The sequence below is a fragment of the Paenibacillus campinasensis genome, assembly GCF_002272015.1.
Classification (GTDB): Bacteria; Bacillota; Bacilli; order Paenibacillales; family Paenibacillaceae; genus Paenibacillus_AQ; species Paenibacillus_AQ campinasensis.
Window position 1 is genome coordinate 57672 of the sequence record NZ_NPBY01000036.1, and the last position, 45702, is coordinate 103373.

Genomic DNA, 45702 nt, shown 5'->3' on the forward strand with positions numbered 1-45702 from the left:
GATGAGGTTACATTGTCCACGCCGTAGTTGCTACCCTCTTCCAGCAAATCGCCCTTCATCCAAAGGCAAAACCAGGCCTCCTGCATCGCCCTAACTTCGCGCATGCCGGAGGCCGCTCCCGTTATCGGTGTATCACAATTATCCGCACAGTTGTCGGATGTATCACTACGATCCAGACCGTTCATCCATCCCCGTCCATCTCCTCATCCCGGGTGGATTACACCATCTTGTTACATCTGCCCTGCTTCAAGCTCAATGCCCTTCAGATCCCCAGTTTTCCTCCACTCCATATAAATACGTTCATTAAAGTCTCTCTGTTCTGCATGATCTTCCGCTCTTCGCTCGATCTCCTGAAAGCCCAGCTTTCGGTACAGCCGGATGGCCGTTTCGTTGCGGTCGGTGACTTCCAGCACATAGCGCCTGTAAGGAAGCTCTTCCATAACATAATGCATCAGGGACGTGGACACCCCTCTGCAGCGAGCCCGCTCTAATGTAGCCACACACTCAATATAACCGGTATCATCATCATAAGGCAGAGGGGAATTAAATTCGCCGCTCATCACGTTGTAAGCAAGCTCCCCTGTATTTATGCCAAAAGCCTCCTGCAAAGGCTGAAGCTCCACCGGCATCGCCCTCAACTTATTGCTCGAGCATCCCGCCATTCCCACAATCACGCCTGACTCCTCGGCCAGATAGAGCGCTTCCGGGGAGAATAAACGCTTAAAGGCCGATTTCAAGATTGAACGATCCCGGGTAAAGTACGACAATTCGTTGTAGTAACCGTCCACAAATACCTCGGCCACCTCATCCCGCACATCCCGTTCCGCGTCAGCCATGCGGATGATTCGCAGTCCTTTCATACGCTTCACATTCCTTCCTAAAGACATTCATCGCTGTTCACGCATTCGATGGTTTGCGGCGGAGTAACGTTCCTGCTCCGCTGATGCCTATCGCTTCCTCTCCATCGGCATGCTAGCTTCTCCTCCCCATCATAACGCGGATGATGGCAGTGCAAACACCTTCCGGGGATCCAGTTCGTGCTCCGCCCTGAGACTGAATTGCTGCCGTCTCGTCCGACGTCCGGGCGTTGTGACGCCGAGAATCGGTCCACCACAATATAAGATCAACGCCCCGCTCTCTCCTGCTCAAGGCAGAAAGGATCGGGGCGTTGATCGCCACATCACGTGTCAAGCAACATGATCGGTACGTATAACTGTTTTTCACACAACCGTCTGTCATAGCTTCCGCCCCATCTCGAATTTGAGCAGAATGGAGTCACACCGTTTCACTTTCACAGCTTCCATCCTCCATGGTTCATGCCGCCTACAATAGGTTTCGCTTACGGCTCAAACCCCTTCTGGCTCACCCATAATTGCGATGCCGGAAAAACCTCGCTAAACCGCTTATAGACACGCTCATATGCGGAGGGGTGATACCAGTCTTCCAGGCCAAGCTTGTCATACAGCGGCTTGATCGGCAGCTTCTGCGTACGCTTGCCGCCACTGCCGTCACCCATATAATAATCGTCAATGCACACCCGGTTGACCAAGGGGCGCAGCAGCTCCGGGAAAGCTTCCGAACTCGGCAGCACGGGGGCAATGGCTGCCTGGGTAGGCACCCCCGCTTCCTTCAACAGCTCCAGCGTCTTGATCCGTGCCTGAATCGGCGGCGCCGAAGGCGTGAAATGCTTGCGGATGTCATCGCGATCCGTCTCCACCGTCATGCTCACCCTGACGCGATCCTTCAGCGCCTTCAGCAGCTCAATGTCGCGCCGAACGAGCGGGCTTCGCGTCTGTACGAGCAGAAAGTCAGGCGGTTCCTCGACCATGACCTCCAGCAACCCGCGCGTCACACACGCCGTCGCCTCGATCGGCTGATACGGATCCGTGCTGGAAGACATGAAAATCGTGACCGGCCCTTTCGCCTTGGCTCGTTTCAATTCCTTGCGAAGCAGCGGTGCTGCTTCAAGCTTCACGTCCACCCACTGGCCCCATTCCTGCGCACGAAACAGCGAGACCGGCATTTGCCTGACATAGCAGTAGGAGCAGGCATAACTGCAGCCCGTGTAAGGATTCAAGGTGTGGCTGTAGCCGTTCAGAAATCCGGTGCCTTTATTCAGCAATGTCTTCGGCGTCTTGTATGCTGTTTCCAATTCCATGAGCCCCTCCTCCTTCCTCAGCTGTGCTGCCTATGTTCTGCTCGCGCCTGTCCATACGACACCACTGCACTGCGCATTATCCCAGCGCGGTGTTTCCCCGCATGGGTAGCGGCTGATCGACCACAGATCAGCGCGTCTCAAGCGCCAGCAGGCGCCCCTTCATCTCCAGCCCGCCGCGATACCCGGTCAGCGCGCCGTTCTTGCCGATGACCCGGTGGCAAGGAATCCGGATCAGCAGCGGGTTAGCCCCGATGGCTGCTGCCACGGCCCTTACGGCACTCGGCCTGCCGATATCATTCGCAATCTCGATATAAGTTAGCGTCCGGCCGTAAGGAATGTCGTTCAGCGCATGCCACACCTCCGTCTGAAACGGCGTGCCCTTGCAGTCCACAGCCGCCTCAAACCGAAGCCGGTTCCCTTGAAAGTATTCGATCAATTCCATCGTGTACGGTTCCAGCTTCGAATCATTTTGCTGTAATGTCCGCCCCGGGAAGCGAGCCGCCAACCATGCCCTCATTTCCTCATAGGGGCTGTCCTGGGATCCAATATAACAGAGGCCCTTGCCTGTCGCTGCGAGGTAAATCCTCCAGTCGTCATGGACCAGCCGGGTCCAGAATACATCATCATCGTTAGCAGGCATTCCAAACGCCCCCTTTTCAAGTTCCGGAATTGTCATGTAATTTGCGATAGCTGGACGGGGTCAGCCCCGTCTTCTTCTTAAACAGGGTGATGAAATAGGCCGAATTCTCAAGACCCACCTCACGTCCGATTTCCGCCACCGTTTTGCCGGAGTCTGCCAGCAGCTGCCTCGCCCTATCCATGCGGACATCCTGTATATATTCCAGCGGGGTCCGCCCTTGAATCCGTTTGAACGTCCGGTGCAAATGATACGGGCTTCCATGGCTGACAGTCGCCAGCACATCCAGGGTCAACGCCTCGTGACAATGGCGGTGAATATAATCGGTGATCCGCTGAATCCATTCCTGGTCCGGGGAATGCACATCGGCCGGCTTGCAGCGCTTGCATGGTCGGAAGTTCCCATCGATCGCTTCCGTACAAGTCGCAAAGATTCGCACATGCTCTCTTTTGGGCGGTCTGGACTTGCAGGATGGTCTGCAAAATATGCCGGTCGACTGAACCGCATAAAAAAATTGCCCGTCATAGTCCGAGTCGCATCGGATGATCGCGTTCCACTGCTCCTCTGCCGGTCTTGATCCGGTCGCCATATCGCTCACCTCCGGTACCATTATACCCGCAAGCAAGGGCTGCCGCACGGGTTTCGAAATAGAAGCGCAAGATCGCAAAATGCAATAATGGCCGAAGTTGTGATACAACCAATATAGCGGATAGTATCATAACCAGGAAAGGAGCCATCTCCCATGAAACATATGCTATCCTTTCAAATCGATGTGCCCGAGCCATTTCGCTTCTCGGAAAATTTGAACTACCTCTCCAGATCGCCCAATGAATGCCTGTACCAGATCCGGAGCGATCGAATCTATCGCGCCCTTCCTGTTCAAGGGAGCGCTGTCGTGATGGACGTCGGAGCGGATGCCGACGGGCAGGCCATCGCCGTCCGACTGCTCGGGGATCCCGATTCCCCTGTCGATCAGTTGCAGTTGCAGGCCCAGGCGGAGGCTTACGTTTGGGAATGGTTCGACCTGGATACCGACCTGGCCCCGTTTTATGAACAGGCGGAAGCTGACCCGCTGCTGGGGAAAGCCATCAAGGCGTTCTACGGATTGCGCCTGATCGGGATTCCGGATTTGTTTGAGGCGATCTCCTGGGGCATCATTGGCCAGCAAATTCATCTGGGTTATGCTTATACCCTCAAGAGACGTTTGGTGGAAGCCTACGGGCACAGTGTGGAGCATGAGGGTAACACCTATTGGCTGTTTCCGAAAGCCGAGGATATCGCCCACTTGGAGGTCCAGGATCTGCAGCCGCTTAGAATGACCGTCAAAAAATGTGAATATCTGATCCACACCGCCCGGTTGATCGCTGACGGAAGCTTAACCAAACTACAGCTTATGAATGCCGGCAGCCTGAAGCTGGCGGAGAAAAGGCTTGTCAGCATCCGGGGCATCGGACCCTGGACCGCCCATTATGTGCTGATGCGATGCCTGCGAATGCCGGATGCGTTCCCGATTGACGATGTCGGTCTTCACAATGCGATCCGGCACCTTCAGGGGATGGACCGGAAACCGACCAAGGCAGAGATAATGGAGCTGTCCTCCCGATGGTCGGGCTGGGAAGCTTACGCCACCTTCTATCTGTGGCGCTTTCTGTATTAACACTTGTCACAGACAGCAAACAGGGAAATCCCTCGCCCCGGCGCACATCATGCGGCCAGGCAAGGGATTTCCCTGTTCGTTTTCGCTATTAAGTCAGGCCGGTCCCGGCCCGCCCAAACTACTCGATAAAGTACAATTTGCCGTCCACCTCAAGCGAGATGGCCGACTGGGCCAGGTCATCCTTGAGCTGCTTGGCATAGTCGACAACCTGGTCGATAGCCGCCTTGTCAAGCTTGTCCGTAAATGCATACACAATCGTTACGTTCTCCTTGATGAGCGTGCCTTTATCGTCCACCCATGCGCCTTCACCCGGAATCGCCGTAGCTCCGCCGAACCAGCTGGACAGCTGGGTCAAGGTCTGATCGACAAACTTCTGATGCGCTTCCTCTGTAATCGGAATATCTCCTTTTACGGTGGAAGGCACATACACCTTGACGACATGACTCAAATGGAACTGGTCCTTCAGCGCACTTTGCGTAATCGCCGCTGCAGACGAATCCCCCTCTGCACTATACGACTGCTGTACCGGTAGAACCAGCAATGTCAGTAGTACACCGCAGGCCAGCGCAAGCGCCCATATTCTCTTTTTCATCCCCGATTTCTCCCTTATGTATGAATTTTCTCACTCATTATATAATGGAGCATTGCGAGCAGCAATGAAAACCTTGGAAATCGAGGGAGGGCAGCCTCGAATAAGAAAGCCGGCTCTCCAGAATACTCGCGGCGGAGCATCGGCGGCTCTTCTTACCGGCTACGCTTGCAATTGACCGATCCAGGTCAAGCTTTCCACCGCCTGATGATCCATACTGCCGTTCAGAATCGCCTGCACATCATTCAGCGTATCGTGAAGCGCGACACGCACCCCTTTTATCCCCGTGTATGGCTCAGCAATTACAAATGGCTGTGTAAGATAGGCTTCCAGCCGTTCTCCACGCTCATAAGCCGTAAGCTCTGCCGCCGGGATGCCCTGAACGCCCCGTACATTGACAAGGGAGCGCAGCTCGCGGTAACGCCGCAGCAGCTTCTGTGCACGCTGTTGAACGATATGATGCAGCTGATCCAGATGGCTGCCCTCCAGAACAGAGGAGGTGGAATGAAGCGGATGGACCGCCGGAAATTTATGCCTTGCTGCCAAATCGGCATCGAATACCCACAGCGTTTCAAGCGGCCCGTACGGCATGTCGTCGTCGACAACAGCTCCCTTCAGGTCGACCAGAAACGTGGTCACATTGTGAATGCCCTCCTGCTGCAGCCGCTCCTGAAGCTCATAGATTTCGCCTGTCAGCACATGCTCGCGATCGGCCGCGAACATAATCTCAGCCCCTGTTCCCATCTCCATGATCAGATTGTAGGTGTCATCGATCGAATGGGTAACATGTTGAACGTCATCCAGCATATCCTTCAGCTCCGGATACTCCCCATTGGGCTTTAACAGAATGGTGGCGTACCCGTCCTGCTTAAACCGGTGAAACAGCTCGCCGAGCAGCACCAGCTGTCCCATTCCGGGGCGGGCGACCAGACCCACAGTACCGCCTTTTGCCAAAGGGGCAAATAGATCCAGCGGTTTGATGCCCGTTTCAATCATCTCCACGCTTTCCCCGCGCAGAATCAGTTCATCCAGGCTGCATTTTGCCAGAGATGCCAATGCGGCAATGGTGCGGACTTCCGCCCGGCCAACGGGAATTTTCCCTGTGCATAAGTTGGAGACTGTGGCCGGCCGTAATCCGACAGATTTGGCTGCACTGGTCAGGTTTGGAACCCTTTGTCGTAACAGTGACACATTCAGCTTCAGATTGTCCAAGTGCTTACACCCTTTTTTAGTATAGATTCATGGTTCTTCCTAAAGGCTGGTTAGGAAAGAGTCTGCGGTGCGGACAAACAGATCCGCATCCGGTTCAAAAAGATTATGATCATGCTCCTCAAACGCCACGATTCTTGCCTGAGGCAGAACTCGCTTATATTGTTCCACTGCTTCTAATGATAACCCGGGATGTGGTTTTACGCCACGGATTATCAGGACTGGGCAAGTCAACCGAGTTAGGTCGTTCCACATGTCTGCCTTAGTCGATTCCCGTTGCAGTGCCTGTAAAGCTGATGTCTTCATACGATCAGACAGCTTCTTCCCTCTCCAAGGAGGCAGCGAGGCGAAGAAATCCACCCATCCCGCTGGCAGCTCGGTATGAACCGCGGGATAGTCTCCGATGATCAGGCCTTGAATGCGCTCCGGATTCTGAACCGCGTAGCCTAACTGATAGGACACGCCCCGGGAGTATCCCATGAGCACAAATTGCTCAAGTTCAAGATGACGAATCGCCGCATCAATGTCGCTAATATGATCCGCGAGCGTATATCCCGAAGCGGGCGAATCACTTTGGCCCCGGCCGCGAAGCGTGACCACAACGATATGCCGGGGGGACAGCTTCTCCATCATGGTGATATAGTCCTCGCCCGACTCGGACAATCCCGGGATGATGACCAGCGAGGCTTGTTTGTTCTTAAGATCCCGATGCACCTCCGTAACGTGAATATGCACCCCTTGGTTATTGACCATAGTCTCGTGTAACTGCATACCTTAAGCCTCCTTAGAACTGTTTTTTATATTAATGAAGTATGATCAATGCGTGATCTCCGTGATTTCATCCGTCTGAAGCCATCCCCTTACACATTCACCTGAGCGCCCCAAATGGTAAGAGGGCGTGTACGCCCTTAAGGGTATTGACGATCTGGGTTACCCGCAGATCCACCGTCAAGGTGGCGTAGGCATACGCCTCCGTTCTTGAAATAGAGTAAAGCTCGGTCATGAGATCTAGCATGCCGTTTAATGCCATCCACATGGCTTCCTCCAGGTCCTCATGAAACCCCATCGTAAGCCAGCCGGCATTCGTCTTGGCTCTAGGCATCGTTATCGGCATGTCGTCTCGGACATGAAAGGTTAGACACACCTTCTCCATCGGGCATTCGAGGGCGGGACCGCTAACTTCGCCGTCCCCCTGAGCCGCATGTCCATCCCCGGTGGAGAACAGCCCGCCATCCACCGGAATCGGCAGATACAGCGTGCTGCCAGCCGTAAGCTCTTTGCAATCGAGATTTCCTCCATAGGGGCGCGGTACAAAAGTCGTATGCTGACCCCTTTCTTTCGGCGGCATGCCCATGATCCCCATGAATGGCTTCAGGCCGACGCTGTACTTGAAATTTCCGAACTGGCTCCTGCCCGTCATTGTCTGGGCATCCAACTCAAAGTCCAGCGTCACTTCTTTGGCACGGGTCATGCCCAGCTTCTCGTTCCAATCGCTCGGAAACCCTCCGGCAGAGGTCCATCCCCACGATCCGGGAACGATTTCATTAATCTGAATCTCCAATGTACGTCCGGGTTTAGCCTCCTGAATATGGACAGGCCCCAATAACGCATGCCCGAACTGCTTCTCCTGCCGCTCCGGCTTGCGCTCCGTAAACTTCGTTCTCGGCGCGTCTGGGGCGACCCGTTTCTCCAGCCCCCAAGCTGCATCTAAGGTTTGATACACGACAGTATCCCCGGACTGAATATATAGGGCCGGCTCCAGTTCCCTGCTGAAAAATCCATGAAGCGTATGAATATCCGGTTGCAGCCTATGAACCTGTGACATTCCGGCTTTCTCCCTTCACAGCTAGATTCAGCGTGGTTATTCGATGATTCGAATCCACACTGTTACTTTATAGAGTATTTATAATTACTCTTAAAGTCAATTATAATTTTCTCTTTAACGTAATTATAATTACTCTATAATTATTTTGTTACTTATTCCCCTTTGCACCAAAGGAGGTCGTTGCAGCACAAAAAAACCGTCCGCAAGCGCAGCTCCACTGCGTGGGACGGTTCAATACCCATGCTCCCTTATGTTCTCCGGATACCTGGATTACAGGCTTGAGCGGTCTGCCGCCCAGGATGTTGCTCCATGCCCGGGAAGCGACACTGTCAATCCATCTGATCGGCCCGGAGTCTGTTCACAGCAACGCGATTGCTTAGAATACGCTTCGTACCAAGCCGCCGTCGATGCGCAGCGCCGAGCCGTTAATCGCCGAGGATTTAGGACTGCTGAGATACGTAACAAAATCCGCAATTTCCTCCGGCCGAATCAATCGCTGAATAATGGAAGTCGGCCGATTCTCCTTCATAAACCGCTGCTCGGCTTCTTCGATCGAAAGATCCTCATCCGGATACAGCGTATCCAGCATCTTTTCAACACCTTCCGTAAGCGTGGATCCGGGCATGACAGTATTCACGGTTACGCGGGTTCCTGTCGTCAGTTCGGCCAAGCTCCGGGAAAGAGACAGCTGCATCGTCTTGGTTGCGCTGTAATGCGCCATCTCCTGGGAAGGCATGATCGCGGCCTCACTGGCTATAAAGATGACCCGCCCTTCATTACGATGGATCATGTTTTGCAGATAGTGCCTGGACAGCCGGACCCCGCTCATAATGTTGGTTTCAAAAAACTTGAACCATTCCGAATCCGGAATATCAAAAAACGCAGCAGGTTCAAAAATCCCCAGATTATTGATCAGAATATCAACGACCGGGGCGGCTTCCCTTACCTGATGACAACCCTCCTCCGTACCGAGATCCGCCACAACATAACGAATCTCGGCATCCGGATGCACAGCGTGAATGTCATGAATGGTCTGTTTTACCTTGTCCTCATGTCTTCCATTAACAATGACGGACGCTCCCTCGGCTGCAAGCGACATCGCAACCGCTTTGCCAATGCCGGAAGTCGAGCCTGTTACCAATGCGACTTTTCCCTTCAATTCCAAATTCATATCAAGATCTCTCCCTTCTTTTAATATAGGGGACCCTCCCGATTTCCTTCATTACCGCCCGAGACCAGAAGAGCCACACGACGACACTTGCGTAAAGGGCAGGTGATCAAAAATCAAAGTTATCCGGGTCCGGACCGACCCGGCGGTCCTGGTTCAGACTGTCGATGCGCCGCATTTCGTCAGCGGTCAGCTCGAAGTCGAAGACTGCGCTATTCTCGATGATGCGATGTTCTCGAATCGATTTCGGAATGGTCACAACGCCGTTTTGCAGATCCCAGCGCAAAATAATTTGGGCTACCGATTTGTTGTATTTCGCCGCGAGTTCCTGAAGTTCCTCCTGTTCCAGCAACTGCCCCTGCATCAGTGGTGACCAGGCTTCCAGCTGGATTCCGTGCGCCCTGCAGAACGCATGCAGCTCCTTCTGCGTCAGTCTGGGGTGATATTCCACCTGATTGACCATCGGCTTGATGGTTGAATCTTTCATCAGTTCCTCCAGATGATGGATATGAAAATTGCTGACACCGATCGCTCTCACCCTGCCCTGCTTATACAACATTTCCAGCGCGCGCCAGGCCTCCTTATATTTCCCTTCAACCGGCCAATGTATAAGGTACAGATCCAAATAACCGAGCCCGAGCTTGTCCAGGCTTTGTTCATAAGCAGCCAGCGTCGCTTCATACCCGAGGTCGGAATTCCACACTTTCGAGGTGACGAATAGCTTATCCCGTTCAAGTCCCGCAGCTTCCAGTCCTTCCCGGATTCCCTGTCCTACCCCCTGTTCATTCCCATAAATCGCTGCCGTATCAATACTGCGATACCCGTTCATGATCGCCGTTCGCACGGCATCAACCACTTCGGAACCCTCCTCTACTTTAAAAACGCCAAGTCCCAGCCAGGGCATCCGAACGCCATTGGATAACGTTGTTGTATCTTTCAAGCCTTGTATATTCATTACTTAATCCCTCCATATGTGTATGGGCACGCGATGTACAGCACGCCGCCTTCTGTTAGATCCTGCTGCCTCTTGAGCTTCCACTTCAAACTTCAGCAGGCCGCGTCGCCTTCCCGGACGCGTCAAGCTGCCCGTTTATATACAGCTGTATAATGATGGGGTATGGTTTCAATCAGCATGCAAATGTTATTATGGTACCAACGGTGCGAAGTGTGAAGAACGTACTTTTTTGTAACATAGTTACCTTGAAGTATCGTAGATACTTTTTAGTGCCTATAAAGAATGGAGGAAACCGCATGCAGACGAGAAAATACAACATCGGCGTCGAAGCCGCCCTGGACGTGATCGGTGGCAAATGGAAGTGCGTCATTCTATGTTATTTGACACGCGGCCGGAAACGGACCAGTGAACTGAAGCGGCTGATGCCGCAAATCACCCAGAAAATGCTGACACAGCAGCTGCGGGAACTGGAGCAGGATGGGGTCATCAACCGCATCATTCATAACCAGGTTCCTCCCAAAGTGGAGTATGAGCTTAGTGAATACGGATGGAGTCTTCAGGGAATTCTGGACGCCTTGTGCGCTTGGGGAGAGAATCATATCGACAGAGTTTATGGTGACAAACTCACCATGTTGGAGGATAATGTTTTCACCGAGGAATTAAAGTCTCAGGACAACGGGAAGATCGCGGAGTAGAGAGGTCAACACATAGCTGCCTCCGGTAAGATTTGATATATGAAACAGGTGAAAATTAGTGACCACAACAAATCATAACCATTCTGGAGGGCGGCTGTTCACCTCCGTCGTTGGCACATGGATCAAGTGGCTGGTGCTGGGAAGCTTTGCCGGGCTGTTGACCGGGAGCGCATCGGCGCTGTTTCTGTACAGCCTCGAATATGTGACCGAGCTGCGCCTCGGCAGCCCCTGGCTGCTGTTTCTGCTGCCACTCGGCGGAGCGGCCGTCAGCTACATGTACAACAAATATGGTCTGAACAGTGCCAAGGGCAACAATCTGATCATTGAACAGATTCACGGGGGGCAAGAATCCATTCCGCTGCGCATGGCTCCGCTGGTGCTAGTCGGGACGCTGGTCACGCACCTCTTCGGCGGTTCGGCCGGCCGGGAAGGCACTGCGGTACAGATGGGCGGCAGCTTGACCGAATGGCTCGGCAAGCGATTCCGCGTGAGCAAGCTTGACCGTAAAATACTGCTGATCTGCGGCATCAGCGGCGGCTTCGGCTCCATATTCGGAACCCCGCTTGCCGGTACCCTGTTCGGCCTGGAGGTGCTGGCGATCGGGATGATCTCCCACCAGGCGCTGCTGCCAGCCTTTATATCCAGCCTGATCGGACATTTCACGGCGGAATCGCTCTGGGGCGTAATCCATGTCCACTACCCGATGGGCAGCGTTCCCGCATTCGAACCGCTTGTCTTCCTGAAGGTGCTGCTTGTCTCCATGCTGTTCGGTCTGGCCAGCAGAATGTTCAGCGAGCTGACACATGCCTTGAAGAAGGGATTCAGCTACCTATTCAGCAATCCGATGCTGCGAAGCGCAGCAGGCGGCGTGATCATCATCGGACTTGTCTATCTGGTCGGAACCCGCGATTATCTCGGGCTGGGGCTCCCCCTGATCGAAAGGGCGTTTTCCGGCGAAGCCACTCCCCTTGATTCGCTCGGCAAAATGCTGTTCACATCCCTGACGCTCGGGGCAGGCTTCCAAGGCGGTGAGGTGACCCCGCTGTTTGCCATCGGGGCTACGCTTGGCAGCTCCCTCTCAAGCTGGATTGGCTTGGCCGCCCCATTTCTGGCCGCGCTTGGCTTCATTGCGGTATTCAGCGGAGCAACGAACACACCGATCGCCTGCTTTATTATGGGCGTTGAACTGTTCGGCGCTGACGGCGCCGTCTACATGTTCATGGCCTGCATCATCAGCTACCTGTGCTCCGGCCACTCGGGAATATACACTTCCCAGCGCATCGGGGTGTCGAAGCACCCGTGGATCAGCCTTCCCGAGGGCATGACACTGGGCGGGATAAAGGCCGAACGGAACCGGACCCGGGTCCAAGACAACGCTGACCAGGACCACCATAACGAACCGTCATAACATTTCTTGATCGACAGAAAGGACGAATCCCGCTCGGCCTGAGCTTTAGGATTCGTCCTTTCTCTATCTTTCGATTCTGTTGTTGGGACAAGCTCCCCGGATTACACCGTGGACTTGCGAAGCATGAAGAGTGAGCCGATCGCCATCAGCAGCGCCCCTGGCAGACACCATAGCGACAGCTCAAACGCAGTCTTGCCGATAAACCACTCGAACACCGGCATCCACCCGTCAAAGGCTGTGACAATCACGCCGGCTGCCGACAGCAGGATGAAAATCCCTGCCAGGAATATAAAGGTTTTCAGCCCCCGGTAGCGGAGATAGAAGCTGCCTATCAGCATTCCCAGCATCGCGAACGTAATCAGCAGAATGGCAAACACGGTAAATTGAGCCAGGATCGATCCATCATTCAAGTAAGGCAGATGGAAGAAATGCATGCGTTCCCCCCAGCCATTGGTCCAGTTCTCAAGCGAAGACAGAAGCAGCAGCAGAATAGCGGTAAATATGCTGATCCCGATTATAAGGATCACCGTGCCGGTATAAAAGTCGGTTCGTCGAATGCTGAAGCCTAACGAAAATGGAAACAGTTGCACAACCCCTATAAGTGCACCGACAAACATGTAAATAAACATCGTGGCGAGCCCGCCAGTATAGAACTTCTCCCCATTGACTATGAAACCGATCAACAGATTGACGATAAAACTGAACATCATAATTGCCCACGGCAGGTAGAACCAGCCTAATTTCTGTTTCATGTGAATATGAATGACTCTGTTTACCTGGTTCATCCCCGGTTCACCGCCTTTTCAACTCTGGTTAAACTGACAATGAGATCTTGAAGGGACACAGCCGAAGTCTTCAGGCCCGCTTGCTCGGCCTCCTGCTGAATGGCGCCCCCTGTCTCTCCCATCACCGTCGCCGAGATCATGGAAGCGAACGGCTCACGTCGAATGACCTTTTTGCCCTGAACAAAAGCCTCCACCTTGTCCGCAGGACCGACCACCGTGCAGGCGCATCCACGCAGCTCCTCACTCTCTGCATCAAGAATGACTCTCCCCTGGTCGATCACAATGACGTGCTCCAGCAGGCGGCTAACCTCGTCAATCAGATGCGTGGACAATACCACCGTGCGCGGATAACGGGTGTAATCTTCAATCAGATGATCATAGAACATTTCTCTTGCAACGGCATCCAGGCCAAGATACGGCTCGTCAAAAATCGTAAGCGGCGCCCGGCTGGCAAGCCCGACCACAATTCCGACCGAGGATAGCATCCCTCGGGACAGTTTCTTCACAATCCGCTTCCGTGGCAGGCGAAATTCCTCCATCAGCTCGTTGGCATACGCTGCATCCCAGTTCGGGAATATCGTGGATGCCACATCCAGTACATCTTTGACTGTAAAGTAATCCGGATACCGCTGCCCTTCTTTAATAAAACAGATGTTCCGCAGGACCGCCTCGTTCTCGTACGGGCTCTGCCCAAACACCTTCACTTCCCCGCTCGTCGGGAATAACTGTGCAGTAATCATGTGCATGATCGTTGTTTTCCCCACGCCGTTTCGGCCAAGGAACCCATATATTCTATTCTCTTCCATCCGGAAGCTCACATCATTCACTGCTGTGACATCCGTATAAGACTTGCACAACTGCCGAACCTCGACCACCGCTTGACTCATTGTCCGCTTCCCCCTCTGCGAATCATGTCTGTTAATTGTTCAGTCGTAATTCCAAGTTTCGCCGCTTCCTTCACCGTCGTGACCACATAGTGCTCGTAAAACTCCTGCTTCCGCTTCTCAATCAGCTTCTCGCGCGCACCCGTCGCTACAAACATGCCAATCCCCCTTTTCTTATACAAAATCCCCTGATCTACCAACAGATTTACCCCCTTGGCGGCAGTAGCCGGATTGATCTGATAAAAGGCCGCAAACTGGTTCGTGGACGGAACCTGCGTTTCCTCAGGCAGTCGCTCTTCTATGATGTCATCCTCGATTTTGTCGGCAATTTGCATAAAAATAGGGCGGCTGTCATCAATCTGGAATGCCATCTTCTCACCCTTTCGTCGTTCGAGTTACCCATTACCACATTTGTTAGTTACTCATGTAATTAACCATACAAGACATGAAGTTAAAAGTCAACCTGATTTTTGCCTAAACTAACCATCTCGGAAAGCCGATATAAAAGGAATGTGCAGAGGCTAAAGTTTACATTGAAAGGAAATGAACACCAGAGATGAGTAGAAGAATTACAGCGATCATGCTGTCAGCAGCATTGCTGCTGCTCGCTTGGACCACACCGGCGACAGCAAGTCAGACGCCCAAAATGATGGCGTATGTTAACCAGAACAGCCAATCGTTTATTCCTGTAGGACTGTTGAAGGAGATTGAAGGGGTTAAAGTTAATTATCAGGCTGCGGAGAAAAAGATCGAGGTTACGAGAGAGGGAACCAAACTCACCTTCTTTCTTGGACAGAAAACCGCGTTAATCAATGGCAGCAAAACACAAATTCCGGCAGCTCCTTTCATCGAGGGCAGCTCCGCCTATGTGCCGCTGCAGCCGATCAGCCGTTATCTTGGCATGCGGCTGTCCTGGGACAAAAGCAGCTCTTCCCTTGCCATTACAAGCCAGGGAGAAACCAAAGTGCTGCCTGTATTGTCCGGCTCATTCATTAACGCCGGTGCCAAGCCCGTTGTTCACAGCAAAAAAACGTTCCGGGTCGGCTCCAGATCGTTCAATACCCAGGTCGTTACCGTTTCCCTGCTGCATCCCAAAATCAAACTGGACGTTGCCTTAGCCCATAACAAGGTGGGCGCCGTTGAAGATCTTCGCAGCATCGCCAAACGCAGCGGTGCGCTGGCGGCCATCAACGGCACTTACTTTGATGCTTATACAACCGGCGCCTTCAAAGCGCCGTACGGCTATATCGCAAGCGGCGGCAGCATTCTGAAGACAGCCCCGGGAGATAACCGGAGCATCTTCATCTATGACCGCAACAACCTCGCGACCATTGTGCCTGGACTGACATTCAAGGACCGCTTTGAGGAAGGTCGGATTGAGGGCGCCATTCAAGCCGGTCCGCGGCTTCTGACTGACGGAAAGATCTCTCTTGATGTGCGCAACGAAGGCTTCAAGGATCCGAAAATTCTTAGCGGCGGCGGCGCGCGCAGTGCCATCGGCATCACGAAAGACCACAAGCTTATTCTGCTTACCACCAGCGGCGCGACCATTCCGCAGCTGGCTGAAATCATGAAGCAAGCCGGAGCTTACCAGGCGATGAATCTCGATGGCGGCGCCTCCAGCGGCCTGTACTACAACGGCTCATATTTGACCACGCCAGGCCGGCAGATCAGCAACGCCATTTTGATTCAATCGAAGTGATGAGTTCCCTATCCCCTTGAGATGGCCGGATGTCCGGCGATTCTTCAAGGGGATTTTTTACGTGCCAATCATATAAAATCCCGCTATCGCCTGCCTTGTTGTTCCAAGGCGGGACGAATAACGGGATCTGAATAGGCGGCAGCCGATCAGGTCAGATCAGGACCGGCTCCCTGGCTGGACTCGAGCTCTGCCATCGTTGTCTCGATAATAACCCGAAGCGCTGCGAGCATCGTGTCATGCGACAGTGTCGGCAGTGACGGTTTGTCTACGGCCATCTCCGTTGAAGCCGGGAAGTGGACGAAGCCGCCAATTACCGGCAAGGCATGTGACTGAATATGATACAGCAGCGAATACATCGTATTATTGCAAATATAGGTGCCGGCGGTGTTGGAGACAGAAGCCGGTATACCCTGCTCCTTCAGCTGATTGACCATCGCACGAACGGGCAGGGACGAGAACAGGCCATCAGGCCCCCCCGGCACGATGGGCTCGTCCTGCGGCTTGGCGCCTTTGTTGTCCGTTAGGGATGCTTCTTGCGGTATATCCTTCACATTTACAGCAATCCGCTCAGGCGTTACAGCCGTTCTCCCTCCTGCCACCCCGGTTGCGATCACTGCATCCGGCTGCACCCGCTCCGTCTCCCGGATCAGCAGCTCTGCGCACTCATCATAATGAACGGGAAGCAGCACCGTATGAATCTCCGCACCCGGGATCGTCTCGTTCACGATGTCCCGAATGAGCCTTTCCGTCGGATTGATGGAACTTCCTCCAAAAGGTTCAAAACCTGAAATCAGCAGCTTTTTCATCGTTGTTCATTCTCCTCATTCCCTGATAATCGTTTCTTTCATCATAGCAGATGCTCTGCTAGTTTGACCAAATCATGTGGACATGCCATGCGCCGTCCATCGGTTTAATCCAGCTCGAAAGTATAATATTATGTCATATTTGGCAAAATAAAACGTAGCTTGTGATTCAAAGGAGGTGTCCAGATGAGCACAGAAAACAACAACCAGCCGACGAAAGCGGAAGTTCAAACGACCCAATTAAACAAAATGCCGATTCCCGGAGAGAATGAAACCCATATTTCCGAGGAAGAGGTTGCCGAAGCATTCCAGCAGCAATCGACGGAGAACCGCACTTCCGGCAATCAACAATCCTAAAGCAAACTTCAACGAATCATACGTCTCACAGATGGCAGCTTCAGGGCTGAGCACTGTGAGACGTTTATATTATTCGGCGAGCCGCTAGGACCGGCTGCGGTAACGCCCCGTCCGCAATTCCTCAATATAATTGTCCAGGAACGGCATCCCGGACGAGACGGCATCCTGCACCGCCCGCTCAATATCATACGGCACCCGGACCCATTGCATGCTGAGTGCAGCGGAGGTTCTGCTGTCGTAACGGCCTTCCAGAATGACGTAGGAAGCCTGCGGCATGTCCAGCGGATTCCCCACACTGCCGGTATTAAACAGCGTCTTGCCATCCAGATGCTGGAGATAGGCATTGTGAACATCCCCATAACCGGCAACATCCGCTTCACGGTCTGACAAACAGCAAGCCGAGCCTTCGAATAACGACAGCCGCTTCTCCAGCTCATCCCACGGCTGCACCCGCTCATAGACGCTTCTCGGCGAGGCATGGAACAGCCGAACCCATTTTCCGCTCATATAAAATTCAATGCAAAAAGGCAGCTTGGCCAGCGTATCCAGCCGCTTCTGGCCCAGCTTGCGCTGATGCCACCGAAGCGCCTCCTCCTCTGTCTTACGCACGATAAAATCATCCCAGTTCCCTCTCACTATCCGTTCGCAGTTCGCTTGGATCATATCGACCGCGATATCCCCATCCGGCCCTTTCCCGATCAGATCGCCCAGGCAATAAATCACATCCACGCCTCGGCTGCGAATATCGTCCAGCACGGCCGAAAGCGCCGGAATATTGCCGTGTATGTCAGAGATGATGGCTATTCTGTCCATTGATGCTCCGCCTCCCATCAACAATGCGTTTCCATTTTACACTACGCCAACATTGCCAAAATAACAAGCGGCCACGCAGTAGCCGTGACATTCGCGCTGTATCATTTTAATTCATTATGGCTTTTTATCAACCCGATCCGTTGCGAAAGCGCCGATATCTCCTCGCAGGCATAAGAAAACCTAGCGGGAAACCCACCGCTAGGTCCTATGAGATGCGTCATCATCCATTTGTGCTCTGAACGAGGACAGGTATTGGCTGCAGTCACTGTTAGGCAGGGAGCCGCTTCCGGACTCCCCCACATGATGACCGAGACTTAATGCGTCGTCCGCTCGGAAATTTCACTCAAGGCATCGCCGGCTTCGTTTACAAAAATGTTCACTCTGGCCAGGTCGCCGATGGCAGCCATGCCCACCAGTTCACCATTCTCAACGATGGGAATACGGCGAATTTGGTGCTCAGCCATCATCCGGGACAATTCGTGAACATCCGTATCCGGCGTGCTCGTAATGACATCGGTTGTCATAAAGCTGCTGCATGTTTCTGCATTGACGTCTTTTCCGTCAGCGACACAGTTAATGACAATATCCCTGTCTGTAATCATGCCTACCACTCGTTTGCCTTCACACACCGGCACCGAACCACAGTTCACATCCCGCATAATTTGGGCTGCCGATACAATCGAATCCTCCGGCCGGCATACTCTCACGTTGTCCGTCATAATCTCGCGTGCTGTTGTCATGTTATCCTCCCGATACGATTACAGATTTTATTCGATCATTCTGTCATATTTTGTCCTGCCTGCCGGATATTATTCCAGGCCGCAAGCGTACGGGCTCCCTATCGAATGCCTGTATAATTTTTACTCACATGAAAGACATCCATGAATAATATTAATTAGTACCTGAGCCAAAAAGGATGGGAGGCTGATGAAACGTGAGGAAATACCGGATGATCGGCTTGTGGTTATGTGCAGTCATTCTGGTGCTTGCCGGCTGCACCGGAAGCTCGTCCAACGAAAAAACGAAAACGCTTACACTGTGGTACTGGAATCGAAGCCTCGATGACGGGCTGCTCAAGGCGGTAGAACAGCAGTTTCCAGGCATTCGGATCGATGCCCAGAAAATCGGCGGCGATTTCAAATCGAAGCTGAAAACAACGTTGGCTGCCGGCTCCGGAGGCCCGGATATCGTTGCATTTAACGATTGGGTTACCGAGCTGTTCGCCAGCTCCGACCGCTTCTACGATCTGTATGAGCTTGGGGCCGCCGAGATTGAAGATGATTTTCTCGATTGGAAGTGGCAGCTGGGCGTCACGCCCGAAGGCACCATGATCGCTTTGCCGATCGATACCGGGCCAACCGCTTTGTATTACCGGGCCGATCTGTTCGAGCAGGCCGGTCTGCCGTCTGACCCGGAAGAAGTGCACCGTATGCTGTCCACCTGGGAAGATTATTTTGAGGCTGGCGTGCAGCTGCAGCAGCATTTCGGCGGCTCGGTCAAACTGACCGACAACATCAGCAACATTTACAACCAGATTAACGCCCAATCCGAGACGATTTATTTTGACCGGGATGAAGAGTTTATCGGAGAGAGCTCTGCCTCCTCCATGCGCTCCGCATGGGACCTGGCCGTGAAGGCCTCGGAGCTGGGGCTGCTGGCCAACGCCAACACCTCCTCCTCCGAGTGGAACGCTGCGATCAACAATGGCCGCATCGCTTCGTTTGTCGGCGCGGTCTGGATGAAGGAGATTCTCCAGCAAGCCGCACCGGACACGACCGGCAACTGGAAGGTGGCCAGAGCGCCGGGCGGAGACGGCAACAATGGCGGCTCGTTCCTGGCAATTATGAAGTCGAGCGAGTATCCGCAGGAAGCCTTTGAGGTCATCAAGTGGATTCAAAGCCCGGACAATCAGATCCAGACCTTCAACAATATCAACCTGTTTCCGTCGGCCAAAGCCGCGCTGGAAGCCGAGTCCATGCATGTGGAAGAACCCTTTTTTGGAGGCCAGGCGACCGGCGAAATATTTACCGAATCAGCTCGCAATGTGAAGCCAGCCTACTTTGGAGCCAAGTATGCGAACATTAACGGCATTGTGACCCGGGAGCTATCCATGGTCGCCCTGCAAGGCAAGAACAGCGAGAAAGCCTGGGAGGATGCGCTTAACCGGGTAAAGAAAGAGCTTCTCCGCTAAGCCGAGTCAAGGCATGGAATATGCATTTGAGGCTTCAATGCAAGTATGGTATCAACCTTGAATCCCCTGGAGGTGACTGCCCATGAATCGACCTGTCGAGCCATCCCCGATGCCGCCGCATCAAGCGGAGGCCACGAATTCACGGAACAATCGGCGGCTGATGAGTACCATCTGGAAGCATCGCAAGGAATATTTGGCCATCTCGCCATTCTATATTTTGTTTGCGATATTCGGCCTGTTCCCGATTGGATTCTCCATGTTTCTTTCTTTTCAAAAATGGGACGGCATTTCGGAAATGTCCTTCAACGGGCTGAAGAACTATCAGTTTATGCTTACCGATCCGGAATTTTGGCGCGCCGTCTCCAATACGCTGCTGATCTGGATCTATTCCACGATTCCGATGCTGTTTTTTGCCTTGATCATCGCATTCCTGCTGCATGCCTCGTTCATGCGGTTTCGGACGTTCTTCCGGATCGGATACTTCCTGCCGAACGTGACCTCGCTCGTTGCGGTTGCGATCGTGTTCGGAACGGTATTCTCCAATAACTATGGACTGCTCAATTACGTGCTGTCTCTGGTCGGACTCGAGTCAGTGGAATGGCTGAACAAAACGTGGGGCATCCAGCTGGCAATTTCGGTCATGATCATCTGGCGATGGGTCGGCTATAACGCCATCATCTATCTGGCGGGCTTGCAGAGCATTCCGTCCGTCCTGTACGAAGCGGCCAAAATCGATGGCGCCTCGGGCCTGCAGGCGTTCTTCCGAATCACCATTCCTTGTCTGCGGCCGATCATACTGTTCACCGTCATTACATCGACGATCGGCGGCATGCAGATTTTCACGGAACCGCAGGTGCTGGTTGGCAATGACGGCGGTGTGAGCGGCGGCGGTCTTACGATCGTGCTGTATTTGTACCGCGAAGCGTTTGTGAACAACTATTTCGGTTACGGCGCTGCCGTTGGCTGGGGGATGTTCATTCTGATTGCCCTTTTCTCCATCCTGAACTGGAGAATGGTGCAGGGGAATTCGTCCAACCATTGATTTTACGGAGGTGAAGCTTATGTTCACTCGAAAATCGTTTGTGCTCTACCTCGGGCTTACGATCGGACTGCTGCTGTCCATATTCCCCTTCTACTGGCTTGTGGTGATGGCTACGCGGACGACCTCGGATATTTACAGCTATCCGCCCAAGCTGTGGTTCGGACCGCATCTGTTTGACAACATATCGCGCGTGATGGCCAGCATCGATTTTTTTGGAGCCTTCCTGAACACGTTGTTTGTTGCATCCGCTTGCACCATTCTTGTGCTGTTCTTTGATTCTCTGGCCGGGTTTACGTTTGCCAAATTTGATTTCCCGGGAAGAAAATGGCTGTTCATCGTCCTGCTTGCGACCATGATGGCTCCGGCCCAGCTCTCTCTCGTTCCGTCCTTTGTTATTATGGCGACATTCGGATGGGTGGGGACCTTTAAAGCGCTCATCATCCCCGGAATGGTAAACGCTTTCGGCATATTCTGGATCCGGCAGTACGCCCAGGAGTCCATTCCTTCGGAGCTGCTGGATGCCGGCAAAATCGACGGCTGCGGGTTCTTCCGTCTGTATTGGAACGTAGCGCTGCCGATTCTTCGTCCCGCCTTGTCGTTCCTGGCCGCCTTCACCTTCATCGGCGTCTGGAACGACTATCTGTGGCCGCTCATTATTCTCAATGACGAGAGCAAATTTACGCTTCAGGTAGCGCTGGCTTCCTTGAACGGCATCTATACGACCGATTATGCGATGGTGATTGCCGGAACGCTGCTGGCGGTAATCCCCCTCATTGTCCTCTTCCTGTTCGTCAGCAAGCAGTTTATCTCCGACATTGCGGCTGGCGCGATCAAGAGCTGAATCCAATCCCGTCTTCAGAAGCTGCCCGGACATCCGGGCAGCTCTGTTATATCCATGCGCACTAGCCCCCTCCTCCCGCTAAAATTCAACATCAACCGGACCATTGTGGTACTCTCTCATTTTTTTCATGTAACATACGAAACTCAACTAGTTATAAAGCCTGGTACATCTGTCCGAATCTCTCACCAAACTCTTCACAAACACGAATATCTTGTTTTCTTCGCCAAAGGTCATTAGAACGAACAAGACATTATAAAGGTAATATTTCTAAAAATTTCTAAAAAAATAGCTTGTGCATCTCATTTGATGAATTTATACTATACCATAAATTTACTGTTAGATAACATTTTTCATATTATATGTAATTTAATATAACATTTTGTAAATCTATCAACCGGATTCACTCATCCATGTCTGTTTATGTAAACATCCTTCATGGCTCCGTTATCCTATACCTTCTGCCGATTCTGCAATGACGAAGCCTGCTGATTTCCTCAGAATGCATCAACCAAACAGTCTTACGGTCTGAATGTCTCTCTCCTCTGTACGGCTATAATCCCTGTGCTATAAGCTCCAAGACCCGCATCCATCAATAAATTCACGATCCTGTAAAGGGGGTGATGATCAAATCTATCAAGTCTAGGGCGTGTTGTACCCGCGAATCGCGGCCGCTTCCTGTTTTCGTTGTTGGATAGGGAATTTTCGATGATTACTACTCAAAAAACCGGGTAAAAGGAGTGGGATACTAGTGTTTAAAGTTGGTAGATTTCGTAAGCCCCTAACGATGGGCCTGTCGCTTCTCCTTGCATTTACGATGGTACATCCGGTTTCTGCTGAAAATCCCGCATCGCAGAAGATCGACATGAAATCCGGCCTGGCCGAGATTTCGACCGCCAAAGTGAACGCCAAACTGAACCAGCAGTTTAAGGACAATGAATATGTCACATATCTTGTAAAAATGAAGGAACAGGTGGACACCACTCGCGTCTCCAAACAAGCGATCGAGAAAGCAGCCGTGGAGAAAATGACGCCGGCCGCCGCCAAGCTGTCGGTCAGAACCTCCGTTGTAAGCTCGCTTAGGGAGACCGCCTCCCGAACCCAGTACGCCCTGGAACAGTATCTTGAACAAGAAATTGACCGCGGCAAGGTCAAAGAATATAAAAGCTTCTTCATCGTCAATGCGCTTGCGGTTACCAGCACCAAAGAGGTGATGGAGAATCTGGCCCTGCAGCCTGAGGTGGAGAAAATCCTGCCGAATGAAGAACGCTTCCTTCAGGAAACGGTGATTGACAAATCCGTTCAGGCGCCGGACCACAAGCAGAATAGCGCTAAGGATGATCCGAAAGCCAGCAAGGACGCAGAGGCCGCTGCCCAGGCACCTGCTGCTGGCAGACCGGCGAACGGCAGCGGCGCCCAGACGGCCGTTGAACCGAAGGAGCCTGCAGCGGAATCCGCACTCAATAACAGCAATGTGGAATGGAATATCGATTATATTAACGCCCCTGCAGTGTGGGAGCGCGGGATTGACGGAACAGGCATCGTGGTGGCCAATCTGGACACCGGCGTGGACCACAATCATCCGGCTTTGGCCCGGAAATGGCGTGGACGGGATGCCTCCGGCAACATAGTCAATCCGGAGCTGAGCTGGTATGACCCGCACAGCCGCGCTTCACTCCCTGCCGATACCGATGGTCACGGGACGCACACGATGGGAACGATGGTCGGCTCTGAAGCGAACGGTGACAATATCATCGGGGTTGCTCCTGGAGCAACGTGGATTGCAGTCCGGATCTTCAATCCTTCGACGACCGATGCCATCATTCTGGACGGTGCCCAGTGGCTGCTCGCTCCTGTCGATGCTCAGGGCAATCTGCATCCGGAGCTTGCGCCAGATGTGGTGAACAACTCCTGGGGCGGCGGACCCGGGCTTGATGAATGGTTCCGGCCGATGGTGCAAGCGTGGCGAGACGCCCAGATATTCCCGGAATTCTCTGCGGGCAACACCACGCTGACGAACCCGGGCGGACCCGGATCGGTAGCCAATCCGGCCAACTATCCGGAAAGCTTTGCTACCGGTGCAACAGACATTAACGGCAATCTCGCTTCCTTCTCCCTTCGCGGCCCGTCTCCTTATGGCGAGATTAAGCCGGAGGTATCCGCGCCGGGCGTCAACATTCGCTCCGCAGTTCCTGGCGGCGGCTATGAGGGCGGCTGGAACGGGACCTCGATGGCCGGTCCGCATACGACTGCGCTGGCAGCGTTGCTGCTCCAGGCCAACCACTCGCTTACCGTGGATCAGCTGGAACAGATTATGACCGAAACGGCCACCCCGCGCACGGACAGCCAGTATCCGACATCCCCGAATAACGGTTACGGACACGGCATCATCAATGCACTGGATGCGGTCGGCTCTGTTCTCGAAGGGATCGGAACCGTATCCGGCAGAGTGGTGACGGCTGGCGACGATTTGGAGGAGCCTGTGCTGGAGCATACGCCGGTCAACTCCGCCTTCACCGGGATCGATGTCCCATTGACCGCTTACGTCTCAGACAATGTCGGCGTGGTCTCGGTTGAAGCCTTTGCCAAGACAACCGGAACGGATAACTATTTGTACCTGCCGATGCAGCGCATCGCCGGGGATAGCAAGGCCGGCACTTATACGACCGTCATTCCTGCTTTTCTGGTCGAGCCGCAAGGGCTGGAGTACTATATTCGAGTGAACGACTACGGCAACAACGGCTATGAAAGCAAGGTGTACAAGGTTGCCGTATCGAATGGCGTGAAGCCTGGCTACATCCAGGATTTTGAGGAAAGCGACCTCGGCTTCACCACCGGGGGAACAGGCAATACCTGGGCCTGGGGGGCACCAACAAGCGGTCCGGGCAGCGCGTACTCCGGGGACAAGCTGTTTGCGACCAATCTGGCAGGAAGCTATCAGGCGAATGCCAACGCCTTTTTGCTGGCTCCCCCGATTGATCTGACGGACAGTCCTGAAGGCGCGATCCTCTCCTTCAGGCACTGGTACGATTTCGAGAACAATTATGATTTCGGCAAGGTGTATATCGCTTCCGAGGATAGCGACTTCGTCTTTGAAGAAGCGTTCAGCTTTACCGGAAGCGATAGAAACTGGCGCCTGCAATATTTGGACCTGACCTCCTATGGCGGTCAGCGCGTGTTCGTCCAGTTCGTTCAGACGAGCGACGGCTCCGTGCAAAGAGACGGCTGGTATATCGATGACTTCTCCGTCCAGCCTCTGGATGATGTTGCACCGGGCGCACCCGCCAACCTCACCGCCGAGACGGACATCGTCGGCAATGTGATCCTGTCCTGGACCGCGCCCGAAGATGAGGATTTGAGCTCCTTCACCGTGTACCGCTCAACCACATCCGGCGCAGATTATGAGGCGATCGGCTCCGCATCGGCCACCTCCTATACGGATACAACAACCGCATCCGGCTCCACTTATTACTATGCGGTTGCAGCGGTCGATTTCAGCGGCAATGAGAGCGCCAAGTCCAATGAAGTATCGGTGTCCGTGAACGTCCCGGAAGATATCTTCATCGATACCTTTGACGGAGACAGCGACAACGGCTGGACTCACTCCGGAACGAATGATGAGTGGGAACGCGGCGTTCCGACCTCCGGACCAGGCCAGGCGGCCTCGCCTCCGAATGTATGGGCCACGGATCTGGACAGCAATTACGAGAACGGATCCAACTATTCGCTGGTTTCGCCTGTGATTGACCTGACAGAGGTATCTCAAGCTGCGTTGACCTTTAATCACTGGTATGAAATCGAAGGCGGTTATGATTTCGGTTATGTGGAAGCCTCCAAGGATGGCGGCAACACCTGGACGGAGCTGGGCCGCTTCTCCCACAACACGAACGGCAGACAGTGGGCCCCGGTATTCTACAATCTGGAGCCGCTGATCGGCCATGAGGCGCAATTCCGCTTCAGACTGACGTCCGACAACAGTGTGGTTCGACCAGGCTGGTACATCGACGATTTCCGGATCTTGGCGGTTGAGCCGGAGACAGCAACCAAGAACGACGTTCTGGAACTGTCCCGGGACAAAGAAAAGCCGGTCTACGATAACTCCTGGTATAAAGTGACCAGCACCGACAAATACGAGTTCAACCAGGCACAATCGTCTGCGCCGCAGCCCGCTGTGAAAACCGGCGAGATCGTGCCGCAAAGCCTGCCGGCCTATGCCACGGTCACCGTGATCGAAACAGGACGCTCGGTGAAAACCGACCCGGCTACCGGACGATACAGCTTCACACATGTTGCAGGTGACTACACATTAAAAGCGGAGGCGTACGGCTATTATCCGCAGACGCAATCGATCACGATTGCGGATGGCAGAGATGTCAGAGCCAACTTTAATCTGGAGGCGATCCCGCAGGGTCGAATCCAGGGTGTTGTCATCGACGAGCGCACCGGAGAACCGGTTGCCGATGCTGCCGTTCTTCTGGTGGAAGATCCGGCGGTAAGCCCGGCTCGCACCGATGAGAGCGGCAGCTTCACCCTCGAAGCGCTGGAGGGAAGCTACACGCTGTCCGTCAAGGCAGCCGATTACTACAGCACAACGGTAGAGGTTACCGTTCCGGGTAATGGCGTTGCCGAAGTTGCAATTGAACTAAAGCCGTTTATCGGATTCCCTGGAGAGATTGCATATGATGATGGAACCGCTGAAAATGCAAGAGCCTTTAACGCCGCTAATAATGCTTGGGCTGTCCGTATGACGCCAGAGTCAGATGTGGCGCAAGTTACCGGCGCCTCCTTCCGCTTCTGGAATACGGAATGGCCGACGCCGGGCGGAACGGCATTCCAATACGCGGTATATGACGCTTCCGGAGCTGGTGGTGCCCCGGGACGCCTGCTCGCTGGACCATTTGACGGCACCGCCCTTCGCAATGATCAATGGACAGTAGTGGAATTCCCTGAGCCTGTAACGGCAGAAGGCGATTTCTATATCGTGTATATCCAAACGGCTGCCAATCCGAACGCACCGGGCCTGGCAACGGACGAGAATGGCCCGAATGCCGGGCGCAGCTGGCAGCGGGTAAGCGGTGCGTGGTCCGCCTCCCCTGCAGAAGAGGGCAATTACATGATCCGCGCCATCGTGCGCTATCCGGTGAATGCACCTGTCATCACATCGCCTGAAGCGAACGCCTATACGAATCAGTCTGTCATTGCCGTGACAGGAACTTCTCCAGCCACCGGAGCGGAGATTCAGATCTACAATGATGATGAGCCCGCAGGTTCGACAACGGTGGACGAGAACGGGCAGTTCACCCTGGATGTTGAGCTGTACCCGGGAGCCAATACCCTGACAGCCGAAATTGTTGTCAACGGAAGAGCTACCGACCGCTCGCTCCCTGTAGTTGTAACACTCGACCAAACGCCGCCGGAGCTCAGCATTCTCTCTCCGGAGAATGGAAGCCAGATTAACGCCGAAGTTGTACGCATCATCGGCAGCGCACTGGATGATTTCCTGGACACGCTGTTCATCAACGGTCAGCCTGTGCAGCTTGACGAGAGCGGCGCCTTTAACCATCGCTTGCTGGTCGATGAAGGCGAGAATATCATTACCGTTACAGCAACCGACCTTGCCCGGAATGAAACGACGGTCACTCGCTCCGTCTATGTCAACACTTCGCTGCCGGAAATCCTCAACGTTTCGCCGGCTGAGGATGTTCACATCGCAGGCGGAGAGACGTTAACGGTGTCCTTCGACAGCGTGCCTGGGCTTGCGGCATCCTTCAGCATCCAGCTGCCGTTTGAGCTAAGCAGCCAGTCGCGCGGGGAAATACCGCTTCAAGAGGTGGCCCCGGGGCATTATGAAGGAACTTATACAACGCCAGCCTCGCTCGTGCTTGAAGGCGGCGTGATCGTCATCCGCGTGCAGGATGGCTACGGCAATGTTGCCGAGACGCAAGCGCCGGGACGTCTGTATGTAGCGGCCGGCAACAGCGGTGAGGAACCGGAGCCTGAACCCGAGCCTCCAATCCCTCCGGCAAATCTGGAGCCTGTTGCTTTGATCAACGCTCCTAGCACAGCGCGGAGAAACCAGAACATCAATTTTGACGCCCGCTCCTCCTATGATCAGGACGGCCGCATCGTCAGCTATCACTGGAACTTTGGCGATGGAAGCACCGCTGCCAAAGCCCAAGTCAAGCATAAATACAAATCTGCGGGAACCTACACCGTTCGCTTGACCGTGACTGATGACAAGGGAGCGCAAAGCTCGGCCGTTCACACCGTAATCGTCCGCAACTGATTGTAAGGTAACGGCGGGACCGGGCTGGCATATAGAGCAGCCAAATTCATAGCAAATTAGGCCCGGTCCACTGCATGACGCAGTGAGCATGCTCCAACCAAACCTAACACAAAGGCAGACTGCTGCGATCCCAATAAGGATCAGCGGCAATCTGCCTTTTTATCTGCCGTCCGCCGGCCATGAGGTTCGTGTGGCGCATGTTGAACGCTCGCGCAGCAGCTTACATGCCATGAGCACGGCTCCGTATGCGGCATTCTTCATCGGCAGGATTAAACGCGTGCTCGGATACGTTTCCTTCAGCTTACTGGCGAGCGCCTCCTGAACGAAGGGAGACTGTTGCAGCACACTGCCAGCCACGGCAATGGGACTATCTTGCAGCCCCAGCTTCTCGATCACGGGTACAAGCAGCTCGTGCAGACTGTCCGCACATCGCTTCGCAATCCGCAGAGCCTGTTCATCTCCCTGCTCACATGCTGTTGTCATAATTGGCGCTAAGGCAGCAATGTTCTTCTTGGTCGTTTCCTTGCTATATACGAATCCGATAATTTCCTGCACCGTGTGCAGCCCAAGCTGCTTGTAGACCATCGCCGGAATCACAGTATCGCTCAGCCTGCCATCCTCCGCCTGAACAAGCACCGACAGCAGTTGTCGGCCAATGCTGTAGCCGCTGCCCTCATCATCGATCAGATGCCCGAAGCCGCCGCTTCGATGCTTCTCTCCCTTCGCATTGACCCCAAAGCAGATGGAGCCCGTTCCCGCGATCAAAATAATCCCCTGCATCGCATTGTGCGCGCCGTACAGGGCGGTTTCCTGATCCCCTGTTATCCGGAGCGCACCCTCATAGCCTTGCCTGCGCACGCTGTGCTCGAGCTTTATGCTGACTTGCGGATTGCTGATGCCTGCTGCCCCGATCACGATTTGCTGAATCGGGCCGGACGAACCACAGCATGCCTTGATGCGGTCAAACATCTCCTGAAAGGAAGCGGCAATCGTCTCGGCATCGCCGCCATTGTAATTAATCGCGCCGACATGGAACTGCTCGATCAGCTCGCCCTGATCAGAGGCGATTGCTACCGCTGTTTTCGTGCCGCCACCATCTATACCAATGACATAGGCCATCTTAGATCCCCCTTCACTTGCGCTGTACAGCCCTTACATATAAATGTGGTATTGCTTTTTCAGTTCAGCGAACCGCCTGCTATCCTCAGCAAACTGCTCCAGCAGCTGTGATGCGGAAGCTTGCGTCTCTCGATATAAACGGTCACCGCACAGCAGATCGATAAACGGACGAGAACCCTCCTTAATCGGCGGTAGGAACGAAAACGGCTCATACATATCCCGAATGGCAAACATTAGCGTGACACCGATCTCAAGCGGCCTGATAAGCTGATCTTCTGTGACATACAGCTGGACGCCGCCGCATAACTCACCTGCATGCTTCGAGACGGTCGGCTTAAAATGCACGGGACGGAAGCGAACACCTGGCAGCTGCTTCGCGTTCATCACATCGGCCAGCTGCTGTGCTTCGATGTAAGGCGCGCCGATCATTTCAAACGGAAAGGTCGTGCCCCTTCCTTCTGAGCAGTTCGTTCCCTCGAACAAGCATGTGCCCGTATAGAGCAGCGCCGTTTCATAGCGCGGCATGCCCAGCGATGGATGCACCCAGGTCAAACCCGTCTGCGGAAAACGCATATCGCGCGTCCATCCCGCCAGCGGCACCACATGAAGCTCGGCCTTCCAGCCCTGCTGATCATTCGCCATCATCGCCACCTCGCCCGCCGTCAATCCATAGCGGACCGCCAGCTCATAGTTGCCGACGAATGACCTGTAGCCCGGCTTCAGCGTATTTCCCTCCACCGTTACGCCGTCCAGCGGGTTCACGCGATCAAGCACGATGAATGGTATCCCTGCCTTCGCACAATCCTCAAGCGCATACAGCATCGTATAGATAAATGTATAATAGCGCACCCCAACATCCTGAATGTCGTATACGAGCACGTCGATCTCTTCCAGCATCTGTGGCGTGAGACGCTTGGAGTCCTTGCGATACAGGCTGTGAACCTTCACCCCCGTATAAGGATCAATATACGTATCCACCAGCGCGCCTGCATCCAAATCGCCTCGAACGCCATGCTCCGGCGAGAACATCGCCGCCAAGTGAAAATGCTCATGCACGATGGATATCGTCGATCTGAAATCTGCCGTAAGGCCCGTAGGCGTTGTAATCAAACCCACTCGTTTGCCCTCCAGCAGGTGACGATAGTTCAGTAGCGAATCGACGCCGTTACGTACCATTTCATGCTGCCTCCTAATCTTTATAGCATCCGGTCCCTTGCTGCTTCCTCATGCGGTAAAGAAACGACGGTATGCTGACAAGCCAAGAAACACGCCGCTTTATCTTTTCGTACACCGCCCAGCGTCCAGCTCTCAGCGCGCGGTGAAAAAGCCTCGCCTTTATAATAAACTCGATTGTCTAATTTTCATCGTTTCAGCTGGAACCATAAAGGCTTCCGCATATGTTTGTCTTGCCTCACAGCCGCGCACAACCGCTAACGCCTTATAATAATCCAAATACCTGAATGATTTGCTGCCCGTGACGAACCAATGCTTACTAAGCGCCTCGATCCATAGATCAAACGCCGCCTGGTCGAAATCAACGTAGACGTACGGGACATAGTCCACGGCATCCTCCCAGTTCTCGGAGTAATACAGTCTGGCCGCGAAATGATGGGGCAGCTCGCGCTCAATCGTGGGCATGCTGGCATAGAAACGGGCATCATTGACAATAAGATGCGTAAGCGCATGATCCTTGTGCATGCTGTTTTTCCAGTGCGTAATGATCACGTTCGGCTTGACGCGGCGGATCACATCGCATACCTCCATCCGGACCTGCTCGGTATCGGGAAGCTCGCCATCCGGATAATCGAACACGACCGCCTCTCCGCCCAGCATCTCGGCAAATACATTTGCCTCTTGAATCTTCTGCTCGCGGTATTGCCTCATATCCTGCCCGGCCGGCACGCCGCGCTCTCCGGCTGTTAACGCCAGCGTGACGATGCGATCGCCCTTCAGACTATGACTTGCCAGCACGCCGCCCGAGGCAAGCTCTACATCGCCGACATGAGCACCAACGGCTAGGATCGTTTGCTGTTCACGCATGCTAATCGCTCCTTTCGCAATATGGAAAACTGCTTCTCGATCGTAAACCCGGCACGCTCATAAATGCGGATCGCCGGATTATTGCTGCCTGTAAACAGCGTGGAATACTCGCAACCTGCTGCCTGGAACGCCTCTACCATGCGGAAAAAGAGTACGCTGCCCAGCCCATGTCCTTCATGCTCTGGATGCACGCCGATCCCGCTAAAATAAGCGCGGCCGTTCGTCTGCCTTATGATCGGTCCGGCGAAGCCGACACATTGATGGTCCAACGCAGCGACAAGCAATGGAACTCCCGCCGCCGCGGCCTCTATAATCTCATGCTGCCACTGCGGATTGCCCAGTGCTGCAAGCAAGCCGTTAAGATCTTGATGCACGGCGGAATCAAAGCGCACTACCGTATATCCCTTCTCCGCAGCACGCTGCTCCTTCGCAATAATATCGCCGGGTACGTTAAACTGCCCCAGCTTCAAGTACATGCCGCACTGTGTCGCGCGGTCCACGTAACCACGCTGAACCAGGCACCGATACAACGGCAGATCCTTGCTTATGCCCGGCGCGTTGTTATGCTCATGCCGAGGCTCTGAAGGCATATGCCACCCCAGCTTGACCGGATTGAAGAAGAGCACCTCAGCCTGTATTTTGCCAAGCTGGACGAATCTCTGCTCCAGCCGCCCCACCAGCTGATCCACGAGCTGCGGGCCGCTGCCTTCCTTCACCCACACACAGGTGATGTACCCGGCAGCCTCGCCTAGCGGCAAATCATCCCCTGTGCAGCCTGCTGCAAACCCCACAAGCTCATCATCCTCATAAGCAACAAGCACACAGGCCGGATCGTAGTATGGCTGCTTGATAAATGTCCTGGTGAACGATTCATTTGTCAATCGCTGGTAGTGATGCTTGACCGCCTCCTGATTCCAGAGCGCTACAACTTCCGGTAAATCATCTGCTCTATAGGGTCTTATCATCGGGAATCCCTCCAGTACGGAGTGTTTTCAAAAGCCCATCGCGTCTGTACATGACTTCTGCCTCTTATACGATCTGATCCAACCTACGATCCCATCAACGTGCAGGCCAGCTCAGCTTGCCCATCACAACCGGGCGGCTTGCTCCGGTTACGTTCGGAATGTTGTTAGGCAGCTGCTGCAGCGTGTAATAGCCCAGCAAGCCAAAGGCAATCGCTTCCTTGGCATCGCTGTTGCCGCCAATCTCCTCCTGTGTCAGTACGTCTATGCCGAGCGGCAAGAACAGCTGCTTCAAGTAACCTAGAAGCGTCGCATTATAGCTGCCGCCACCGGCGACAATCAGCTGCTGGGCCGGATGCCGCGGAGCAACATATCGGCTATAGCTGTCATAGATCGACCATGCCGCTTCGTAGGTAACCGTCGCGACAACATCCTCTGCACGCCACTGTTTCTCTCGCATCATGGTTAGAATTTGTTCCGTGTACTGCATGCCGAACCGTTCTCGCCCGGTTGACTTAGGAAGCGGCATCGCATAATAATCATCCTGCTGCATCCAGGAGAGCAATTCATCCATCACTTGCCCACGAGCCGCAATTTGACCGCCGATATCCATCGTAAGGGGTGCATACAGCTGTGCAATCAGCGCATCGATAATCATATTGCCAGGGCCGGTATCGAAGGCATACACCTCCTCCGCGGAAGCGCCTGCCGGCAGCACGGTGACATTGCCGATGCCGCCAATATTTTGCAGCAGCCTGGTATGCTTGTCACTGCGATACAGCAAGTAGTCGGTAAACGGCACGAGCGGCGCGCCTTGCCCGCCAACGGCCATATCTGCGGCACGGAAATCCGATACGCAAGGTATGCCTGTTCGATTGGCAATAACAGCACCTTCGCCAATTTGTACCGTATAACGGACCGTATGACCGTCAATCGCATGATCCCATGGCGCATGGTAGATCGTTTGTCCATGGGAGCCGATGACACTAATTTGCTCGGGCTTCAAGCCACTCTTGGCAATAACGGAATATGTGGCATTGGCATACAGCTCACCTAGCCACATATTCATCATTCCGACCTTATCCATCGTTGCCTTTGCCGGATCAAAAAGCTCGAATATTCGGTTTCTGGTCTGTTCCGGATAGGGCGTGTTTTCAAAGGCCAGCAGCTGTACGTCAAGCTCTTGCTCCCTTACAGCATGGATCTTGATTACAGCGGCATCTATTCCGTCCACGGATGTTCCAGACATTAAGCCGACAGCGTATGCATTTGCTCTGGTTATCATCCCTTCACCGCTCCTACGGTTACCCCCTCAAGGAAGTAGCGCTGCAAGCTGAAGAACAGAATAAACATCGGCACCGCCGAGATGGTCGCACCTGCCATCATAGGGGCAAAGTATGTCGTATTGGCAAAGCGGAAGCTTTTCAAACCGACCTGAATCGTCTGCATATCCATCGTGTTCGTGACGAGGAAGGGCCAGAAGAAATCATTCCAAGCCGCCATGAACGTCAGAATCGCCAGCACGGCCATCACCGTTTTGGATAGCGGCATAATTATGTGCCAGAAAATTTTAGGCTGAGAGCAGCCCTCGATTTTAGCAGCCTCCAGAATTTCACCGGGAATCGAAGACATGAACTGCTTCACCAGGAAGATGTTGTATACGGTCACGATGCTGGGCATAATCAAGGCTTCATACGTATTTTGCAGCTCAAAAATATTCACGATCAAAATATACAGCGGCACCTGCGTTACTTGGCCCGGAATCATCATCGACCCCAGCAGGATCGCAAACAAAATGTTTTTGCCCTTGAATTTCATTTTCGCAAAGGTGTACCCTGCCAGTGTGGCAAAAAACACGTTCGAGACGGTAATGCATGCGGCTACGATGAATGAGTTCAGCAGCCAATCCCAGGTATGCGGACTGAATTGGAAGAAGAATTTATAAGACTCGAACGAAATCTTGTTCGGTATGATCGAATAGCTCATGGCCCCAGCTTCCACCGGATCTCCGAATGAGGAAATGAGCATAAAGTAGATCGGAAAAATGGTCGCCAGCGCAAACAGAATCAGGAACACAATAATCAGGCCATTGCGAGCGAACAAAGCCCATCTGCTTTTAAAATTGTTGTTATACAAAGCCATTTGTTTCGCCCCTTTTCCTAGTATTCGATATCTTTACCCATAAATTTGAACTGAGCGAAGGATATCACGGCAATGATTGCGGCCAGTACCAGCGATTGTGCTGCTGCCTTTCCAAATTCAAAATATGTGAACGCATTGTTAAAGATTAACAATCCTACCATTGTCGTTGCATGGTCTGGTCCGCCGCCTGTCATAAGGTAAGCGTTCTGGAATACCTGGAAGGAGCCGATTAGGCCTGTAACGAGTAGGAAGAGCGTTGTGGGCTTAAGGAAAGGAACGACGATATACCATAGCTTCTGCAGAAATGTCGCACCGTCAATTTCAGCAGCTTCATAGTAGCTGTTATCGATCCCGAGCAATGCAGCCAAATAAATAATGATCGCTGTACCATGGCTGGATAACCATGACATTAACACGAGGGAGAACATGGCCGTTGCACTGGAGCCAAGCCAGTTCTGATTGCTCATGCCGAAAAATGCCACGATTTGATTGGCAATGCCTGATTTGAGCGGGTCGAAAATCCATAGCCATACGACCGCAAGCGCGACGCCTGAAGCTACAGCCGGCAAGTAATAAACCGCCTTGAAGATCGTCTGTGTCCTTTTTTTGAAAGGAATGATTAAGATTGCAATTAAGAACGAAATGAATATGTTGGCAGGCACCGTTAACAGGGTGTACACCACCGTATTTTTAACGGCCTTCCAAAACAATGTGTCTGTAAAAGATTCCTTGAAGTTCTCCAACCCTACATAAGTGGACCCCAAAGGCCTGTATTCCTGCAAGCTGATCACAAATGCATTGATTACCGGATAGGCGGTGAATAAACTGAACGCAATCAGAGCTACCGCGATGAATACATATCCCCAACCTGTATCACTTTCAAGTTTTAATCTTCTTTTTCTGGTCAACATTTGATTCACTGGGCCGCACCTCTCTTCCTGGAACAGTACATACGCTAGACGAAAGCCAGAATGAAAGCTGTACGTTCAAGATACGTACAGCTTTCATCTGCTTCCCCTATCGGTTAGTCAACGACAACGCCGTCTTCACCGAAGGATTTCACCGCAGCTGCTTTAACGGCGTCATACATCTCTTGAGGTGTAATTTCATCTGCGAGCAATGCCTGAAGCTTCGGTACGATGACCTCGGTTTCAATTTTGATGGCTTCCGCAGCGAGTTCTGTAGGAATATCCGTGCGAGCCGCCACGGCTTTGTCCATCATCGCCTGGTCTGCTTTCAGGTTATCCTCGTTACGAGGGTATTCTTCAAGCACTTCCGCATTGCGAGCGGACTCTGTAATAGGAGATAAGAACAGTTCATTGCTGTAGTTCGCCGCGATCGAACCGGAAGACAAGTAGTGCATCGCTAACGCAATATTGTGGATATGCTGCTCTGTCGGCTCTTTTTTGCCACGAAGGGCGATGTAACCATCCACCACCGTTGTCGGCACATAATCCGCACCGTTGAAGGTTGGGACAGGCAAGGCGATATATTCAGCTTCGATGGAATCGGCTACGGCAGAGCCATCGTTTGCTTGAATTTTCTCATTGTTCAGACGAGCCGAGTTCTCGAAGCTTGCTAGACCTTTACCTGTAATCATCGTTTGACCTGTCAGGAACATGTTCCAGCGCTTGCCGGCATCAATCGAGCTCAGCTCTTTCGGCATCGAACCGTCATCGATCATTTCACGAATCGCTTCAAGCAGACCGAGGAAGTTTTTGCTGGTGTATGTGAATTTCAAGTTTTCATCAAAGTACTCTGGCAATCCGGCCGATTTCGCCATAATGCTCAGATAGTCCTTGGAGGTGACGCCAGCGGTTGCGAATACGAAGCCGTAACGGGTCGTTTCGCCACTTGCATCCTTGACGACGCCGGCTTTGATCGCTTCACGGAATTCATCGTAAGTCCATCCGTTCTGCTGTACAGATCTCCAGTCGATTCCCGCTTCCTCAAGGAACTGCCGGTTCCCGCCGATCGAATGGATGGCCATGTAGGCCGGCAAGCCGTACTGCCCATCTCCCAACTGGAAGTATTGCAATGGAATTGGATCATAATCTGCAATTACGTCGTCGGTAAGGACATCGCTGAGGTCTACAAGAACATCAAGCGCTGCATACTTGGAAATGGCTGTAGAGCCTACCCATGCGATATCCGGCGGAGATCCGGCATTAACCTGAGTATCCAGCTTCTACGTCATATCCTCCCAGCTCGCAGGTTCAATTTTCAATGTCAAATGCGGATACAGCTCGTTGAATTCTTTTTCCATATCTGAAAATCTTGCTTGGTAATTCGCGGACACTGGCGGCAGCAATGCTGTGATTGTATCTTTTTCCAGCTCGCCACCGCCGTTGCCGCTAGATCCGCCTGTGTTCGCGGATGAATCAGAATTTGTGGAACCCGGACTGTTATTGTTGCTGCCTCCGCAAGCTGCCAATAATGACACAAGCATCATGACGGTTAACAACAGCGTGAACCTGCGCAATCCTTTTTTCATAGATACATGCCTCCCCATTAATAATTGCATCCAACCTGGTCTTCCTCACTTCACCTAACTCGACATCTGAGCATGAATGGCATGCTTTAAGCGGCCATCATGCTGAGTTAGCGCTTGTTCTGCCTCGCTGGCTTCCAGTCCTGTCTTCACCATCATAATGGCGAGTTTGCAGTTCATCGATGCCTTCTCAAGCGCAGCAGAAGCGGTAGCAGCATCTACGCCGGTTGCTCTCATAATGATGCGAACAGAGCGGTCCACAAGCTTGAGGTTGCTTGCCTTCAGGTCTACCATTAAGTTGTTGTAGGTTTTCCCCAGCTTCACCATCGTGCAGGTGGTGAGCATATTGAGCACAAGCTTCTGGGCAGTTCCTGCCTTCAAACGAGTGGAGCCGCTAATGACCTCTGGACCCACAACCGGTGTAATGGCCACATCAGCAATCGGTTCGATCTTGGAGCCCTTGTTATTGCATACCGCAATCGTCGTTACCCCTAACTCCTTCGCTCTCGTTAATGCGCCGATGACAAAGCGCGCACTGCCGCTAGCCGATATGCCGATGACCACATCTTTGTTTGTTACACCAATGCTGTCAATTAGCAACATGCCTTCTTCCAAATTATCCTCGCAACCTTCAACCGCATTTCGCAATGCCGTGTCCCCGCCCGCGATATACCCCTGTACCAAGGAAGGGTCCGTGCCAAACGTTGGCGGACATTCAGAAGCATCCAATACGCCTAATCGTCCAGATGTACCTGCTCCTATATAAAACATCTTCCCACCATGAGATAACCTTTGGTGTAGAATATCTACCGCCTTTGCAATTTGCGGAATTTCTTGTGCGACAGCTGCCGGCACCAGCGCATCCTGTTGATTCATAAGCTGCACCATCTGTTCGGTGGTACACTCATCGATCGACAAGGTATCCGGGTTAATGGCCTCCGTTGTCAATCCCGCAAGGTAGTCATTCATGGTCTCCCTCCTCGTTGTTATTCCTAACATTCTCTTTACTTTATATGTTAGTTTTTTTAACAATTCCTATATTTCTATCTTAATTTACCGCTTACACACCGTCAATACTTTTTGAAATAAAAATTCAAATAAAAATAAAATTCCGATGTTTTATTTCATTACACACAAAAAAAGACATCAATCCGCAAATGCGACTAACGTCTTCTTTCCCATAATACAGATTAATGTCGATGCTTTTTCAATAAAATATTGTGCGTTTTCTTCAAATGGACCTTAACATGTTCATATTCCGCACTGGCTACACCCGCAAACAGGATGTCGATGATCGTCAGCATGGCAATGCGCGAACCCATTGCGCCGCTGCGAATCGTCAGCTCGGGAGTAGAGATGCTTAGCACAATATCGGCTTTTTCCGCGAGCTCACTTCGGGTGTACTTGGTGATGGCAATGCACTTCGTTTTGTTTCGTTGCGCAATGTCCAGCGCGTCCAGAATTTCGACGGTTTCACCTGAGTTGGATACGAAGATAGCAACGTCCTGCTCCTCCAGCAGGGTGGCTGCCGTCAGCTGGCTATGGCCGTCTGTATAGGAATGACATATTTTGTTAATCCTCGAAAACTTCTGCTCGCCATCCATGCACACTAACCCTGAAGCGCCAATGCCAAAAAACGCGATGCGCTTGCTGGAGCGAAGCGCTTCCACCGCTTTCGCGATCTGCTCACGATCAATGACGCTGAGCGTATCCTCGATGGACTTGCAATTGTTCAAGGAAATATTCGAGATGATCGTCGAAAGATTATCGCCAGGCTGGATGTCGGTATACTGCGCCTTCTGATCCTCATCGCGAGAGCCGAGTGACGCGGATATGCTCACAATAAAATGACGATAGCCGCTATAGCCCATCGTTTTGCAGAAGCGAAGCACGGAGGCATCGCTCGTTTTGCTCGCTTGTGCGAGCGCCTTGATGGAAAGATGAGGAATCTCCTCGGTGTTCTCCAAAATATAATCTGCCACCATGCGTTCAACCGGGGTCAGACTATCCTTCATGTCACGAATTTTAATTAACACATTGTTATTAATACTCATCATCTACCTACTCACGATTGTATTCTATCCATCTCCATCATAAGCAAGACTACAGCATCACTCGCTGAATGATATCGTTCATCTGGCAGCGCCCGGTGTGTTTCACAGTTCGACTAATTTTGACTATTTCGAGGATATCATTCGCTCACGCAAAAAGTCAACAAGGTGCATCGCCCTCATCGTCTGCTGTGGCTGATGCTTCTCAATGCCAAGCTTCATTTGCAGCAGGCAGCCTGGATTGCTTGTCAGCATATAGCTGGCCTGCGTGTTGTTGGCATGCTCCATCTTATGCGCAAGGATGTCTCCGGCCATCTCAGGCTGCACGACATTGTATATCCCTGCGGAGCCGCAGCAGCGATCCGCATCCACCATCTCGATGTACTCGGTATTGGCAACCTTCTTCATCAGCACACGCGGCGCATGAGCGCCTTTCATCACATTGCGCAAATGACAGGAGTCCTGATAGGTCACCTTCACTTCTTCCTGCCCGGCGGCCTGCTCAGCAAATCGCAACGGGTTTCCCTTTGCTACGAGAAGCGTGCTCACATCGATGACGCGTTCTGCAAACCACTTTGCATCCTCACGATAATGATCATCCTGCATCAGCAAATGATCGTACTCCACCAGCAGCGCGCCACAGCCGCCCGCATTGGATACAATGTAATCGATATCGAGCTTCTTGAACACCTCAATATTGGCCTTGGCCAGCGCTCGTGCATCGTTGATCTCGCCGCTGTGCGCATGCAGCGCCCCGCAGCATACCTGCGCATCCGGAATATGCACATCGAAGCCAGCCGCCGAAAGAAGCTCCACCGTGTTCACGTTCGTGCCTGCAAACATCACATCCATAATACAGCCGCGGAACATGGCAGCGGTGCCCACCTTCTCGCCTTGGGCCGGATAGAAGGTGCCAAGCCGCTCAACAACGCCCTTGCTGCTTGCTGGCGGCATAATGCTCTCCATCTCAGCCAGATGCTTGGGAAACAGCCTCATCATGCCGCTGGCTCGCGCCATTTTCTTCAAGCCGGACTTTTGGTAGAGGGCAAGCGTGCCGCCCAGCAGCTTCAAGCTGCCGCGCTTAGGGAATACCTTTTTGAACAACGTATTGCGCAGTATCTTGACCGGTGCGGTATAATGCGCATGCTCCGCTATCGCTTCCTTCGTCTGTTCAATCAGCTGACCATACTTCACATCAGCCGGGCAGGCCGGCTCACAGGCACGGCAGCCCAGACAGAGGTTCATCTGATCCTTGAACTGCTGATCCGGCACCATCAGTCCGTCTACAGCCGCCTTCATCATGGCAATTCGCCCGCGCGGCGAGGCCGGCTCCATCCCGGTTTCATGAAAGGTAGGGCATGCCGGCAGGCAAAAGCCGCAGCGCATACAGTTCGTCAGCTGATCGTAATCCAGCTTCTCCAGCAATGTCCGCGCGAGCGGATTGCTGTGCTCAATAGCCGGCTTGCCGAATTTGCCTGTCGGACTAGCCATGATGAATCACCAGCCTCTTTCTCGTTTCCTTGGCAAACATTTTGCCCGGATTCAAAATATGATGCGGATCAAACGCCGCCTTAATCCCCTTCATAACCTCGATTCCCGCTTCGCCAACCTTCCATTCCAGGTATGGCGCTTTCACACTCCCGACACCATGCTCACCTGTAATCGTTCCGCCCAGTGCAATCGCCGCTTCGAAGATTTCGGCAAAGGCCTCTTCCACGCGGTGCACTTCTTCCGAGTCCCTGGCATCGGTCGTTGCCGTCGGATGCAGGTTCCCGTCACCGGCATGACCGAAGGTGGCGATATTGACGTTGTATTTTATCGCGATAGTATTCGTTCTGAGAATCATCTCGGCAATTTTCGAGCGCGGTACCGTTGCATCCTCCAGGATCGTAGTCGGACGCAAGCGCGCCAGTGCTGTAAATGCGCTGCGGCGTGCCGTCAATAGCTTCTCTGCTTCCTCGCGCGTTTGTGCGATCTCCAAGCGATCAGCCTGCTCTTCGCGGCAAATGGTGTAGATGGCCTCGATATCCCGTTCGACCATTTCCGGCTCGCCATCCTGCTCGATAATCAAAATGGCAGCCATATCGAGCGGCAGGCCGATTTTGGCGAAGTCATCAACTACGCGGATTGTCGGATTGTCCAGTATTTCCAGCGTGGCAGGAATGATGTGCTGCTGAATAATTTTAGATACCGTACGGGCGGCACCATAAATGTCCTTATACATCGCAACCATCGTTTTTTTCGTTTTGGGCGGCGGAATGAGCTTCAGAATCGCTTCGGTAATGACAGCCAGCGTTCCTTCGGAGCCCACCAGCAGCTTCGTCAGATCATAACCAGCCACATCCTTTGCCAGCTTGCCGCCGGTATGAATCACCGCGCCGCTCGGGAGCACGGCTGTTAGGCCTAACACGTAATCCTTCGTGGTTCCATATTTCAACCCGCGCAAGCCGCCTGAGCATTCCGCGATGTTGCCGCCAATCGTTGAAATCTTCATGCTGCTCGGATCCGGCGGATAGAACAAGCCGAGCTCCTCGATATGCTTGCTGAAATGGCCGGTAATTACTCCCGGCTGCACCGTCGCGGTCAAGTTCTCCATATCCACCTCAATAATTTGGTTCATGCGATGCATAACCATGACGATTCCGCCCTGGAGCGGGGTTGTGCCCCCGCACAGATTGGATCCCGAGCCTCTCGTTACAATTGGAATCCGGTTCGCGCTGGCGATCTTCATAATTTCGCTCACCTGCGCTGTCGTTTCGGGATAGATCACCCCGTCCGGCAGCGCCTGCAGCATAGGTGTTCCATCATAAGAATGCGTGATCAGCGCCTCCGGATCCGTTCTGAAGTACTTATCGCCCACGATGGCTTTAAGCTGTTTGCTCATCGATTCCGTGATCATAAATAGCCTCCTTAAGATTAAGTGAGCAGGTCATCTGATGACTTTATGGTTGATTATAGCGGAACAGCCATGTACAGTATAGGCATATGCTACAAATTTTTGGAGGCCGTATGCAATCCATTAAAGTTGAGACCGAAAAAGGACATGAAATTGTAAAGCGAATGATCCTCTCCCAAATCGAAGATGGAACACTGCAGCCGGGACAGCGCCTGCCTTCGGTTGTTGATCTTGCAGCTGCATATGGCGTTGGACGTTCCACGATCCGCGAAGCGCTTAGTGCGCTGAAGGCGACAGGATGGATCGACGTCAAGCATGGGGGAGGCACCTTTGTGAGCAAGTTGCTTCCGACCGTTCATAGCGATGCCAAGGATCCTTTTGCCGATGCGGATGATTTGAAGGAACTGCTGGAGGTGCGCATTTATCTGGAAAGCGGTGCGGCGGCCAGCGCGGCGAAGCGCCGAACCGAGCAGGATCTTGCTGCCTTGAAGCAAATTGTTACCGTTATGGAGCTGGCGCTGGAGCAGGATGACACCGCACGGAGCGAGAAAGCGGATATCGACTTCCATCTCGCCATCGCAAGCGCGTCACACAACCAACTGCTGAACGAGCTGATGCAATCGCTGACGAGCAAGCTGACGGAAACGATCGGCAAATCGAGACAGCTGTGGTTTTTCGAGGATAAGTCCTCTGCCAGTCAACTGCTGAAGGAGCATCAATCCATCTACGAAGCGATTGCAACCCAGGACGCTGAGCGTGCAGGCCAGCTCATATCGGCTCATCTGCACAAGGTCGATATGGTTCTGAAACGAGGCGGGCGCTACGATGGCACGGGCCAGGCTGAATGAGACATCGCTGTGCGCATGAAGCCGACTCGCGATCCCCTTAATCTCCTGAACCGCGCGTGGTCAGATCATGAAGCGATGCCTCCACTGCCCCTCTCCTCGCTTTATGTTAGAATAGAAGGATAGTTTGAAGATGGAGGCTGTACATATGAACAATTTCGAACAGATGCTGGAAAAATACGCGGAGCTCGTCATCAAGGTTGGGGTTAACATTCAGCCCGGCCAGGTGCTAATCGTGCAAGCTCCCTTGGAAACCGTGGAATTCACGCGGCTGGTCGTAGCCAAAGCCTATGACGCAGGGGCCAAATACGTTCAGGTGGAATGGGACGATGAGCGCATCACTCGCCTCCGGTACGAGAAAGCGCCGGATGATTCCTTCGGATACTATCCGAAATGGCAGGCTGACATGATGGAGCAGCTGGCCGAAGGCGGCGGTGCCGTTCTGCATATCAAGGTGCCGGATCCGGAGCTGTTCCGCGGCATCGATTCCTGGAAAGTATCAACCGCTGTGAAAGCCGCGGCGGTAGCGCGCGAGAAATACCAGTCTTATGTCCGCAACAACCAGGTCAGCTGGTCCCTCATCAAGGCCCCAACCCGTGCCTGGGCGGACAAAGTGTTTGCGGATCTGCCGGAAGAATCGCGCATTCAGGCCATGTGGGATGCTGTCTTCCTGATGAACCGCGTCGGCAGTGACGATCCGGTCGCCGCCTGGCGTGAGCATATCGCAGAGCTGAAGACAAGACAGCAATTTATGAACACCAAGCGCTATAAAAGCCTGCATTACCGTGCGCCGGGCACCGACCTGCGCGTGGAGCTGCCCGAAGGCCATCTGTGGCTTGGCGGAGGCGACGAGAATGAGGCCGGCGTGTATTTTGTAGCCAACATGCCGACCGAGGAAATCTACACGATGCCACTGCGCACCGGGGTGAACGGCACGGTCACCAGCACGATGCCGCTCAACTTGAACGGACGTCTCGTGGAAGGCTTGCGCTTCACTTTCAAGGACGGTAAAGTGACCGACTATGATGCGGTATCCGGCAGAGAGCATCTGACTTCCCTGCTCGAAACGGACGAAGGAGCCGCCTATTTAGGCGAGGTCGCACTGGTGCCGCATGATTCACCGATTTCCCGTCTGAACCGTATCTTCTATAATACTGGCATCGATGAGAATGCTTCCTGCCACTTTGCGCTCGGCAGCTCCTACCCGGTCAACATCGAGGGCGGAACGAAGCTGAGCAAGGATGAGCTGTTAGCCAAGGGCGCCAACGTCAGCCTGACGCATGTCGATTTCATGATCGGCTCGGCAGAGCTGGACATCGACGGCGAGCTGGCCGACGGCACGGTCGAGCCTGTATTTCGCCAGGGCCGTTGGGTCTGAGGTTTAACATAACGAAGAGCTGTGTGTGAGCTCGAGGCCCTACCGGACCTGGAGGCTATCGACCCTAGTGATCAACAGCAAAAAAAAGACAGCCGCGGCTGTCTTTTTTTTATTCACCGATAAGCGGCGGCAGCCCTCTTCTTCATGAATGAAAGCTGCCCGCCTTCTGAATCCGCTCAACAATGTGCTCTGCGGTCTTCTCCCCGTTCGCAATGCAATCCGGAATGCCTACCCCATAGTAGGAGCAGCCAGCCAGAATGACATTGGGATACCGTTCTGCCACCTTATGCTCCAGCGCTTCCACCACCTGCCGATGCTTCAGGTGATAATTCGGCATATTGTTATGCCATTTCGTGACCTCGGCCGCAATCGGCTCGGCCGTAATCCCGATGCTGCGCCTTACGTCCTCCATCGCAATCTCTTTCAATTCCTCGTCCGAGCGCCCGATCAAGTCCTCATAATGCGGGTTAGAGCTTTTGTAAAACAGTCTCAGCAGCAGGTGCCGCTGACCGGACGTGTGCGCCCATTTCCGGCTTGTCCAGGTACAGGCGTCACATCGTACGTCCGAATCCTTGCCCGCTATAAATCCTGTGCCATCATAGGCTAATTGTCGATCTTCAATATCATAGCCCATATAGACGCTGATGAGCGACTTCGTGGCGAGCTGATCAAAATCGCTTAATTCCGGGTCTGTGAGCAACTGCTTTGCCGCCTCAGCCGGCGTGCTGAGCACCACATAATCGGCTTCCAGCCGTTCACCGCTGCTAAGCGTAATCTCGTACCGCTCGCCAGCTCGGGTCAGCTTCTCGGCAGCGACGCCTTTGCGAATGTCTGTGTCGGACAAGTGCGCCTCCATCGTATCCAGCAGGACCGACATTCCGTTATGAAAGGAGATGAATTTTTTGGAGCCATTGCCCAAAAACTTCTGTTTGTTCTCCGCAAGCCCGCCCATGATGCTGCCATACGTATTTTTATAATCCAGCAGGTATGGAAATGTCGAGGCAATGGTCAGCTCATGAAGCTCCCCCGAATACACGCCGGAGACAACCGGAGCAATCTGGCGCTCCACAAGCTCCTTGCCGAGAAACGCCTCCAGAAACTGCCCCAGGGAATCCCGCTTGGTAAAACGGTCGTTCGGGGTGTAGTAATCCTTGAGCGCCTCCACCTTGCCCTCGGCTGACACCAGCTCGCTCTCGGCTAGCGCTTGCAGACTTAGCGGAATGCCGAACACGCTCTCCTCCGGAATCTTCTTCAACCCGTCCCGGGTGTAGATATACGATGTTCCCGTCGCATTGTAGGCAACCTGATCCGTCAGTCCCAGTTCCTCCAGCAGCGGAGCCACATTAGACTTCCGGGCAACGATGGAATCGGCTCCCGTCTCCATAATGAATTCGCTGTCGCGCAAAGTTCGTATTTTGCCTCCGAGCGTATCGCCTGCTTCGATAAGAATGAGCCGCGTGTCCGGATGGGACGGCTTCAACGCTTTATGCAGATAATATAATGTAGAGAGGCCGGTAATGCCTCCGCCAATAATAACGATTGTATTCACGCCATATACACCTCGATATGTAGGTTCGATCTTCCATCATACACGATACTTGCATTGTTCCCATCTTCTAAGTATACCATAGGCCGCGTCTTCCCCAAGCCCGCCATTCCTTCAATTATGTGAACGCTGCCGCTGCATCGCCCTAGTCCGCATCATCGCCCTGCTGATATTTCCCCAGCTGCCAGGTGGCCTGACGAATGCCTCTTTCCCGCCGTGAATAAAGAAAA

42 protein-coding genes (1 of these 42 cut by a window edge) are annotated in these 45702 nt (G+C 53.2%); 12 read left to right on the top strand and 30 right to left on the bottom strand.

Annotated features, from left to right (window positions below):
* Window positions 1-27: the 3' end of a YdeI/OmpD-associated family protein gene (locus CHH67_RS11800; RefSeq protein WP_095265424.1), read on the top strand. 564 nt of this gene lie to the left of the window's left edge; the window shows 27 of its 591 coding nt (coding positions 565-591); its start codon lies off the left edge, out of view; the stop codon is at window positions 25-27.
* Window positions 28-230: 203 nt separating this feature from the next.
* On the opposite strand, the gene CHH67_RS11805 is transcribed toward CHH67_RS11800, so the two are convergent.
* The 4 genes from CHH67_RS11805 to CHH67_RS11820 all read right to left on the bottom strand — a co-directional run bounded on the left by CHH67_RS11805 (window position 231) and on the right by CHH67_RS11820 (window position 3384).
* Window positions 231-860, bottom strand: coding sequence for a GNAT family N-acetyltransferase (locus CHH67_RS11805; protein WP_095265386.1), 630 nt, complete (start codon window positions 858-860; stop codon window positions 231-233).
* A gap of 479 nt (window positions 861-1339) precedes the next feature.
* On the bottom strand, window positions 1340-2158 hold the full coding sequence (locus tag CHH67_RS11810; protein ID WP_095265387.1) for an SPL family radical SAM protein: 819 nt from the start codon (window positions 2156-2158) through the stop codon (window positions 1340-1342).
* A 127-nt stretch (window positions 2159-2285) separates the two neighbouring features.
* Window positions 2286-2798 carry a methylated-DNA--[protein]-cysteine S-methyltransferase gene (locus CHH67_RS11815; protein ID WP_095265388.1) on the bottom strand — a complete coding sequence of 171 codons (513 nt, stop codon included), beginning with the start codon at window positions 2796-2798 and terminating at the stop codon, window positions 2286-2288.
* Between the two features lie 16 nt (window positions 2799-2814).
* The gene (locus tag CHH67_RS11820; RefSeq protein WP_095265389.1) at window positions 2815-3384 is read right to left on the bottom strand and encodes a bifunctional transcriptional activator/DNA repair enzyme AdaA; all 570 of its coding nucleotides are present in this window, start codon (window positions 3382-3384) and stop codon (window positions 2815-2817) included.
* 153 nt (window positions 3385-3537) lie between these two features.
* On the opposite strand from CHH67_RS11820, the gene CHH67_RS11825 reads away from it, so the two are divergent.
* Window positions 3538-4452, top strand: coding sequence for a DNA-3-methyladenine glycosylase family protein (locus CHH67_RS11825; protein ID WP_095265390.1), 915 nt, complete (start codon window positions 3538-3540; stop codon window positions 4450-4452).
* A gap of 118 nt (window positions 4453-4570) precedes the next feature.
* On the opposite strand, the gene CHH67_RS11830 is transcribed toward CHH67_RS11825, so the two are convergent.
* From CHH67_RS11830 to CHH67_RS11855, 6 genes are all read right to left on the bottom strand, one after another.
* Window positions 4571-5044 carry a DUF3574 domain-containing protein gene (locus CHH67_RS11830; RefSeq protein ID WP_095265391.1) on the bottom strand — a complete coding sequence of 158 codons (474 nt, stop codon included), beginning with the start codon at window positions 5042-5044 and terminating at the stop codon, window positions 4571-4573.
* Between the two features lie 159 nt (window positions 5045-5203).
* Window positions 5204-6253, bottom strand: a complete 1050-nt coding sequence (locus CHH67_RS11835) for a P-loop NTPase family protein (protein WP_095265392.1) — start codon at window positions 6251-6253, stop codon at window positions 5204-5206.
* Between the two features lie 39 nt (window positions 6254-6292).
* Window positions 6293-7021: an alpha/beta fold hydrolase gene (locus CHH67_RS11840; RefSeq protein WP_144029259.1), complete on the bottom strand. Its 729-nt coding sequence runs from the start codon at window positions 7019-7021 to the stop codon at window positions 6293-6295.
* Window positions 7022-7118: 97 nt separating this feature from the next.
* Complete coding sequence (locus CHH67_RS11845) at window positions 7119-8075, bottom strand: acetamidase/formamidase family protein (protein WP_095265393.1); 957 nt, start codon at window positions 8073-8075, stop codon at window positions 7119-7121.
* Between the two features lie 376 nt (window positions 8076-8451).
* Window positions 8452-9246, bottom strand: coding sequence for an SDR family NAD(P)-dependent oxidoreductase (locus tag CHH67_RS11850; protein ID WP_095265394.1), 795 nt, complete (start codon window positions 9244-9246; stop codon window positions 8452-8454).
* Window positions 9247-9352: 106 nt separating this feature from the next.
* Complete coding sequence (locus CHH67_RS11855; RefSeq protein WP_095265395.1) at window positions 9353-10198, bottom strand: aldo/keto reductase; 846 nt, start codon at window positions 10196-10198, stop codon at window positions 9353-9355.
* Between the two features lie 296 nt (window positions 10199-10494).
* On the opposite strand from CHH67_RS11855, the gene CHH67_RS11860 reads away from it, so the two are divergent.
* Window positions 10495-10893: a winged helix-turn-helix transcriptional regulator gene (locus CHH67_RS11860; RefSeq protein WP_095265396.1), complete on the top strand. Its 399-nt coding sequence runs from the start codon at window positions 10495-10497 to the stop codon at window positions 10891-10893.
* A 58-nt stretch (window positions 10894-10951) separates the two neighbouring features.
* Window positions 10952-12301: a voltage-gated chloride channel family protein gene (locus CHH67_RS11865; RefSeq protein WP_095265397.1), complete on the top strand. Its 1350-nt coding sequence runs from the start codon at window positions 10952-10954 to the stop codon at window positions 12299-12301.
* Between the two features lie 101 nt (window positions 12302-12402).
* Here the strand turns inward: CHH67_RS11865 and CHH67_RS11870 are convergent, their stop codons facing one another.
* From CHH67_RS11870 to CHH67_RS11880, 3 genes are read right to left on the bottom strand one after another with little or no spacing between them, the layout of a single operon-like run.
* Window positions 12403-13053, bottom strand: a complete 651-nt coding sequence (locus tag CHH67_RS11870) for a hypothetical protein (RefSeq protein ID WP_244908170.1) — start codon at window positions 13051-13053, stop codon at window positions 12403-12405.
* Between the two features lie 29 nt (window positions 13054-13082).
* The gene (locus CHH67_RS11875) at window positions 13083-13973 is read right to left on the bottom strand and encodes an ABC transporter ATP-binding protein (RefSeq protein WP_095265399.1); all 891 of its coding nucleotides are present in this window, start codon (window positions 13971-13973) and stop codon (window positions 13083-13085) included.
* On the bottom strand, window positions 13970-14341 hold the full coding sequence (locus CHH67_RS11880) for a GntR family transcriptional regulator (protein ID WP_095265400.1): 372 nt from the start codon (window positions 14339-14341) through the stop codon (window positions 13970-13972). The genes CHH67_RS11875 and CHH67_RS11880 overlap by 4 nt, the downstream gene beginning before the upstream one ends.
* A 185-nt stretch (window positions 14342-14526) precedes the next feature.
* Between CHH67_RS11880 and CHH67_RS11885 the strand changes: the two genes are divergently transcribed.
* Window positions 14527-15672, top strand: coding sequence for a phosphodiester glycosidase family protein (locus tag CHH67_RS11885; protein WP_095265401.1), 1146 nt, complete (start codon window positions 14527-14529; stop codon window positions 15670-15672).
* 146 nt (window positions 15673-15818) lie between these two features.
* Here CHH67_RS11885 and pcp read toward each other — a convergent pair whose 3' ends face one another.
* Window positions 15819-16478: a pyroglutamyl-peptidase I gene (pcp, locus tag CHH67_RS11890; protein ID WP_095265402.1), complete on the bottom strand. Its 660-nt coding sequence runs from the start codon at window positions 16476-16478 to the stop codon at window positions 15819-15821.
* A 183-nt stretch (window positions 16479-16661) separates the two neighbouring features.
* Between pcp and CHH67_RS26195 the strand changes: the two genes are divergently transcribed.
* Window positions 16662-16832: a hypothetical protein gene (locus CHH67_RS26195; protein WP_176475434.1), complete on the top strand. Its 171-nt coding sequence runs from the start codon at window positions 16662-16664 to the stop codon at window positions 16830-16832.
* An 84-nt stretch (window positions 16833-16916) separates the two neighbouring features.
* On the opposite strand, the gene CHH67_RS11895 is transcribed toward CHH67_RS26195, so the two are convergent.
* Together CHH67_RS11895 and CHH67_RS11900 are read right to left on the bottom strand one after the other, a co-directional pair.
* Complete coding sequence (locus CHH67_RS11895) at window positions 16917-17645, bottom strand: metallophosphoesterase family protein (RefSeq protein WP_095265403.1); 729 nt, start codon at window positions 17643-17645, stop codon at window positions 16917-16919.
* Window positions 17646-17959: 314 nt separating this feature from the next.
* Window positions 17960-18385 (bottom strand): CBS domain-containing protein, encoded by a 426-nt coding sequence (locus tag CHH67_RS11900; protein ID WP_095265404.1) that lies wholly within the window; start codon window positions 18383-18385, stop codon window positions 17960-17962.
* Between the two features lie 194 nt (window positions 18386-18579).
* Between CHH67_RS11900 and CHH67_RS11905 the strand changes: the two genes are divergently transcribed.
* The 4 genes from CHH67_RS11905 to CHH67_RS11920 all read left to right on the top strand — a co-directional run bounded on the left by CHH67_RS11905 (window position 18580) and on the right by CHH67_RS11920 (window position 28002).
* Entirely contained in the window at window positions 18580-19836 is a 1257-nt protein-coding gene (locus tag CHH67_RS11905) for an ABC transporter substrate-binding protein (protein ID WP_244908171.1), read from the top strand.
* Window positions 19837-19945: 109 nt separating this feature from the next.
* The gene (locus CHH67_RS11910) at window positions 19946-20878 is read left to right on the top strand and encodes a carbohydrate ABC transporter permease (RefSeq protein WP_176475438.1); all 933 of its coding nucleotides are present in this window, start codon (window positions 19946-19948) and stop codon (window positions 20876-20878) included.
* Window positions 20879-20897: 19 nt separating this feature from the next.
* Complete coding sequence (locus CHH67_RS11915) at window positions 20898-21719, top strand: carbohydrate ABC transporter permease (RefSeq protein ID WP_095265407.1); 822 nt, start codon at window positions 20898-20900, stop codon at window positions 21717-21719.
* A 748-nt stretch (window positions 21720-22467) separates the two neighbouring features.
* Entirely contained in the window at window positions 22468-28002 is a 5535-nt protein-coding gene (locus tag CHH67_RS11920; RefSeq protein WP_095265408.1) for a S8 family serine peptidase, read from the top strand.
* 159 nt (window positions 28003-28161) lie between these two features.
* Here CHH67_RS11920 and CHH67_RS11925 read toward each other — a convergent pair whose 3' ends face one another.
* The 13 genes from CHH67_RS11925 to CHH67_RS11980 all read right to left on the bottom strand — a co-directional run bounded on the left by CHH67_RS11925 (window position 28162) and on the right by CHH67_RS11980 (window position 41706).
* Window positions 28162-29121 (bottom strand): N-acetylglucosamine kinase, encoded by a 960-nt coding sequence (locus CHH67_RS11925; RefSeq protein ID WP_095265409.1) that lies wholly within the window; start codon window positions 29119-29121, stop codon window positions 28162-28164.
* Window positions 29122-29154: 33 nt separating this feature from the next.
* Window positions 29155-30297, bottom strand: a complete 1143-nt coding sequence (locus CHH67_RS11930; protein ID WP_095265410.1) for an exo-beta-N-acetylmuramidase NamZ family protein — start codon at window positions 30295-30297, stop codon at window positions 29155-29157.
* A 159-nt stretch (window positions 30298-30456) separates the two neighbouring features.
* Window positions 30457-31161, bottom strand: a complete 705-nt coding sequence (locus CHH67_RS11935) for a PIG-L deacetylase family protein (protein ID WP_095265411.1) — start codon at window positions 31159-31161, stop codon at window positions 30457-30459.
* Complete coding sequence (locus tag CHH67_RS11940) at window positions 31137-32126, bottom strand: GNAT family N-acetyltransferase (protein WP_095265412.1); 990 nt, start codon at window positions 32124-32126, stop codon at window positions 31137-31139. The genes CHH67_RS11935 and CHH67_RS11940 overlap by 25 nt, the downstream gene beginning before the upstream one ends.
* A gap of 94 nt (window positions 32127-32220) precedes the next feature.
* Window positions 32221-33408 carry an anhydro-N-acetylmuramic acid kinase gene (locus tag CHH67_RS11945; protein WP_095265413.1) on the bottom strand — a complete coding sequence of 396 codons (1188 nt, stop codon included), beginning with the start codon at window positions 33406-33408 and terminating at the stop codon, window positions 32221-32223.
* Complete coding sequence (locus tag CHH67_RS11950; RefSeq protein WP_095265414.1) at window positions 33405-34265, bottom strand: carbohydrate ABC transporter permease; 861 nt, start codon at window positions 34263-34265, stop codon at window positions 33405-33407. The genes CHH67_RS11945 and CHH67_RS11950 overlap by 4 nt, the downstream gene beginning before the upstream one ends.
* Window positions 34266-34282: 17 nt before the next feature.
* Window positions 34283-35176 (bottom strand): carbohydrate ABC transporter permease, encoded by an 894-nt coding sequence (locus CHH67_RS11955; protein WP_095265415.1) that lies wholly within the window; start codon window positions 35174-35176, stop codon window positions 34283-34285.
* A gap of 113 nt (window positions 35177-35289) precedes the next feature.
* Window positions 35290-36450: an ABC transporter substrate-binding protein gene (locus tag CHH67_RS11960; RefSeq protein ID WP_342351957.1), complete on the bottom strand. Its 1161-nt coding sequence runs from the start codon at window positions 36448-36450 to the stop codon at window positions 35290-35292.
* Between the two features lie 3 nt (window positions 36451-36453).
* Window positions 36454-36759, bottom strand: coding sequence for a hypothetical protein (locus CHH67_RS27180; protein ID WP_342351956.1), 306 nt, complete (start codon window positions 36757-36759; stop codon window positions 36454-36456).
* A gap of 54 nt (window positions 36760-36813) precedes the next feature.
* Window positions 36814-37725: an N-acetylmuramic acid 6-phosphate etherase gene (gene murQ, locus CHH67_RS11965; protein ID WP_095265416.1), complete on the bottom strand. Its 912-nt coding sequence runs from the start codon at window positions 37723-37725 to the stop codon at window positions 36814-36816.
* Window positions 37726-37946: 221 nt separating this feature from the next.
* Window positions 37947-38810 carry a MurR/RpiR family transcriptional regulator gene (locus CHH67_RS11970; RefSeq protein ID WP_095265425.1) on the bottom strand — a complete coding sequence of 288 codons (864 nt, stop codon included), beginning with the start codon at window positions 38808-38810 and terminating at the stop codon, window positions 37947-37949.
* Between the two features lie 123 nt (window positions 38811-38933).
* Window positions 38934-40298 carry a (Fe-S)-binding protein gene (locus tag CHH67_RS11975; protein WP_095265417.1) on the bottom strand — a complete coding sequence of 455 codons (1365 nt, stop codon included), beginning with the start codon at window positions 40296-40298 and terminating at the stop codon, window positions 38934-38936.
* Window positions 40291-41706, bottom strand: coding sequence for an FAD-binding oxidoreductase (locus tag CHH67_RS11980; protein WP_095265418.1), 1416 nt, complete (start codon window positions 41704-41706; stop codon window positions 40291-40293). The genes CHH67_RS11975 and CHH67_RS11980 overlap by 8 nt, the downstream gene beginning before the upstream one ends.
* Window positions 41707-41816: 110 nt before the next feature.
* Here CHH67_RS11980 and CHH67_RS11985 point away from each other — a divergent pair, with 110 nt between their 5' ends.
* Together CHH67_RS11985 and CHH67_RS11990 are read left to right on the top strand one after the other, a co-directional pair.
* A complete protein-coding gene (locus tag CHH67_RS11985; RefSeq protein ID WP_095265419.1) occupies window positions 41817-42551 on the top strand; it encodes a FadR/GntR family transcriptional regulator in 735 nt (244 codons plus the stop codon).
* Window positions 42552-42696: 145 nt separating this feature from the next.
* The gene (locus CHH67_RS11990; protein ID WP_095265420.1) at window positions 42697-43926 is read left to right on the top strand and encodes an aminopeptidase; all 1230 of its coding nucleotides are present in this window, start codon (window positions 42697-42699) and stop codon (window positions 43924-43926) included.
* 142 nt (window positions 43927-44068) lie between these two features.
* Here CHH67_RS11990 and CHH67_RS11995 read toward each other — a convergent pair whose 3' ends face one another.
* Complete coding sequence (locus CHH67_RS11995) at window positions 44069-45475, bottom strand: protoporphyrinogen oxidase (RefSeq protein ID WP_095265421.1); 1407 nt, start codon at window positions 45473-45475, stop codon at window positions 44069-44071.
* Window positions 45476-45702 lie beyond the last annotated feature (227 nt).

Bases quoted from the DNA above. Each gene is read 5' to 3' on its own strand.
- CHH67_RS11880 (WP_095265400.1), bottom strand. From the start codon at position 14,341: ATGGCATTCCAGATTGATGACAGCCGCCCTATTTTTATGCAAATTGCC.
- CHH67_RS11935 (WP_095265411.1), bottom strand. From the start codon at position 31,161: ATGCGTGAACAGCAAACGATCCTAGCCGTTGGTGCTCATGTCGGCGAT.
- CHH67_RS11885 (WP_095265401.1), top strand. From the start codon at position 14,527: ATGAGTAGAAGAATTACAGCGATCATGCTGTCAGCAGCATTGCTGCTG.
- CHH67_RS11930 (WP_095265410.1), bottom strand. From the start codon at position 30,297: ATGGTACGTAACGGCGTCGATTCGCTACTGAACTATCGTCACCTGCTG.
- CHH67_RS11975 (WP_095265417.1), bottom strand. From the start codon at position 40,298: ATGGCTAGTCCGACAGGCAAATTCGGCAAGCCGGCTATTGAGCACAGC.
- CHH67_RS11980 (WP_095265418.1), bottom strand. From the start codon at position 41,706: ATGATCACGGAATCGATGAGCAAACAGCTTAAAGCCATCGTGGGCGAT.
- murQ (WP_095265416.1), bottom strand. From the start codon at position 37,725: ATGAATGACTACCTTGCGGGATTGACAACGGAGGCCATTAACCCGGAT.
- CHH67_RS11830 (WP_095265391.1), bottom strand. From the start codon at position 5,044: ATGAAAAAGAGAATATGGGCGCTTGCGCTGGCCTGCGGTGTACTACTG.
- CHH67_RS11990 (WP_095265420.1), top strand. From the start codon at position 42,697: ATGAACAATTTCGAACAGATGCTGGAAAAATACGCGGAGCTCGTCATC.
- CHH67_RS11825 (WP_095265390.1), top strand. From the start codon at position 3,538: ATGAAACATATGCTATCCTTTCAAATCGATGTGCCCGAGCCATTTCGC.
- CHH67_RS11805 (WP_095265386.1), bottom strand. From the start codon at position 860: ATGAAAGGACTGCGAATCATCCGCATGGCTGACGCGGAACGGGATGTG.
- CHH67_RS11850 (WP_095265394.1), bottom strand. From the start codon at position 9,246: ATGAATTTGGAATTGAAGGGAAAAGTCGCATTGGTAACAGGCTCGACT.
- CHH67_RS11915 (WP_095265407.1), top strand. From the start codon at position 20,898: ATGTTCACTCGAAAATCGTTTGTGCTCTACCTCGGGCTTACGATCGGA.
- CHH67_RS26195 (WP_176475434.1), top strand. From the start codon at position 16,662: ATGAGCACAGAAAACAACAACCAGCCGACGAAAGCGGAAGTTCAAACG.
- CHH67_RS11820 (WP_095265389.1), bottom strand. From the start codon at position 3,384: ATGGCGACCGGATCAAGACCGGCAGAGGAGCAGTGGAACGCGATCATC.
- pcp (WP_095265402.1), bottom strand. From the start codon at position 16,478: ATGAAAAAGCTGCTGATTTCAGGTTTTGAACCTTTTGGAGGAAGTTCC.
- CHH67_RS27180 (WP_342351956.1), bottom strand. From the start codon at position 36,759: ATGAAAAAAGGATTGCGCAGGTTCACGCTGTTGTTAACCGTCATGATG.
- CHH67_RS11815 (WP_095265388.1), bottom strand. From the start codon at position 2,798: ATGCCTGCTAACGATGATGATGTATTCTGGACCCGGCTGGTCCATGAC.
- CHH67_RS11845 (WP_095265393.1), bottom strand. From the start codon at position 8,075: ATGTCACAGGTTCATAGGCTGCAACCGGATATTCATACGCTTCATGGA.
- CHH67_RS11855 (WP_095265395.1), bottom strand. From the start codon at position 10,198: ATGAATATACAAGGCTTGAAAGATACAACAACGTTATCCAATGGCGTT.
- CHH67_RS11870 (WP_244908170.1), bottom strand. From the start codon at position 13,053: ATGAAACAGAAATTAGGCTGGTTCTACCTGCCGTGGGCAATTATGATG.
- CHH67_RS11875 (WP_095265399.1), bottom strand. From the start codon at position 13,973: ATGAGTCAAGCGGTGGTCGAGGTTCGGCAGTTGTGCAAGTCTTATACG.
- CHH67_RS11900 (WP_095265404.1), bottom strand. From the start codon at position 18,385: ATGACAACAGCACGCGAGATTATGACGGACAACGTGAGAGTATGCCGG.
- CHH67_RS11970 (WP_095265425.1), bottom strand. From the start codon at position 38,810: ATGAGTATTAATAACAATGTGTTAATTAAAATTCGTGACATGAAGGAT.
- CHH67_RS11810 (WP_095265387.1), bottom strand. From the start codon at position 2,158: ATGGAATTGGAAACAGCATACAAGACGCCGAAGACATTGCTGAATAAA.
- CHH67_RS11945 (WP_095265413.1), bottom strand. From the start codon at position 33,408: ATGATAACCAGAGCAAATGCATACGCTGTCGGCTTAATGTCTGGAACA.
- CHH67_RS11940 (WP_095265412.1), bottom strand. From the start codon at position 32,126: ATGATAAGACCCTATAGAGCAGATGATTTACCGGAAGTTGTAGCGCTC.
- CHH67_RS11925 (WP_095265409.1), bottom strand. From the start codon at position 29,121: ATGGCCTATGTCATTGGTATAGATGGTGGCGGCACGAAAACAGCGGTA.
- CHH67_RS11950 (WP_095265414.1), bottom strand. From the start codon at position 34,265: ATGGCTTTGTATAACAACAATTTTAAAAGCAGATGGGCTTTGTTCGCT.
- CHH67_RS11895 (WP_095265403.1), bottom strand. From the start codon at position 17,645: ATGGACAGAATAGCCATCATCTCTGACATACACGGCAATATTCCGGCG.
- CHH67_RS11955 (WP_095265415.1), bottom strand. From the start codon at position 35,176: ATGTTGACCAGAAAAAGAAGATTAAAACTTGAAAGTGATACAGGTTGG.
- CHH67_RS11840 (WP_144029259.1), bottom strand. From the start codon at position 7,021: ATGCAGTTACACGAGACTATGGTCAATAACCAAGGGGTGCATATTCAC.
- CHH67_RS11910 (WP_176475438.1), top strand. From the start codon at position 19,946: ATGCCGCCGCATCAAGCGGAGGCCACGAATTCACGGAACAATCGGCGG.
- CHH67_RS11860 (WP_095265396.1), top strand. From the start codon at position 10,495: ATGCAGACGAGAAAATACAACATCGGCGTCGAAGCCGCCCTGGACGTG.
- CHH67_RS11985 (WP_095265419.1), top strand. From the start codon at position 41,817: ATGCAATCCATTAAAGTTGAGACCGAAAAAGGACATGAAATTGTAAAG.